At 63.8% G+C, this 57671-nt stretch carries 53 protein-coding genes, 3 pseudogenes and 1 riboswitch (2 of these 57 running past the window's edge); of the genes and pseudogenes, 40 read left to right on the top strand and 16 right to left on the bottom strand.

Annotated features, from left to right (window positions below; translation table 11 throughout):
- Window positions 1-35: the 5' portion of an alginate lyase family protein gene (locus tag AB3X94_RS15670; protein WP_368612021.1), read on the bottom strand. The gene continues 961 nt to the left of window position 1, outside the view; the window shows 35 of its 996 coding nt (coding positions 1-35); the start codon lies at window positions 33-35; its stop codon lies off the left edge, out of view.
- 387 nt (window positions 36-422) lie between these two features.
- Between AB3X94_RS15670 and AB3X94_RS15665 the strand changes: the two are divergent.
- Window positions 423-635, top strand: a pseudogene (locus tag AB3X94_RS15665) (alpha/beta fold hydrolase); the annotation flags it as partial.
- A 209-nt stretch (window positions 636-844) separates the two neighbouring features.
- Here the strand turns inward: AB3X94_RS15665 and AB3X94_RS15660 are convergent.
- Window positions 845-988 (bottom strand): hypothetical protein, encoded by a 144-nt coding sequence (locus AB3X94_RS15660; RefSeq protein ID WP_176108970.1) that lies wholly within the window; start codon window positions 986-988, stop codon window positions 845-847.
- 383 nt (window positions 989-1371) lie between these two features.
- On the opposite strand from AB3X94_RS15660, the gene AB3X94_RS15655 reads away from it, so the two are divergent.
- On the top strand, window positions 1372-1611 hold the full coding sequence (locus AB3X94_RS15655; RefSeq protein WP_368612020.1) for a GDCCVxC domain-containing (seleno)protein: 240 nt from the start codon (window positions 1372-1374) through the stop codon (window positions 1609-1611).
- 48 nt (window positions 1612-1659) lie between these two features.
- On the opposite strand, the gene AB3X94_RS15650 is transcribed toward AB3X94_RS15655, so the two are convergent.
- Window positions 1660-2592, bottom strand: a complete 933-nt coding sequence (locus AB3X94_RS15650; protein WP_176108969.1) for a DMT family transporter — start codon at window positions 2590-2592, stop codon at window positions 1660-1662.
- 128 nt (window positions 2593-2720) lie between these two features.
- Between AB3X94_RS15650 and AB3X94_RS15645 the strand changes: the two genes are divergently transcribed.
- Window positions 2721-3638, top strand: coding sequence for a LysR family transcriptional regulator (locus tag AB3X94_RS15645; protein ID WP_368612019.1), 918 nt, complete (start codon window positions 2721-2723; stop codon window positions 3636-3638).
- Window positions 3639-3707: 69 nt separating this feature from the next.
- On the opposite strand, the gene AB3X94_RS15640 is transcribed toward AB3X94_RS15645, so the two are convergent.
- On the bottom strand, window positions 3708-3908 hold the full coding sequence (locus AB3X94_RS15640) for a hypothetical protein (protein ID WP_368612018.1): 201 nt from the start codon (window positions 3906-3908) through the stop codon (window positions 3708-3710).
- Window positions 3909-4268: 360 nt separating this feature from the next.
- Between AB3X94_RS15640 and AB3X94_RS15635 the strand changes: the two genes are divergently transcribed.
- Window positions 4269-5060, top strand: coding sequence for an SDR family NAD(P)-dependent oxidoreductase (locus tag AB3X94_RS15635; RefSeq protein WP_176110611.1), 792 nt, complete (start codon window positions 4269-4271; stop codon window positions 5058-5060).
- A 122-nt stretch (window positions 5061-5182) separates the two neighbouring features.
- Here AB3X94_RS15635 and AB3X94_RS15630 read toward each other — a convergent pair whose 3' ends face one another.
- On the bottom strand, window positions 5183-6178 hold the full coding sequence (locus AB3X94_RS15630; protein WP_176108966.1) for an LLM class flavin-dependent oxidoreductase: 996 nt from the start codon (window positions 6176-6178) through the stop codon (window positions 5183-5185).
- Between the two features lie 337 nt (window positions 6179-6515).
- Here AB3X94_RS15630 and AB3X94_RS15625 point away from each other — a divergent pair, with 337 nt between their 5' ends.
- From AB3X94_RS15625 to AB3X94_RS15555, 15 genes are all read left to right on the top strand, one after another.
- Window positions 6516-8117 (top strand): rhodanese-related sulfurtransferase, encoded by a 1602-nt coding sequence (locus tag AB3X94_RS15625; protein WP_176108965.1) that lies wholly within the window; start codon window positions 6516-6518, stop codon window positions 8115-8117.
- A 622-nt stretch (window positions 8118-8739) separates the two neighbouring features.
- A complete protein-coding gene (bamE, locus tag AB3X94_RS15620) occupies window positions 8740-9291 on the top strand; it encodes an outer membrane protein assembly factor BamE (RefSeq protein ID WP_176108964.1) in 552 nt (183 codons plus the stop codon).
- 59 nt (window positions 9292-9350) lie between these two features.
- Window positions 9351-10304 carry a patatin-like phospholipase family protein gene (locus AB3X94_RS15615; protein WP_176108963.1) on the top strand — a complete coding sequence of 318 codons (954 nt, stop codon included), beginning with the start codon at window positions 9351-9353 and terminating at the stop codon, window positions 10302-10304.
- Between the two features lie 291 nt (window positions 10305-10595).
- On the top strand, window positions 10596-11285 hold the full coding sequence (locus AB3X94_RS15610; protein ID WP_176110610.1) for an ABC transporter permease: 690 nt from the start codon (window positions 10596-10598) through the stop codon (window positions 11283-11285).
- A gap of 5 nt (window positions 11286-11290) precedes the next feature.
- Window positions 11291-12004, top strand: a complete 714-nt coding sequence (locus AB3X94_RS15605; RefSeq protein ID WP_013089088.1) for an ABC transporter permease — start codon at window positions 11291-11293, stop codon at window positions 12002-12004.
- A gap of 88 nt (window positions 12005-12092) precedes the next feature.
- Window positions 12093-12884 (top strand): ABC transporter ATP-binding protein, encoded by a 792-nt coding sequence (locus tag AB3X94_RS15600; RefSeq protein ID WP_176108961.1) that lies wholly within the window; start codon window positions 12093-12095, stop codon window positions 12882-12884.
- A gap of 27 nt (window positions 12885-12911) precedes the next feature.
- Window positions 12912-13955, top strand: a complete 1044-nt coding sequence (locus tag AB3X94_RS15595; RefSeq protein WP_176108960.1) for a GlxA family transcriptional regulator — start codon at window positions 12912-12914, stop codon at window positions 13953-13955.
- A 306-nt stretch (window positions 13956-14261) separates the two neighbouring features.
- The gene (locus AB3X94_RS15590; RefSeq protein ID WP_368612017.1) at window positions 14262-15497 is read left to right on the top strand and encodes an aspartate aminotransferase family protein; all 1236 of its coding nucleotides are present in this window, start codon (window positions 14262-14264) and stop codon (window positions 15495-15497) included.
- 76 nt (window positions 15498-15573) lie between these two features.
- Window positions 15574-16626 (top strand): arginine/ornithine succinyltransferase subunit alpha, encoded by a 1053-nt coding sequence (aruF, locus tag AB3X94_RS15585; RefSeq protein WP_368612016.1) that lies wholly within the window; start codon window positions 15574-15576, stop codon window positions 16624-16626.
- Window positions 16623-17660, top strand: coding sequence for an arginine N-succinyltransferase (gene astA, locus AB3X94_RS15580; protein WP_152852184.1), 1038 nt, complete (start codon window positions 16623-16625; stop codon window positions 17658-17660). The genes aruF and astA overlap by 4 nt, the downstream gene beginning before the upstream one ends.
- A 2-nt stretch (window positions 17661-17662) precedes the next feature.
- Window positions 17663-19126 (top strand): succinylglutamate-semialdehyde dehydrogenase, encoded by a 1464-nt coding sequence (gene astD, locus AB3X94_RS15575; protein WP_368612015.1) that lies wholly within the window; start codon window positions 17663-17665, stop codon window positions 19124-19126.
- Window positions 19127-19138: 12 nt separating this feature from the next.
- Window positions 19139-20479 carry an N-succinylarginine dihydrolase gene (astB, locus tag AB3X94_RS15570; protein WP_176120124.1) on the top strand — a complete coding sequence of 447 codons (1341 nt, stop codon included), beginning with the start codon at window positions 19139-19141 and terminating at the stop codon, window positions 20477-20479.
- Window positions 20463-21533, top strand: coding sequence for a succinylglutamate desuccinylase (astE, locus tag AB3X94_RS15565; protein WP_176108955.1), 1071 nt, complete (start codon window positions 20463-20465; stop codon window positions 21531-21533). Before astB ends, astE begins: the two co-directional genes overlap by 17 nt.
- Before the next feature lie 146 nt (window positions 21534-21679).
- Entirely contained in the window at window positions 21680-22474 is a 795-nt protein-coding gene (locus AB3X94_RS15560) for an ABC transporter substrate-binding protein (protein WP_368612014.1), read from the top strand.
- A 249-nt stretch (window positions 22475-22723) separates the two neighbouring features.
- Complete coding sequence (locus AB3X94_RS15555; protein ID WP_368612013.1) at window positions 22724-24100, top strand: EAL and HDOD domain-containing protein; 1377 nt, start codon at window positions 22724-22726, stop codon at window positions 24098-24100.
- 98 nt (window positions 24101-24198) lie between these two features.
- Here AB3X94_RS15555 and AB3X94_RS15550 read toward each other — a convergent pair whose 3' ends face one another.
- Complete coding sequence (locus tag AB3X94_RS15550) at window positions 24199-25656, bottom strand: HDOD domain-containing protein (RefSeq protein ID WP_176120073.1); 1458 nt, start codon at window positions 25654-25656, stop codon at window positions 24199-24201.
- A 95-nt stretch (window positions 25657-25751) separates the two neighbouring features.
- Complete coding sequence (locus AB3X94_RS15545; protein WP_176108951.1) at window positions 25752-27566, bottom strand: bifunctional diguanylate cyclase/phosphodiesterase; 1815 nt, start codon at window positions 27564-27566, stop codon at window positions 25752-25754.
- Between the two features lie 405 nt (window positions 27567-27971).
- Here AB3X94_RS15545 and AB3X94_RS15540 point away from each other — a divergent pair, with 405 nt between their 5' ends.
- The 3 genes from AB3X94_RS15540 to AB3X94_RS15530 all read left to right on the top strand — a co-directional run bounded on the left by AB3X94_RS15540 (window position 27972) and on the right by AB3X94_RS15530 (window position 30500).
- Complete coding sequence (locus tag AB3X94_RS15540; protein ID WP_368612093.1) at window positions 27972-29222, top strand: EAL and HDOD domain-containing protein; 1251 nt, start codon at window positions 27972-27974, stop codon at window positions 29220-29222.
- 171 nt (window positions 29223-29393) lie between these two features.
- Window positions 29394-29957, top strand: a complete 564-nt coding sequence (locus tag AB3X94_RS15535; RefSeq protein ID WP_176108949.1) for a peroxiredoxin — start codon at window positions 29394-29396, stop codon at window positions 29955-29957.
- 78 nt (window positions 29958-30035) lie between these two features.
- Window positions 30036-30500 (top strand): hypothetical protein, encoded by a 465-nt coding sequence (locus tag AB3X94_RS15530; protein WP_368612012.1) that lies wholly within the window; start codon window positions 30036-30038, stop codon window positions 30498-30500.
- A 17-nt stretch (window positions 30501-30517) separates the two neighbouring features.
- On the opposite strand, the gene AB3X94_RS15525 is transcribed toward AB3X94_RS15530, so the two are convergent.
- The 4 genes from AB3X94_RS15525 to AB3X94_RS15510 all read right to left on the bottom strand — a co-directional run bounded on the left by AB3X94_RS15525 (window position 30518) and on the right by AB3X94_RS15510 (window position 39671).
- The gene (locus tag AB3X94_RS15525; protein ID WP_368612011.1) at window positions 30518-33856 is read right to left on the bottom strand and encodes an efflux RND transporter permease subunit; all 3339 of its coding nucleotides are present in this window, start codon (window positions 33854-33856) and stop codon (window positions 30518-30520) included.
- 3 nt (window positions 33857-33859) lie between these two features.
- Window positions 33860-36994: an MdtB/MuxB family multidrug efflux RND transporter permease subunit gene (locus AB3X94_RS15520; protein ID WP_176108946.1), complete on the bottom strand. Its 3135-nt coding sequence runs from the start codon at window positions 36992-36994 to the stop codon at window positions 33860-33862.
- A 23-nt stretch (window positions 36995-37017) separates the two neighbouring features.
- Window positions 37018-38388, bottom strand: coding sequence for an MdtA/MuxA family multidrug efflux RND transporter periplasmic adaptor subunit (locus AB3X94_RS15515; protein ID WP_368612010.1), 1371 nt, complete (start codon window positions 38386-38388; stop codon window positions 37018-37020).
- 437 nt (window positions 38389-38825) lie between these two features.
- Entirely contained in the window at window positions 38826-39671 is an 846-nt protein-coding gene (locus AB3X94_RS15510) for an IclR family transcriptional regulator (protein WP_176108944.1), read from the bottom strand.
- A 993-nt stretch (window positions 39672-40664) separates the two neighbouring features.
- Between AB3X94_RS15510 and AB3X94_RS15505 the strand changes: the two genes are divergently transcribed.
- On the top strand, window positions 40665-40820 hold the full coding sequence (locus AB3X94_RS15505) for a hypothetical protein (RefSeq protein WP_368612009.1): 156 nt from the start codon (window positions 40665-40667) through the stop codon (window positions 40818-40820).
- 213 nt (window positions 40821-41033) lie between these two features.
- Here AB3X94_RS15505 and AB3X94_RS15500 read toward each other — a convergent pair whose 3' ends face one another.
- Entirely contained in the window at window positions 41034-41618 is a 585-nt protein-coding gene (locus AB3X94_RS15500; protein ID WP_368612008.1) for a hypothetical protein, read from the bottom strand.
- Between the two features lie 54 nt (window positions 41619-41672).
- Window positions 41673-42092 carry a hypothetical protein gene (locus AB3X94_RS15495; protein WP_368612007.1) on the bottom strand — a complete coding sequence of 140 codons (420 nt, stop codon included), beginning with the start codon at window positions 42090-42092 and terminating at the stop codon, window positions 41673-41675.
- Here AB3X94_RS15495 and AB3X94_RS15490 point away from each other — a divergent pair.
- The 14 genes from AB3X94_RS15490 (at window position 42082) to AB3X94_RS15425 (ending at window position 55376) form a co-directional block, all read left to right on the top strand.
- Window positions 42082-42777, top strand: a complete 696-nt coding sequence (locus AB3X94_RS15490; protein ID WP_368612006.1) for a response regulator transcription factor — start codon at window positions 42082-42084, stop codon at window positions 42775-42777. The genes AB3X94_RS15495 and AB3X94_RS15490 overlap by 11 nt on opposite strands.
- 294 nt (window positions 42778-43071) lie before the next feature.
- Window positions 43072-43680, top strand: coding sequence for a hypothetical protein (locus tag AB3X94_RS15485; protein WP_368612005.1), 609 nt, complete (start codon window positions 43072-43074; stop codon window positions 43678-43680).
- A complete protein-coding gene (locus AB3X94_RS15480) occupies window positions 43681-43920 on the top strand; it encodes a hypothetical protein (protein WP_368612004.1) in 240 nt (79 codons plus the stop codon).
- An 8-nt stretch (window positions 43921-43928) separates the two neighbouring features.
- Window positions 43929-44540 (top strand): hypothetical protein, encoded by a 612-nt coding sequence (locus tag AB3X94_RS15475; RefSeq protein WP_368612003.1) that lies wholly within the window; start codon window positions 43929-43931, stop codon window positions 44538-44540.
- Window positions 44541-44792 carry a hypothetical protein gene (locus AB3X94_RS15470; RefSeq protein ID WP_368612002.1) on the top strand — a complete coding sequence of 84 codons (252 nt, stop codon included), beginning with the start codon at window positions 44541-44543 and terminating at the stop codon, window positions 44790-44792.
- On the top strand, window positions 44789-45397 hold the full coding sequence (locus AB3X94_RS15465) for a hypothetical protein (RefSeq protein ID WP_368612001.1): 609 nt from the start codon (window positions 44789-44791) through the stop codon (window positions 45395-45397). Before AB3X94_RS15470 ends, AB3X94_RS15465 begins: the two co-directional genes overlap by 4 nt.
- A 247-nt stretch (window positions 45398-45644) precedes the next feature.
- Entirely contained in the window at window positions 45645-46259 is a 615-nt protein-coding gene (locus AB3X94_RS15460) for a hypothetical protein (protein WP_368612000.1), read from the top strand.
- Window positions 46260-46496, top strand: coding sequence for a hypothetical protein (locus tag AB3X94_RS15455; protein WP_368611999.1), 237 nt, complete (start codon window positions 46260-46262; stop codon window positions 46494-46496).
- A 1-nt stretch (window position 46497) separates the two neighbouring features.
- The gene (locus AB3X94_RS15450) at window positions 46498-47106 is read left to right on the top strand and encodes a hypothetical protein (RefSeq protein ID WP_368611998.1); all 609 of its coding nucleotides are present in this window, start codon (window positions 46498-46500) and stop codon (window positions 47104-47106) included.
- The gene (locus tag AB3X94_RS15445) at window positions 47107-49797 is read left to right on the top strand and encodes a beta strand repeat-containing protein (RefSeq protein ID WP_368611997.1); all 2691 of its coding nucleotides are present in this window, start codon (window positions 47107-47109) and stop codon (window positions 49795-49797) included.
- Window positions 49798-49839: 42 nt separating this feature from the next.
- A complete protein-coding gene (locus AB3X94_RS15440; RefSeq protein WP_368611996.1) occupies window positions 49840-50289 on the top strand; it encodes a TonB family protein in 450 nt (149 codons plus the stop codon).
- Between the two features lie 77 nt (window positions 50290-50366).
- Window positions 50367-52508 (top strand): type I secretion system permease/ATPase, encoded by a 2142-nt coding sequence (locus AB3X94_RS15435; RefSeq protein ID WP_368612092.1) that lies wholly within the window; start codon window positions 50367-50369, stop codon window positions 52506-52508.
- Entirely contained in the window at window positions 52508-53932 is a 1425-nt protein-coding gene (locus tag AB3X94_RS15430) for an HlyD family type I secretion periplasmic adaptor subunit (protein WP_368611995.1), read from the top strand. The genes AB3X94_RS15435 and AB3X94_RS15430 overlap by 1 nt, the downstream gene beginning before the upstream one ends.
- Window positions 53922-55376 (top strand): TolC family protein, encoded by a 1455-nt coding sequence (locus AB3X94_RS15425; RefSeq protein WP_368611994.1) that lies wholly within the window; start codon window positions 53922-53924, stop codon window positions 55374-55376. Before AB3X94_RS15430 ends, AB3X94_RS15425 begins: the two co-directional genes overlap by 11 nt.
- A gap of 130 nt (window positions 55377-55506) precedes the next feature.
- Here AB3X94_RS15425 and AB3X94_RS15420 read toward each other — a convergent pair whose 3' ends face one another.
- A complete protein-coding gene (locus AB3X94_RS15420; RefSeq protein WP_368611993.1) occupies window positions 55507-55872 on the bottom strand; it encodes a BON domain-containing protein in 366 nt (121 codons plus the stop codon).
- Window positions 55873-56051: 179 nt separating this feature from the next.
- Here AB3X94_RS15420 and AB3X94_RS15415 point away from each other — a divergent pair.
- The 3 genes and pseudogenes from AB3X94_RS15415 to AB3X94_RS15405 all read left to right on the top strand — a co-directional run.
- A pseudogene (locus AB3X94_RS15415) lies at window positions 56052-56369 on the top strand (amidase family protein); the annotation flags it as partial.
- Between the two features lie 56 nt (window positions 56370-56425).
- Window positions 56426-56557, top strand: coding sequence for a hypothetical protein (locus tag AB3X94_RS15410; protein WP_368611992.1), 132 nt, complete (start codon window positions 56426-56428; stop codon window positions 56555-56557).
- Between the two features lie 70 nt (window positions 56558-56627).
- Window positions 56628-56937: pseudogene (locus tag AB3X94_RS15405) on the top strand (RidA family protein); the annotation flags it as partial.
- On the opposite strand, the gene crcB reads toward AB3X94_RS15405, so the two are convergent.
- Window positions 56891-57271 carry a fluoride efflux transporter CrcB gene (gene crcB, locus AB3X94_RS15400; RefSeq protein ID WP_176108943.1) on the bottom strand — a complete coding sequence of 127 codons (381 nt, stop codon included), beginning with the start codon at window positions 57269-57271 and terminating at the stop codon, window positions 56891-56893. The pseudogene AB3X94_RS15405 and the gene crcB sit on opposite strands and share 47 nt — an antisense overlap.
- 72 nt (window positions 57272-57343) lie before the next feature.
- Window positions 57344-57405: riboswitch (Fluoride riboswitch) on the bottom strand.
- Between the two features lie 101 nt (window positions 57406-57506).
- Window positions 57507-57671 carry the 3' end of an ammonium transporter gene (locus AB3X94_RS15395; RefSeq protein WP_368611991.1) on the bottom strand. 1023 nt of this gene lie beyond the right edge of the window, so the window shows 165 of its 1188 coding nt (coding positions 1024-1188); the start codon falls outside the window, past its right edge; the stop codon is at window positions 57507-57509.

The raw sequence follows: 57671 nt of genomic DNA, 5'->3' as shown, positions 1-57671 counted from the left end.
GTCCAGCCCAGCGACGCGTGGCGGTTGGCGATCAAGCGTTGCCACCCTTGTAGCCAAGGCTGTTTGCCCTGCGCCACGTTGACTCGCATACGCTCGAAGTCCCGCTCGCTGTGCAGCAGTCCAGGATGTGCGAACGGCTTCGCTTCGATATCGGATGGGGCTTGCACGGCCACCGGAGCGTGTTGCCGGTCTCCGCCAGCGTAATTGTTCGCCGATTGAGCGACGCAGGCCGAAAGGCTGGCCGCAGCGACGATCGACGCAGTAAGTATCGATTTTCTGGACATGGGTGGAGGTGCATCAGGAATTGAACGAACGAGTGCCTCGCGCTTTGCACCGGAGGCAAGCCTCGTACTGGATCAACGAACGACTGAGAAGAAGGGTTGACGTTGCCGGAGCACGAAGCGTCACGGTGTACCCCCTGCGACACCACCGCGATCGGCAAGGATGCCGCGCCGCCCGAAGTGCGCGCGAAGCTCGGCCATTGTCCGGAACCAGGCCGCGCGGCCGCGAAGGCGATTCCGCATGCGACGCTCATGGAGTTTGCGGCGCTTGGTCACGCGCCTCAGATGCAGTACCCGGATGCGTTTCATAAGGCGTTGTTGGACGGGTTGGCGGCGGTGCCGACGAACCGCTGAGGGTTCGAACGAATTTCTGTCCCGTGTCCATGACGATCTGCCAAAAAGGAAACAGCCCGATCAGCGTAAGCCGATCGGGCTGTTCCGGTCAGGCTGACCGCCCTGACCGAGGGCACGTCAGCGCACACGCATAGCGGCGCGGCTACGAGAGCCGCGATATCACTTCCGTATCGAAGTTCACGCGACGCTGACGGCCGCGTGAGCGCGCATCAATAGCCGCCGCTGCTGCCGCTGCTGCTGTTGCTACCCGACGAGCTCATGTCGCCCGTGGACTGGCACGCGGCCAACGACAACGATGCGACTCCTAGCGCGATGATCACGGATACGGCCGATAACAGTCTTGATACTTTCATGTAGAACTCTCCTGCACGGCCAACGGGACTGACTTGCCGCGCGGCCACGCGTTGAGCCGGGGAGTCGCGGATCGCTAACGACAAGTCCCGCGACGCGGCGGCGGTTACAAAAAGAACAGGCAAACGTTCTGCAAAACGGGCCAGCAACCGCTGTGCGCGGCCGACGATTCCGTTTCGCGGTTCCACGGCTACGCGCTCTTTCACGCGACGCCTAATCTACGAACGCCAACGGCTCGCCTTTTATTCCACCGCAATGGTTATTTGTGACACGTATCGCGTCCGGATGCTGGACTTCGGTGCGGTACGGCCTTTGCGCAAGCCCCGTGACCGTTTGCCGGCGCTAACATTGACAGGTGCAAGGAATACGGACGTAGACGCGATCAATGCAAACCTCACCGATCGTGGAGTCCGCGTTGACCTGTCCGCACTGCGGGTGCGTGACCGTCGTGACGATGCAGACCGACGCCTGCGTCTACTTCTATGAATGCCCGCGGTGCAAAGCCTTGCTTTCTCCGAAGTCCGGCGATTGCTGCGTCTTCTGTTCGTATGGCTCGGTCAAGTGCCCGTCCGTGCAAGAGGCCGGTGCGTGCTGTGCGAAATCTGTCACTCGAGCCGGGCCATGAGCCGAGGCGAGCGCAGGCATCGAAACAAGGCTTGGCCTGAATAATCGGCTAACTCTCGACCGAAGTGGCTGGATGCATGTCGAGCCTCGCGTTGGCGTCCCTTTTGAGCGGCACCGCCGCCAGCACCGATGCAAGTACCATCAGACCTCCGCCAAACCATGCCGAGGCCGAAAGATGCTCGCCGAGCCATACGTAGGCGAATAGCGCACCGAACGCGGGCTCGCTGCCCATCAGCAAAGCGACGCGCGTTGGGTTGCTGCGCTTGACGGCAAAATTCTGTGCGAAAAATGCGAACAACGTACAGGCGAGCACGAGGTAAGCAATGCTCGCCCAGAAGTCACCGTGCCCACTGAGCGACGGCAGCGCCTGCCAATGCTGTGACGGCAACACGAACGCCAGCAGCACACTGCCCAGTGCAACGACGCCTGCCTGGACCGCCGTTACCGACAGCGGGGCAAGTTTCGAGTCGCGCATCACGCGCTTGGTCACGCACACCATCAGCGCGCGCAGCAACGCCGCAAGAAGGATCAGCGCATCGCCTGCGGTCGGAATGATCGCACCTCCGCTGACGAACGCGGCGCCCATCAGTGACAAGCCCACAGCGATCCATTCCCCACTCGACGGCTTTCGTCGCAGCAACACCCATTCGACCAGCGGCGTCAGCGCGACACACAGACTGATAAGGAACGCCGCATTCGACGCGCGTGTGTGCGCGATCCCGAATGTCTCCGCCAAAAAGATGCTGAGCAGGATTGCGCTGGAGCCGAGCGCACCCAGCAAGGCGGACGCTCTAACGTGTCGAAGCGAGCGCAACGCCGGAGACAACACGACGAACGTCAGACCGAAGCGCAACGCCAGCAGACCGAGCACCGGATAGATCGCGAGCGCGCCTTTCACGACCCCATAACTCGTGCCCCACACCATCGCGACCGCAAGCAGCATCAGGTCGGATATCCATAACGCACTCTGTTGTTTCGACATGACGAACCTTCTGTTTTCATTCTGACGGTCCACATTGTCGGGCATTGCGTGGAAAACTATAATCCGCAGCGGAAGAACATCTTTTATGTTCAAAACGCACAAATGCTAGGGCAGGTCCGAGGATCGCGATGAATCCGAATGAGCTTTTTGCGTTGCTACCCGACATGGCGATGTTTGCGAGGGTCGTCGACGCCGGCAACTTCTCCATCGCCGCGCGGCAACTGGGCAGTACACCGTCGACTGTCAGTCGGCAGATCAAACGCCTCGAGGATGCGTTGGGCACGCGCCTGCTCGAGCGCTCAACCCGTAGCATCCGGTTGACGGATTCGGGCGCGCAGATTTACCGGTACTGCCGGGATATGGTCGGCGCGGCCTCGGGCGCCGTCGACATCGCTGGACAAGGGGCGGGTGATCCGCGAGGCAAGGTCAGCATCAGTGCGCCGATTTCATATGCGAGATCTGTCATCCATCCGCTTGTTCCGGAGTTTCTGCGCATGTGGCCCGACGTGGATGTCCATCTGGTCTTCGCCGACCACGACGTCGATCCGCTACGTGACGATGTCGATCTGGTGATCCGGCTCACGCGTTCGCCTCCGCCGGGTCTTGCTGCCCGGCGACTCGGAGCGGTCAAATGGGTTCTGTGCGCGTCGCCTGCTTATCTGGCGGAGCGGGGGACGCCGGCCGAGCCGCGCGACCTTGCGCGGCATGCATGCATGTACCTAGGAGAGACGGTCGACGACAATCGATGGCATTTCCGCCGCGACTCTGAGACACGGTCGGTCGAAGTGAAGGGGCGCTACATCGCCAATGATACGAGCGCGCGGTTGGATGCCGCGCTGCATGGCCTGGGCATTGCGAGCTTGCCCGATTTTGTCGCTGCGCAGGCGATTTCCGCGGGCGACATCGTCCAGGTGCTGAGCGACTGGGAGTTCGAGGCGCGTCCCTATATGGGCCCGGTTTGGCTGCTTTATCCGCCGAATCGATTTTTGCCGTCTCGAGCTCGTGCGTTGATCGATTACCTGGTGAGTCATCTCCACGACAGGTGACGAGCGCTTTTTCACGCACTGGCCACATCCGCGGCATCGGGGCGCGCAGGGCTGCGCGCCGCCTTGCTGTCAGCCGTGGTAGAAGCCGTCGGTAACGGAGTTCTGCAGCACGCCGTCTACATAGACGCCGACAGGGTCGCCATCAGCGCTCGTGAGAATCGAGCCGACGTGCTGGCCGGGTAGTTTCATCCGGCCACCTTGAATGGTGGTCATCTCCTGCTGATCCAGTTCCGCACAGTTCTGGATGTCGTCGATGGTCAGTGTGTTCATGGGGTGTCTCCTCGAACAAGAACAAGAGGGTTGTAGAACATTCAAGCGGCCGGCTGCTCGCAGCACGGTACGCACATGTCATGCCATCCGCGCGTAGTCTGTGCAGAGCGCGTCCCAAGGTGAATCACGATGATGCGAGTTTGGGCGCGACCATCACCTGGTCAAACGAAGTCGGAAAATCGCTGACATGGCCTCGTTTTCCTGCTCGTACACGGTACTTCAGGCCTGCCTGCGTCACTGTGCGCCTGTCACTCATGTGCGTTGCCATTTCCGTCAGATCATCTAGTCTTTTTGCTGTTCGAAAGCGAGCTGGTACCCGACGTCCCGATTTTTAATTCATCCATTGAAAGGAAATCACCCATGGACTTGAACCTGACAGGCAAACTCGCACTGGTGAGCGGCAGCACAGCCGGCATCGGTCTCGCTATCGCCAGCACGTTGGCGCAGGAGGGCGCTCGTGTAATCGTGAACGGCCGCTTGCAGTCGTCCGTGGATGACGTGGTCGCGCAGTTGAAAGCGCAGACGGGCGGCGACGTGCAAGGATTTGCCGGCGATCTCAGTACCGCTGCTTCAGCAGAAGAACTCGCGCGACGCTACCCCGGCGTGGAAATTCTGGTCAACAACCTCGGCATCTTCGAGCCCAAGCCGTTTGAGGAGATCTCCGACGCGGACTGGCAGCGGTTCTTCGACGTCAACGTGTTGAGCGGGGTACGCCTCGCCCGCCTGTATCTGCCTGCGATGCGGCAGGCCAACTGGGGGCGCATCATTTTCATTTCGAGCGAAAGCGCGGTGCAGATCCCAGCTGAAATGATTCACTACGGGATGACGAAAACCGCGCAGCTGGCGGTCGCGCGCGGACTCGCCGAAGCCGTTGCCGGCACCGGCATTACAGTCAATAGCGTGTTGCCGGGGCCGACGAAATCGCGGGGAGTCGGTGAATTCGTGGAGACCCTTGCCAAGGCCGACGGCAAATCGTTCGAAGAGTTCGAAAAAGAGTTCTTCGAGAAGGTCCGTCCCACCTCGCTGATCAAGAGATTTGGTTCGCCGCAGGAAGTCGCGTCGCTGGTGGCCTATATCGCGAGTCCGCTTTCGTCGGCCATCACGGGAGCTGCGTTGCGGGCCGACGGGGGCGTTGTAAAGAGCGCCTTCTAGAGCCACGCCGGGGCCGGCTTCTCATGCGACTGGTCCAATTCAGTGCAAAAGACAAGGGCGGCTCGCCATGAGCCGCCCTTTTTTCGTGCGTGGCCGTGTCGGCCGATCGGTTCGCGAAGCGTTTATTCGACCGCCATCAATTCATCGCGCACCTCGGCGCCGATCTCGAACGAGCGCAGCCGCGCTTCGTGATCGTAAATCTGCGCGGTCAGCATCAACTCGTTCGCGCCGGTCTGCTCGATGATCGATTGCAGACCTTCGCGGATCGCGTCGCGATCGCCGAGCACCGTGCACGCGAGCGCTCGCGCGACGTTGTTGAGCTCCATCTCCGATGCGTCGAGCCGCTCGACCGGTGGCTGCAATTGCCCCGGCGTGCCGCGCCGCAGATTGATGAACTGCTGCTGCAGCGACGTAAAGAGGCGCGCGGCTTCGTCGTTCGTGTCGGCGGCGAACAGATTGACGCCGACCATCGCATACGGTTTCGCCAGCGTCGCGGACGGCCGGAACTGCGAGCGATACACCTGTAGCGCGCTCATCATGTAATCGGGCGCGAAGTGCGACGCGAACGCGAACGGCAGCCCGAGCGCCGCGGCCAGTTGCGCGCTGTACAGCGACGAGCCGAGCAGCCACAGCGGCACATTCAGGCCCGCGCCCGGCACCGCGCGAATGCGCTGGCCCGCGACTGGTTCGGCGAAGTAGCGTTGCAATTCGACGACATCGTCGGGGAAGGTTTCGGCGCTCGCCTGCAGGTCGCGGCGCAGCGCGCGGGCGGTGGTCTGATCGGTGCCGGGCGCGCGGCCGAGGCCGAGATCGATCCGGCCCGGATACAGCGACGCGAGCGTGCCGAACTGTTCAGCGATCACGAGCGGCGCATGGTTCGGCAGCATGATGCCGCCCGAGCCGACACGAATCGTCTTCGTGCCGCCGGCCACGTAGCCGATCACGACCGAGGTCGCCGCGCTCGCGATGCCGGTCATGTTGTGATGCTCGGCGAGCCAGTAACGCTTGTAATTCAGTTTTTCCGCGTGCTGCGCGAGTGACAGTGTGTTCCTGAACGCATCAGCGGGCGTGGCACCCGCGGTGACCGGCGAAAGATCGAGAACCGAGAAGGGGATCATTGTCTATTGATAGCGATGGGCGGCGCTTTCGCGCGATGGGGCATTGTGGCAAAGCGGCGGCTTTTCTGCTGGCGGCCCGGCGATGCCCCTGACGGCGGAAGGGTCGCCAGCGCTGGTGAGGCGCGACGAGCCGCGACGACAGGCGATGCGTGGCGCGGAAATTGCGCTTGCGTAGCGTGTTCGCGCGGCGGTGCTTCGCATTCGCAGTGCGGTCGAATAAGCAATCCAACGAGTGACCGTGCGCCGATCGAAATTCGAGTGTACGGTTTAAGTATTCGGTACGGTGACGCGACGCGTCGCCCGAAATCTGGAATGTAGCGAAGGAGTTCCCGATCCCATGAATGTCGTCAAAGAGTTTCGTACCCGGTCGTTCCAGGACGTGTGCCACGCATTGCTCGACCGCGAGGAGATCGCGCTCGTCGACGTGCGTGAGGAAGATCCGCACGCGCGCAGTCATCCGTTGTTCGCCGCCAATCTGCCACTGTCGCGGCTCGAACTCGATGCGCCGCTGCGGCTGCCGCGCCTCGCCGTGCCGATCGTCGTGTTCGATGCCGGCGAAGGGCTCGCGAGGCGCGCGGCCGAGCGCCTCGACGAGCTCGGCTATAGCAACGTCGCATTGCTCGAAGGCGGTCTGCAGGGCTGGCGCGAAGCGGGCGGCGAGTTGTTCAAGGATGTCAACGTGCCGAGCAAGGCCTTCGGCGAACTGGTCGAAAGCGTGCGTCATACGCCGTCGCTGTCCGCGCAGCAGGTGCAGGCGCTGCTCGATCGCGAGGCGGATGTCGTGGTGCTCGACGCGCGTCGCTTCGACGAGTTTCAGACCATGAACATCCCCGGCAGCATCAGCGTGCCGGGCGCGGAGCTGGTGTTGCGCGCGCGGCAGCTCGCGCCGGATCCGGCCACGCGCATCATCGTCAATTGCGCGGGACGCACGCGAAGCATCATCGGCGCGCAGTCGCTGATCAACGCGGGCGTACCCAATCCGGTGGCCGCGCTGCGCAACGGCACGATGGGCTGGACGCTCGCCGGCCAGCCGCTCGCGCATGGCAGCACGCGGCGCGTCGAAGGCGCGGTCGACGACGTATCCCGTCTCGCGGCGGCAGACGGCGCGCGCGCGCTTGCCGACCGGGCGCGCGTGCGCCGCACCTCGCGCGACGAAGCGCGCCGCTGGGCCGACGAGGCGGTGCGCACCGTGTATCGCTTCGATGTGCGCACGCCCGAGGAATACGAGGCGGGCCACGTGCCAGGCTTTCGCAGCGCGCCTGGCGGCCAGCTCGTGCAGGAAACCGACCTGTTCGTGACGGTGCGCGGCGCGCGTGTGATCCTCGCGGACAGCGACGGCGTGCGCGCGAACATGACCGCATCGTGGCTCGCGCAAATGAACGTCGAGGTGTTCGTGGTCGATGGCCTGACGGCGGGCGATTTCGCCGAGAAGGGCGTGGCGCCGCTCGCGCGCAACGCGGTCACGCCACCCGACGTCGACGACATCGAGCCGGCCGAGCTTGTGGCGCTGCTGCAGTCGCCGGGAACCGTCGTGCTCGACTTCACGAGCAGCACGAATTATCTGAAGCGGCACATTCCGGGCGCATGGTTCGTGATCCGCAGCCAGCTCGCCGACGCGCTGCGCACGCTGCCCGATGCGAAGCGCTATGTGGTGACGTGCGGCAGCGACGTGCTCGCGCGCTTCGTCGCACCGGAACTCGCCGCGGCGACCGAGCGGCCGGTGCAGGTGCTGCGCGGCGGCACGCGCGCGTGGATCGACGCGGGCTTGCCGGTAGAGTCGGGCGGCACGCGGATGGCGTCGCCGCGGATCGATCGTTATCAACGGCCATATGAGGGCACGGAGAACGCGCGCGAAGCGATGAGCGCGTATCTGGAGTGGGAGCATGGGCTCGTCGCGCAACTGGCGCGCGACGGCACGCACGGCTTCCGGGTGATTTGAAGGGGCCGGCCTGCCGGAGGCCGGCTATCCGGGGGCCGGCCTGCCGGAGGCCGGCTATCCGGGGGCCGGCCTTCCGGAGGCCGGCTATCCGGGGGCCGGCCTTCCGGGAGCCGGCCAGCCTGCGCCCCTTTCGCACCGCGCGAATCTTCTGCCAATTCGGTGTAAACGCGCTCTCGTCGAAAGCCTCCGATGCGTTTAGATTATCGGCATCTGGAAGGCTTATCGAGGGACCAGGGCGGCCGTAAAAGGCAGCGGTTTGTCATTCGGCGATGGCGCAAGGTGAGTAGCCAAGGTTGCTCATCGCTTCGTCTGGAGCAGGCCGCTGCGCGTCGTCCGCGGTGCTTCGCGCAAGGCGGCTGATGAGCCGCCGTCACTTCCGGTTGATCGTATCGACCGACATGGCGACGCTGCACACAGCGTCGCCTTTTTGCTTCTGGCTTGCCCATTTCGACCGATCCCAGCCGATCTTTTAGCGCTGCGCGCAACACGTTGCGTGCGTAGCCGCACTCGTCGCGCCTGCGTTGCTCGCGGTTTTCTCCGCGCGCGGTTATCCTTGTAGTACACACTACAGACCGGCCATGCGCAGCAACTTTAGATGCCGCGCATCCGGACAGGAAACGAAGTGAGCCTCAAACCGCTGGGCGTCACGCTGCTAATAGCGTGCGTTGCGCTGACCGGCTGCGACCAACAGCAGAGCGATCAAGCCGTGCAAAAACTCAAGGACTTTTTCAACGCGGTCAAACCGGACGCGTTGTTGCTCAAGAATATGACGCCGGGCGTCACGACCGAAGCGCAAGTCCTCGCGCAGATGGGCAAGCCCGAAACCACCCGCACCTTTACCGACGGCTCGAAGCGCTTCGAGTATCCGCGCGGTCCGCAAGGCCTGAACACCTACATGGTCGACATCGATCGCGACGGCAAGCTGCAGGCGATCACGCAGGTGCTGACCGCGGACAACTTCGCGAAAATCCGCTCCGGCATGACCGAGGACGAGGTGCGTCGATTGCTTGGTAAGCCTGGACAGGTCGCGGTGTTTCCGCTGAAGCCGGAAACCGTGTGGAGTTGGAAATGGCGCGAAGGCGGCGTGACCGAGGAAGGCATCTTCAACGTTCACTTCGACCGGAACCAGAGGGTGTACACCACGTCACGCTCGGACGTGATTCGTGGGCGATAGGTGGGAAGAATGTCGATTAGAAGACGCCCGGATAAGCGGGCCGAAAGAGCGGGGTACGCATGATACGTCGACGTCGATACAGCCGGATCGGGCTGGTGTTGGGAGGCGGCGCCGCGCGCGGCTGGGCGCATATCGGCGCGATTCGCGCGCTGCAAGACGCGGGCATCAAGCCCGACGTCGTGTGCGGCACGTCGATCGGCGCGCTGGTCGGCGCGGTCTATGCGAACGGCGATCTCGACTGGCTCGAGGAGTGGGTGTCGCGTCTCACGTGGCAGACCGTGGTGCGGCTGCTCGATTTGCGCATCTCGGGCGGCCTGCTCGGCGGGCGCAAGGTGATCCAGCTATTCGCCGACAAATTCGCAGGCCGCTCGATCGCGCAACTGAACATGCCGTTCGCGGCAGTCGCGACCGAACTCGACACGGGCCGCGAAATCTGGCTGCAGGACGGCAGCACGGTCGACTCGGTGCGCGCGTCGATTGCGATTCCGGGCATCTTCACGCCGGTGTGGCACAACGGCGTGTGGCTCGTCGACGGTGGGCTGTGCAACCCGGTGCCGGTGTCGGTCGCGCGCGGCATGCGTGCGGACTGCGTGATCGCGATCGATCTGAACAACGACATCCTGAACGGCCGCGACTTCGGCGGCCCGGTCATCGAAACGCCCGCGCTCGATCCCACCGCGCCGCCGCCCGTCGCGCTGCGCCGCAACGGCAAGCCGTGGCCGCGCTGGTTGGCGCCAGCCGAAGCGAGCGCCAGCGACGACGTGCGCGTGCCGCCGAAGCCGAGCGCGCACGTGCCGTCGATGTTGAGCTCGATCGCGCAAAGCATCGACATCATGCAGGTGCGCATCACGCGCAGCCGGCTCGCGGGCGAACCGGCCGATATCCTGATCCAGCCGCGTCTGGGCGGCATGGGCATCTTCGATTTTCATCGCGCGGCGCCGGCCATCGAGGAGGGGCGCGCGGCGGTCGAACACATGCTGCCGGCGATTCGCGCTCGGCTCGCGCTCGAATGAGCGCGGCTTGTTCGTCGCCGCGGCCTATCGAAAAAGCGACCCGAACTTTGCGAAATCGCGGCGCGGCCAGGCGCGCGCCGCACACCTGACAAAACGATAACCCTCGTGATACCAAGCGCTACGAGCGTTCCGCGCGCGCCGGCAGCGCCATGCTGCGTCGCAGCAAGCCACCCGCCCGGGATTTGAGAAATTGATTTCCGCTTGCGAGACTCCGCGCCATGCCGGAGCAGCGAGCCGCCCACGAAGCTGCCGCCATCCGCGCCAATTCAACGAACCTGGATGGAGACACGCGTGTTCCTATACGGCTTTGGTCCCGTGCTGCTCGCCGGCACGCTGCAGACGATCGAGCTGTCCGTCCTGTCGCTCGCGGCCGCTGTGTTGCTCGGCCTCGCGGGCGCGGCGGCGAAACTCTCGTTCAACCGGCCCCTGAGGGCCATCGCGACCGGCTACACGACGCTGATCCGCTCGGTGCCCGACCTCGTGCTGATGCTGCTGCTGTTCTACAGCATCCAGATGGCGGTCAACGATCTGACCGACGCGCTCGATCTGCCGCAGTTCGACATCGATCCATTCGTGGCCGGCGTGCTGACGCTCGGCTTCATCTACGGCGCGTACTTCACCGAAACCTTCCGCGGCGCCTTTCTCGCGGTGCCGCGCGGCCAACTCGAAGCGGGCAGCGCGTACGGGATGAGCGGCGTGCGCGTGTTCACCCGCATCCTGTTTCCGCAGATGATGCGCTTCGCGCTGCCCGGCATCGGCAACAACTGGCAGGTGCTCGTGAAGGCCACCGCGCTCGTGTCGATCATCGGTCTCGCCGACGTCGTCAAAGCCGCGCAGGACGCCGGCAAGAGCACCTTCAACATGTTCTTCTTCATCCTCGTCGCCGCGCTGATCTATCTGGCGATCACCACCGTCTCGAACGTCGCGCTGATCTGGCTGAACCGCCGCTATTCGATCGGCGTGCGACACGCGGAGCTCTGAACGTCATGATCGATATCCTCAATCAATTCTGGAAGGCGTATCTGTTCTGGGACGGGCAGCGCCTGTCGGGTCTCGCGGTCACGCTGTGGCTGCTGGTCGCGTCGATCGCGATCGGCTTCGTGTGCGCGGTGCCGCTCGCGGTCGCGCGCGTGTCGAAGAAGCGCTGGCTGTCGACGCCGGTACGTCTGTACACCTACGTATTTCGCGGCACGCCGCTCTACGTGCAGCTGCTGTTGATCTACACCGGCGTGTACAGCCTCGCGTTCGTGCGCTCGCACAGTCTGCTCGACGCGTTCTTTCGCAGCGGCTTTCACTGCGCGATCCTCGCGTTCGCGTTGAACACCTGCGCGTACACGACCGAGATTTTCGCGGGCGCGATCCGCTCGACCTCGCATGGCGAAGTCGAGGCGGCGCGCGCCTATGGCATGAGCTGGTTCACGATGTACCGGCGCATTGTGATACCGTCCGCGCTGCGTCGCGCGCTGCCGTTGTACAGTAACGAAGTGATCCTGATGCTGCACGCGACCACGGTCGCGTTCACGGCCACGGTGCCCGACATCCTGAAGGTCGCGCGCGATGTGAACTCGGCGACCTACCAGTCGTTCAACGCGTTCGGGCTCGCGGCGTTAATTTACCTCGTGGTGTCGTTTGCGCTGGTTGCGTTGTTCCGGCGCGCCGAGCGCCGCTGGCTCGCGCATCTCGCGGTGCGCACGCATTGAGCGCGCGTCGACATTGCAGCGGGCGCCGCGCGCTTGCGCACGGCGGCGTGCGCACCAGACCGATCCGTATCTTCACTGGGAGAGCATCTTGCTCCATACCACTCAAACTGAAGCTTGCAAGCTCGCCGTACAGGACATCCACAAGCGCTATGGCGACAACGAGGTGCTCAAGGGCGTGTCGCTGAACGCAAACAAGGGCGACGTGATCAGCATCATCGGCGCGAGCGGCTCGGGCAAGAGCACCTTTCTGCGTTGCATCAATTTTCTCGAGCGGCCGAACGCCGGGCAGATCGTCGTCGATGGCGAGGCGGTGAAGACGAAGACCGATCGCGCCGGCAATCTCGAAGTCGCCGACCACAAACAGTTGCAGCGCATCCGCACGAAGCTCGCGATGGTGTTCCAGCACTTCAATCTGTGGTCGCACATGAACGTGCTCGAGAACATCATCGAGGCACCGATTCATGTGCTCGGTCTGAAGCGCAAGGAAGCGGAAGATCGCGCGCGCGAATATCTGGAGAAGGTCGGTCTCGCGCCGCGTCTAGAGAAGCAGTATCCGTCGCATCTGTCGGGCGGCCAGCAGCAGCGGGTGGCGATTGCGCGGGCTCTCGCGATGCATCCCGACGTGATGCTGTTCGACGAACCGACTTCCGCGCTCGACCCCGAACTCGTCGGCGAAGTGCTGAAAGTGATGCAGAAGCTCGCCGAGGAAGGCCGCACGATGATCGTCGTCACGCACGAAATGGGCTTCGCGCGCAACGTGTCGAATCACGTGATGTTCCTGCACCAGGGCCGTACCGAGGAAGAGGGCAATCCGGCCGAGGTGCTGAGCGCGCCGCGCAGCGAGCGCCTGAAGCAGTTCCTGTCCGGCAGCCTGAAGTAACGCGCGGCCCGCTTTCACGGACACCCGATGGCCCGCACGTCCAGCCCGGCTCGCACGACCCAGGTCGCGATCGTCGCATTGCCGCCCGTGTCGATGTCGGGCGTCGGGCCGATCGTCGACGCGCTCAATCTCGCCAATGAAATCGACGGCCGCGCGCTGTATCGCGTGCAGGTCTGTTCGTGGGACGGCCGCGCGGTGCCGCTGTCGGGCGGCGCGCAATGGCCGGCCGATGCCGCGTTCGGCGACGCGATCGCGTGCGACTGGCTGATCATCGTCAGCGAGCGGTTTCAGCAGTTCGCCGACTACCGTCTGTTTCTCGCGAGCCTCGCGCGCGTCGGCCAGCGCACGCCGCTCGTCACCGGCATTCATCACGGCGTGTGGTGGCTCGCGATGGCGGGGCAGCTGTCCGGCTATCGCGTCAGCGTGAACTGGGAAACCTATCAGCAGTTCTCCGAACAGTTCGAACGCTCGATCGTCACGCAGCAGATCTTCGAAATCGACCGCGATCGCGCGACCTGCGCGGGCGGTCAGGCGACCGTCGACTTCATGCTCGCGATGATCGGCCGCGAGCACGGGCCCGAATTGGCGGAGCGGATCGCCGATACGCTCGGCGTCGGGACGTTGCGCGCCGGCGAGGAGCGTCAGCGCATTCCGTTCGTGACCGCGCCGGGCGAGCGTCATCCGCGCCTGAACGACGCGCTGCTGCTGATGGAAGCCAATATCGAGGACCCGCTGACCACCGATGAAATCGCCGGCCTCGTCGGCGTCTCGCGGCGGCAGCTCGAACGCCTGTTTCGCCAGTATCTCGGCTCGATGCCGTCCAAATACTATCTGGGGCTGCGGCTGTCGAAGGCGCGCATGCAATTGCAGCGCACCAGCAAATCGGTCGTGCAGATCAGCCTCGCCTGCGGGTTTTCGTCGGCGGCGCATTTTTCGAATGCTTATCGGGAGCGCTTCGGCGTCACGCCGCGCGAGGATCGCCGCAACTGGATCGAGCGGCAGACCGGCGCGCACGGCGGCGCGAGCGAGCCCCGGCCGGCCGCGCTGATCGAGCGGCCCGAGCTCGATTGATGCAAAGCGATGCGAGCAATCAGGCATGGCTCGTGCGTAAGCTGGAAGCCGTCTGAAAGCGAAGCCGGGGCACGTCCGGCGCGGGCTGCGCGGCCGCACCGCCCAAGCCCGACACGAGCGCGACACAAACCCGACACGAACCGCTCACAGAGTACGAACGAGACGCCTGCTCGAAAAGTACCCGCGGTACCCGCCGTGGCGCGACGACGCGCGGAACCTCATAGAAAGCGTCGCGTATGCGCAAGACGCGCCGCGCACGGTTTCCTACACTAGCTGTATTACCTGTCACCCGCAAAAGGATTAGCCATGAACGACCTGACTGTGACACGCCAGACCTTCGACGAAGTCATGGTGCCGGTGTTTGCCCCCGCCGCCTTCGTACCGGATCGCGGTCTCGGCTCGCGCGTGTGGGACACGCAAGGCCGCGACTATATCGACTTCGCCGGCGGCATCGCCGTCACCGCGCTCGGTCATGCGCATCCTGAGCTAATGAAGGTACTGCATGAGCAGGGCAGCAAGCTGTGGCACATTGGCAATGGCTACACGAACGAACCGGTGCTGCGTCTCGCGAAGCGCCTCGAAAGCCTCACCTTCGCCGACCGCGCGTTCTTCGCGAACTCGGGCGCCGAGGCGAACGAGGCCGCGCTGAAGCTCGCGCGCCGCGTCGCGTTCGACCGCTACGGCGAGCAGAAAGCCGAAATCATTTCGTTTACGCAGTCGTTCCACGGCCGCACGCTGTTCACCGTCAGCGTGGGCGGCCAGCCGAAGTATTCGGAAGGCTTCGGCCCGGTGCCGGCCGGCATCACGCATCTGCCGTACAACGACATCGAAGCGGCGAAAAAGGCGATCGGCGCGCAGACCTGCGCGGTGATCGTCGAGCCGATCCAGGGCGAGGGCGGCGTGATCCCGGCGGATCCGGCGTTCCTCAAAGCACTTCGCGAAGCGTGCGATCAGCACAACGCGGTGCTGATCTTCGACGAAGTGCAAACCGGCGTGGGCCGCAGCGGCTTCTTCTACGCGTACCAGGACACCGGCGTGACGCCCGACATCCTGACCACCGCTAAGGCGCTCGGCAACGGCTTCCCGATCGGCGCGATGCTGACCACCAAAGAGCTCGCCGCGCACTTCAAGGTCGGCGTGCACGGCACGACCTACGGCGGCAATCCGCTCGGCTCGGCGATCGCGGAAAAAGTGGTCGAACTCGTCAGCGACCCGAAGCTGCTAGAAGGCGTGCGCTCGCGCAGCGAAGTGCTGAAAGGCCATCTCGCGAAGTTGAACCAGCGGTTAGGGCTTTTCAGCGAAGTGCGCGGCAAGGGTCTGCTGATCGGCGCCGAACTGAACGACGCGTATCGGGGCCGCGCGAAGGACTTCGTCACCGCGGCCGGCCAGCACGGCGTGATCATGCTGATGGCTGGCCCGGACGTGCTGCGCTTCGTGCCGTCGCTGATCATGCCGTTCGACGATATGGCCGAAGGCTTCGCGCGTCTCGAGAAGGCGTTCGGCGAACTCGTCGGCGCGAATGCGCAGGCGGCGTCGCACTGATGTTCAGGCAGTCCAGTCCTGCTCGGCTGCCCACGCCGATGCGGCGATTCACGCGTCACATTCAACAGGAACGATGATGTACTTCGTACGTCCCGCCCGCCTTGCCGATCTCGATGCGCTCGAGCATATGGCGCGCACCGCGCAACCGGTGCTGCATTCCCTGCCGCACGACCGGCGCGCGCTCGAAGCGCGCGTCGCGTTGTCGGAAGACTCGTTTCGCGCGGAAGTCGACTTTCCGGGCGAGGAGTTCTATCTGTTCGTGCTCGAAGACTCGCAGACCGGCAAGCTGATGGGCACCGCGAGCATCGTCGCGGCGGCCGGTTACGCGGACCCGTTCTACGTGTTTCGCAACGACGCGCTGATTCATGCGTCGCGTGAGCTGCATGTGAATCGCAAGATTCACGCGCTGACGATGTCGCACGAGCTGACCGGCAAAAGCCGGCTCGCGGGCTACTACATCGACCCGTCGCTGCGCGGCGACGCGGCCGCGCAGCTGATGTCGCGCGCGCGGATGATGTACATCGCCGCGAATCGCAAGCGCTTCACGCCCGAGGTGTTCTCGCTGCTGCTCGGCGTCACCGACGAAAACGGCATGTCGCCGTTCTGGGAAGCGGTGGGCCGCAAGTTCTTCGGCCGCGATTTCGCCGACATCGAAGTCGAATCGGGCGGCCGCAGCCGCACGTTCATCGCCGAAGTGATGCCGACCTATCCCGTGTATGTGCCGCTGTTGCCCGAAGCGGCGCAGCGCGTGCTGGGCGAGCCGGATGCGAACGCGCTGCTCGCGTACGAGATTCATCTCGAGGAAGGCTTCGAGACCGATCGCTACGTCGACATCTTCGACGCGGGTCCGGTGCTGACCGCGCAGATGGATCGCAGCGTCAGCGTGAAGCACAATGAGACGCGCGTCGTGCGCGAGGCACCCGCGCCGCACGGTGCAACGTACCTGATCGCGCACAACGGCGCCTCCGGCGAGTTCCGTTGCGTGCTCGGCGAGCTCGCGCCGGGCAAGGAGTCGGGCGCCGTGTTGTCGCAGGCGGCGCTCGCCGCGCTCGGGGTACGGGAAGGCGATACGGTGCGCTGCGTGCCGCTGCATCAGCCGCAGGACGAACAATCGGGAGACGCGCAATGATCGTCGTTCGCGTAGTGCAACGAGGCGATGTGGATGCGCTGATGAGGCTCGCGCAGGAAACCGGGCCGGGCCTCACCACGTTCAAGCCGGATCGCGATGCGCTCGCGGCGCGGGTCGAACGCGCGCGCCGCACGATGGAAGATCAGGCCGAACCGCACGAGGCCGGCTATTTCTTCGTGATGGAAGACACGGCCACCGGCGACGTGGCGGGTGTCTGCGGGATCGAAGCGGAGGTGGGGCTGCAGCAGCCGTTCTACAATTATCGCGTGAGCACGGTCGTGCACGCGAGCCAGGATCTCGGCATCTGGACCCGCATGCACGCGCTGAATATCTCGCACGACCTCACCGGTTATGCGGAAGTGTGCTCGCTGTTCCTGAGCCCGCGTTATCGCACGAGCGGCGTCGGCGGCTTGCTGTCGCGCTCGCGCTTCATGTTTCTCGCGCAGTTTCGCGAGCGCTTTCCGCAGCGTCTGTGCGCGGAGCTGCGCGGCCATTTCGACGAGCAGGGCACGTCGCCGTTCTGGCGCGCGGTCGGCTCGCACTTTTACCAGATCGATTTCAACGCCGCCGACTATCTGAGCTCGCACGGCCGCAAGGCGTTTCTCGCCGAGCTGATGCCGCGCTATCCGGTGTACGTCGAGCTGTTGCCGGAAGAAGCACAGCGCTGCGTAGGCCTCACGCATAGCGACACGATCCCCGCGCGCCGGATGCTCGAAGCCGAAGGGCTGCGCTACGAGAACCACGTCGATATTTTCGATGCGGGTCCGGTGCTCGAATGCCATATCGCCGACTTGCGCACCGTGCGCGAGAGCGTGCTGGTAGCGGCTGAGATCGGCGACGCGGCAGAGCCGGCCGCGCAGGACGGACTGAAGTCGATGGTATCGAATACGTCCCTCGGCGATTTTCGTGTCGGCGTCGTGGCGGGCGTGGCGCGCAACGGTGTGTTCCGCCTCAGCGCGGCCGAAGCCGACGCGCTTCGGGTAAAGGCAGGCGATCCGCTGCGGGTGCTGCCGGTGAAACACAAACAAGGATGATCATGAGCGAGCTTTTCATCGCCGGCGAATGGGTCGCCGGCACAGGACCCGTATTCGCATCGCACAATCCCGGCACGGGCGCGGTGGTGTGGCAAGGCAATAGCGCATCGGCGGACGACGTCGATCGCGCGGTACGCAGCGCGCGCCGCGCATTCGCCGCATGGTCGGCGCTGACGTTCGACGCGCGTTGCGCGGTGGTGCGCCGCTTCGCCGCGCTCGTGACCGAGCGCAAGGAAGCGCTCGCCGAAGCGATCGGCCGCGAGACCGGCAAGCCGCTGTGGGAAGCGCGCACCGAAGCGGCGTCGATGGCCGCGAAGGTCGAGATCTCGATCCAGTCGTACAACGAGCGCACCGGCGAAAAGCGCACGGCGATGGCGGACGGCACCGCCGTGCTGCGGCATCGTCCGCATGGCGTGGTGGCGGTGTTCGGGCCGTACAACTTCCCGGGCCATCTGCCGAACGGGCATATCGTGCCCGCGCTGATCGCCGGTAACGCGGTCGTGTTCAAGCCGTCCGAACTGGCGCCCGGCGTCGCGGCGCTCACGGTGCAAATCTGGCGCGATGCGGGGCTGCCCGCCGGCGTGCTGAATCTGGTGCAGGGTGAGAAGGACACCGGCGTCGCGCTCGCGAATCACCGGCAGATCGATGGACTGTTCTTTACCGGTAGTTCGGATACGGGAACATTGCTGCACAAACAGTTCGGCGGCCGTCCAGAGATCGTGCTCGCGCTCGAAATGGGCGGCAACAACCCGCTCGTGATCGGCCCGGTCGCGGACCTCGACGCCGCCGTGCATCACACGATTCAATCGGCGTTTCTGTCGGCGGGGCAGCGCTGCACGTGCGCGCGCCGCATCTTCGTGCCCGACGATGCGTTCGGCGAGCGTTTCCTCGCGCGCCTGACGGAAGTCACCGCGCGCATCGGCGTCGGCGAATACAACGCCGAGCCGCAGCCGTTCATGGGCGCGGTGGTGTCGGCGCGCGCGGCCTCGCGTTTGATCAGCGCGCAGCAACGTCTGCTCGCGAGCGGCGCGAAGGCGCTCTTGAAGATGGAGCAGCGCGATCCGCAACTCGGCTTCGTGACGCCCGCGATTCTCGACGTGACCGACGTGAAGGACCTGCCCGACGAGGAGCACTTCGGCCCGCTCGCGCAGATCATCCGCTACCGCAACTTCGACGACGCGCTCGAACAGGCGAACGATACGGAGTTCGGTCTGTCCGCGGGCCTGCTCGCCGACGACGAAGCGCTGTGGACGCATTTCCAGCGCACGATTCGCGCGGGCATCGTCAACTGGAACCGGCCGACCAATGGCGCTTCGTCGGGCGCTCCGTTCGGCGGCCCGGGCCGCTCGGGCAACCATCGGCCGAGCGCGTACTATGCGGCCGATTACTGCGCGTACCCGATGGCTTCTGTCGAAAGCGCGCAACTGAACATGCCCGCGAGCGTCTCGCCGGGTCTTCAATTCTAAGGATCGACGATGCTGCAAGCCACTGAAGCCAATTTCGACGGCCTGGTCGGCCCGACTCACAACTACGCGGGCTTGTCGTTCGGCAACGTCGCGTCGCAGAGCAACGAGAAGTCGGTCGCGAATCCGAAGGCCGCCGCGCGCCAGGGTCTGCGCAAGATGAAGCAGTTGGCGGACCTCGGCTTTCATCAGGGCGTACTGCCGCCGCAAGAGCGTCCGTCGATGCGTCTGTTGCGCGAGCTCGGTTTTTCCGGCGACGACGCTTCGGTGATCGAGCGCGTCGCGAAGAACGCGCCCGAACTGCTCGCGGCGGCGAGTTCAGCATCCGCGATGTGGACCGCGAACGCGGCGACGGTGAGCCCGTCCGCGGATACGCACGACGGCCGCGTGCATTTCACGCCGGCCAATCTGTGCAGCAAGCTGCATCGCGCGATCGAGCATGAATCGACGCGGCGCACGCTGCGGGCGATGTTCAGCGACACCGACCGCTTCGTGGTGCACGAGGCGCTGCCCGGCACGCCCGCGCTCGGCGACGAGGGCGCGGCGAATCACACGCGCTTTTGCGAGCAATACCGGGCGCGCGGCGTCGAATTCTTCGTGTATGGCCGCAGCGAGTATCGTCGCGGGCCGGAGCCGAAGCGCTATCCGGCGCGTCAGACGTTCGAGGCGAGCCGCGCGGTCGCGCATCGTCATGGCTTGCAGGACGCGGCGACCGTCTATGCACAGCAGAACCCGGAAGTGATCGACGCCGGCGTGTTCCATAACGACGTGATCGCGGTCGGCAATCGCAACACGCTGTTCTGCCATCAGCTCGCGTTCGTCGATCAGCAAGCGGTGTACGACGAGTTGCGCTCGAAGCTAGCGAGCCTTCACGCGAGCTTCAACGTAATCGAAGTGCCCGACGCGCAGGTCAGCGTCGCCGATGCGGTGACCTCGTATCTGTTCAACAGCCAGCTGCTGACTCGGCCCGATGGCAAGCAGGTGCTGGTCGTGCCGCAGGAGTGCCGCGAAAATCCGCGCGTCGCCGCGTACCTGGATGAGCTGACTTCGCACAGCGGTCCGATCGACGAAGTGCTCGTGTTCGATCTGCGCGAGAGCATGAAGAACGGTGGCGGCCCCGCCTGTCTGCGCCTGCGCGTCGTACTCGACGACACCGAGCGCGCGGCGGTCGCGCCGGGCGTGTGGATAGACGACACGCTGTTCGGCCGACTCGATGCGTGGATCGAAAAGCACTATCGCGATCGGCTCGCGCCGGCCGATCTCAGCGATCCGCAACTGCTGGTCGAATCGCGCACCGCGCTCGATGAGCTGACGCAAATCCTCGCTCTGGGCTCGCTGTATGACTTCCAGCGCTGATTACGCGATGTCCGCCCCGAGCGCGATGCTCGACGATTTTCTCGCGTGGACGCTCGCGGGTTCGCGGCCTGCCGCGCATCAAGCGCAAGGCACGTGTGCGAACGGTGTGCGCTGGACGTGGCAGGGCGACGGCGTGCTCGTCATCGAGCCCGCGCAGCAGCATGCGGGCGTCCGCAGCGTGCTCGTCTCGGCCGGCGTGCATGGCGACGAGACCGCGCCGATCGAACTGCTGTCGCGCATCGTCGCCGATATCGCACACGGCCGCGCGGCGCTCGCGTGCCGGCTGCTCGTGATTCTCGGCAACATCGATGCGATGCGCGACGGCGGCCGCTATCGCGACGACGATCTGAACCGGCTGTTCAGCGGCCGTCATCTGCAACTGCCGCACAGTCACGAAGCGCCGCGCGCGGCCGCGCTCGAACAGGCCGCTACGCGCTTTTTCGCGGACGCGTCCGACGCGCCCGGCGCGCGCTGGCACATCGACATGCATACAGCGATCCGCGCGTCGGTATTCGAGCGCTTCGCGCTGTTGCCGCATACCGGCAAGCCCTTTTCGCGCGCGATGTTCGAATGGCTCGGCGACGCGCGCATCAGTGCGGTGCTGCTGCACACGACGAAGGGCAACACCTATTCGCACTTCACCGCGCAAGCGTGCGGCGCTGATGCGTGCACGCTCGAACTCGGCAAGGTGCGGCCGTTCGGCCAGAACGACCTGACGCGCTTCGAAGGCGCGGATCTCGCGGTGCGCGCGCTGCTCGCCGGCACGCGAATGAACGCACGAGGCGACGCGCAAGCTGCGCTGCCGCGCGTGTTCACCGTCGTCGATCAGCTGACCAAGCAAAGCGACGCATTCGAGTTGCTGCTCGCGCCCGACGTTCCGAACTTCACACCGCTCGCCAAGGGCACCCTGCTCGCGCGCGACGGCGACTATCAATACACGGTGCAGCGCGACGAAGAGCGCATCGTGTTTCCGAACCCGGCGGTCAAGCCCGGCCTGCGTGCCGGTCTGCTCGTCGTCGATACCACCGCCGAGACGCTGCCCAAGCTTGTCTAGACAGGTCCCGTGTACAATCGCGGGCTTCGCGGCTGACGCATCTACCGGTTACGCCGGCCGCGCGAGTCCGAAGCGCGGCCGGCGTAATCCGCCTGTGCGCGCCGAATCGGCTCCGTTTCAGTCAACACCGTAAAGGAACACCCGTAATGAAGAAGAATTGGCCCAACGTGGCCGCGCTCGCGCTGTTCGCGACGGCGGCCTTGACGGCAGGCAGCGCGTCGGCGGCTGAGATCAAGGAAGTGCGCTTCGGCGTCGAGGCTTCGTATGCGCCGTTCGAATCCAAGTCGCCCGCGGGCGAGCTGCAGGGCTTCGATATCGACGTCGGCAATGCCGTGTGTGCGAAGCTGAAGGCCAGATGCGTGTGGGTCGAGAATTCGTTCGACGGCCTGATCCCGGCGCTCGAAGCGCGCAAGTTCAGCGCGATCAACTCGGACATGACGATCACCGACCAGCGTCGCCAGGCGATCGACTTCACCGATCCGATCTACACGATCCCGAATCAGATGATCGCGAAGAAGGGCAGCGCTCTGCAGCCGACGCCCGCATCGCTGAAGGGCAAGCACGTCGGCGTGCTGCAGGGCACGATCCAGGAAACCTATGCGAAGGCGCGCTGGGCGCCGGCCGGTGTCGATGTCGTGCCGTATCAGACCCAGGACCAGATTTACGCCGACCTCGCGTCGGGTCGTCTCGACGCGTCGTTCCAGGACGCCGAAGCGGCATCGAAGGGTTTTCTGAAGAAACCGCAGGGCGCGGGCTTCGAGTTCGCCGGTCCGGCCGTGAGCGACGACAAGCTGCTCGGCGCGGGTGTCGGCTACGGTGTGCGCAAGAACGACAAGGCGCTCAAGGATGCGCTGAACGGCGCGTTGAAGGAGCTGAAGGCCGATGGCACGATCGACCGCCTCGCCGCCAAATACTTCGACGTGAAAGTCGTGCTGAAGTAACGCTGCATCGAATTGTGCAAAACGGCCGCTGATGCGGCCGTTTTGCTTTTTGCACGCGGGTCGCAAACGTTCAACAAATATTTCGAGATATTGCCCTGTAAGCCTGTTCGTGCCCAATGACGCTGCGATAAAATTGCGACGCACGTCGCCGCGCGTCGACGAGCTTCCAGCGTCACGGAAACGCGCTTACGTGCAGCGAAAAACAGAACATAGCGGCCAGGCGCCAGCGGCGCCGAGCGGGGGACTGGAATGACCACCATCGCAATCGAGACTCTGAGCCACAGCGGCACGACCGACGACGCGTCGCTCGTCGCCAGCTACGCGCGGCAGCCCATTCTGAATCGGGACGGCATGCTGTGCGGTTACGAGATCAAGGTGCGTGCGCCCGAGCTGCCGCTCGCCGACGCGGACCTCAGCGCCCCACGAACCCATACCGATCTTCATCCCAACGCCGACGCGTTGCCGGGTCGCGCGCCTACGCCGGTGCAACGCGTCGCGCGCGCGATCGTGCGCGGGCTCGTGCAAAGCGACGTACGCGGCGCGCTGACTGGCCATCCGGCCTACGTCGACGTGAGCCGCGAGCTGCTGCTCGACGACGCGATCCTGCGACTGCCCGCCGAACGCTTCATGCTCGAGCTGCCTTCATCGCTCGAAGTCGATGACGAGTTGATCGCGCGTCTCGTGTATCTGCATGGCCGCCGCTATCGCTTCGCGCTCGACGACGTCACGCAGCCCAACGAGACTTTCGCGAAGCTGCTGCCGTACGCCGAAGTCGTCAAGATCGACGTCCCGCGCACGCCGCGCGCGCTGTTGCCGAAGCTCGCGAGCGTGCTGAAGTCGGCGGGCAAACTGCTGCTCGCATCGGGTGTCGATGCGCAGGCCGACTTCGAAACGGTGCATGAGCTCGGCTTCGACCGCTTCCAGGGCTATTACTTCGCGCGGGCGCAAAGCGCATCGAGTCGCAGCGTCAGCGCGCCGCGCCACGCGCTGCTCAATCTGCTGCAACTGCTCGCGGGCGACCCGACGGTCGCGCAGCTCGAAGCCGAGCTGAAGTTGAATCCGGTGCTCGTCATGCATCTGATGAAGCTCGCGAATTCGAGCGGCCTCGCGGTCGGTCACAAGGTGACGACGCTGCGCGACGCGATCAACGCGACGGGCACCGATCGCATCGCGCGCTGGACGCAGCTGCTGCTCTACGCCGACGGCCGCAAGGTCGCGCTCGAAGACGACCCTCTGCTGCAACTCGCGGCCACGCGCGCGCGCTTCATGGAGCTCGCGATCGAACGCATGCCCGAGGCGGGCCGCGACGAAGCCGACGCGGCCTTCCTGACCGGCGTGTTTTCGTTCGTCGATGCGGTGTTCGGTGGCTCGCTCGAAAAAACGCTGAACATCCTCACGCTGTCGCGGCCGATCCAGGCCGCGATCCTGCATCGCGAGGGCAGGCTGGGTCTGCTGCTGAGCGCGGTCGAGGCGCTCGAAGGCGGCGCATGGGAGCGCGTCGCCACGCTGTCCGAACGTCTTGCGCCGTTGACGCTGGAAGAGGTCGCGCAGATGGGGCTCGCGGCCGGCGCATGGGCCGGTGTCGCGGATCGCAGCGCGCAAGGGCTGGAGCGGATCGAGGATTGAGTGGGGTGAATGCCCCACAGATGCCCGGAGAAAATCGTTTTCGGGCAAACACGGAAAGAATCAAGTGAAGCAGAGTGATCAGCGATCACGCCAGGTCTTCACATCGTCTCCATTTCCCGCATCTGCCCCTGGCCGAAAAAACGTCCTAACTCCTTTGCCAGTTCGTTGAGCACGCCCATCTCCTTCTGTGAGATGCGGCGCGCCTCCTGCGTATGCGACCAGTCGCCGTAGAGCAGCGCGACGGTCTGATCGGTTTCGTCGATGATCGGCAGCAGCACGAACGCGCGCGCGTCGTCGAACGAGCGCCGGAACCACTCGGGCAGCCGCGCGACCATCTTCGGATCGCGCGCATTCTCGATGAAGATGCCAACCGAGTTCGCGATCGCGAGATGAAACACATCGGGCTCGAACGCGGTGCTGAACGCGAGCTTCGGCAGCGCCGCGTCGATCTTCGGCCCGAAGCCGATGCGCGCCCTGAACGTGCCGTTGCTATGCTTGACGTAGACCACGGTGCGCGCGAAGCCGAGCGCCGCGAGCACCGTTTCGGCGGCCATCGCGAGCGCCGGCGCGAGCGGGCTGCCTTCGGGCAGGTCGCGCAGATCCTTCACCCCGACCTCGATGCGCGCCTCGGGCGTGAGCGCCTCGCGCGCGATCGCATCGGCATTGGCGCGCAGCTCGACGATTTCGCGCATCACGCTGTCGCCGCCATCCTCGCGCGCGAGCGCGACGCTCATCTGCAGCAGCACTTCGGGGTCGGTGTTCAGCGCGCTGCCGTACTCGTGCGCAAGCTCGCCGATGCGCGCCTCGCGTTCCCCCTCGGGCATGTTCTGCTGCGTGAGCACGTCGGCGACCGCGGTCGAGTAGTTGGTGATCGCGCGCAGCCACTGCACCTGGCGCGGTTGCGTCACGTCTTCCGGATCGAACTCGCCCATGCCGGAGCGGATCGTGTCGGGCAGGCGCCAGCGCACCGCGGCTTCGGCGCCGATTTCATCGAAGGTGACGCCGAGCACGAGCACGCACGCATCGGCTTCGAGTGCGCCGCCGTCGATATGGCGGCGAATCTGATCCCATTCGGCGTCGAGATAGAACACGACCAGCAGCTTGCCGATCTGCCGCATCAGCGTGCAGACCACCGCTTCCTCGCCGGCGCGCAGGTCGCCGCGCTCGGTCAGCTTGCGCGCGACGCAGCCCGACAGCAGCGTGCGATTCAATTCGAGTTTCGCGTCGATGCGGCGCGGCGCGCTTTGATGAAAGTGATCGACGATCTTCAGACCGACTACGAGGTGACCGACCGCATCCATGCCGAGCACCATCAGCGCGCGCGACACGGTCGTGATATTGCCGCCGAACGCCATGTACATCGCCGAGTTCGCGAGCCGGAGCACCTTCTGCGTGAGCGCGAAGTCCGACAGCACCACTTGCACGAGGCCGGTGAAGTCGAGGTCGTCGTTGGTCACTGCCGCCATGGTGGTGCGCAGCGATTGCGACAGCATAGGGAAATCGCCGCGCTCGCTCATTCGCGTCCAGAGCCGGTCGAGCACTGCCGCCTTTACCATGTGTGTCCCGCAAATGCCATACGTGTTCCAGTAAATGCCGTGCCGGTCGCAAGCCGGCTTGTTGCGCTGCCTGGGCGTCGTGTCCGCATCGCCCGTTATGCGCCGTGCAGCTGAAGCTCGCGCGTTTCGAAGCGCTGCGCAAGCTCTTCGGACGGCAGCGCCTTGCAGACGAGCCAGCCCTGAATGTGATCGCAGCCCATCTCGGTGAGCAGGGTGCGCTGCGCTTCCGTTTCGACGCCCTCGGCAACCAGTTCGAGATCGAGCGTCTGCGCAAGGCCGACGACAGCGCTAACGATTGCCTGATCGTTTCGCGAGGTTAGCAGATTCTCGACGAAACTCCGGTCGATCTTCAGCTTCGCGAGCGGAAAGCGTTGCAGGTACGCGAGGCTCGAATAGCCGGTGCCGAAGTCGTCGACTGCGAAGCGGATGCCCATCGCGGTCAGGTCTTCGAGCAAGCCCTTCGCGTGCGCCGGGTCGTGCATCAGCAGACTTTCGGTGATCTCGAACACGAGCCGGCGCGGATCGATGCCGGTCAGCTCGATCGCCTCGCGCACCGAGTCCTTGAAGCGCGGATCGCGAAACTGCTGCGGCGACACGTTGACGGCCACGTACTGCAGCGCAATGCCCTTCGCGTCCCACTGGATCAGCTGCATGCACGCGACCTTCAGCACCCAGTTGCCGAGGAAGTTGATGAGCCCGATCGACTCCGCGAGCGGAATGAACATCGACGGCGGCACGAGGCCATGCACCGGATGCGTCCAGCGGATCAAGGCCTCGACACCGACCACGCCCCGCGTGCGGCTGCTCGTGATCGGCTGGAAGTGTAGCGAAAACTCGCCGTTGCGTACGCCGTCGTAGAGGTCGGCCTCGAGTTTCAGACGCTCGGCGTCGGCCGGGTTGTCGTCCGGCACGTAGAACGCGAGCGTGTTGCCGCCCGCGGCCTTCGCCTGCAACAACGCGTGGTCGGCCCAGCGCAGCAGGTGCGTGTCGTGGCCGCCGGTGTCGTTGGCGTGGCGCACGTCCGGGTACAGCGCGATGCCGATGCTGGCCGACAGGTGGACCTGCTGACCCTTGAACACATACGGCTGCTGGATCGCGGTCAACAGACGCCGCGCCAGCGCTTCGGCGGCGGCCGCCGCGTCGGTGCGGCTCGCGGCCGGCTTCACGAGGATCGCGAACTCGTCGCTGGCGATCCGCGCGATCGTTTCGTTCGGGCTCGTCATGTTCAACAGGCGCCGCGAAGTGTCGCGCAGCATCTCGTCGCCGGCGTCGTAGCCGAGCGCGCGGTTCACCCGCTGATAGTCGTCGAGATCGAGCAGCAGCAGCGCGACCGGCGTGCCGTGCGCATCGGCCTTCTGTTGTGCATCGAGCAGCGCGTGCACCAAACCCGACTGGTTCGGCAGACTGGTCAGCCGGTCCAGATGCAGCGCCTGGGTCAGCCGCTCTTCGGTGGCGCGCCACGACGACACGTCGAAGCCGGCGATCGCGTAGCCATCGACGCCGTCGTGATTGCTGCGCACGACCCGCAGCTCGACCGTGATCGGATAGGTCAGCGACTTGAGGAGCCCGAGCGTCGCTTTCTCGACGTTGCCCGAAGCCGCCGCCTGCTTGAGCAGCGCATCGAGGCGCGGCACGTCGGCGGGCGCGACCAGATCGTGCAGCGTCGCGGTTTTCAGGTATTCGCGGTGATAGCCGATGAAGCGCAGGCTTGCATCGGACACGTAGATGAAGCGCAATGCATCGTCGACGTGCGCGAGCAGGTCGACCGCGCCGACCACCTGTTCCAGTGGAGGCGGGCGGTTGGCGCTGCTCGGCCGGTCGTCGTCCTCGCGCCGGCCGAACGCCCGCAGCCGGTCGATGACCGTGCGCAAGGAGCCCCGGCGGGGCGCGGTGATCGTGTTCGCTTCCATGTTCGTCGCTGGCAACCTGGGTTCGTCCGCGGGCGGGGCTGCTTGTCCGCCGGTCCGGGCGGCCGGGAGATAGCAGCCCGCCCTATCAGAACGAGATAACGACGCAAGCGGGGAAATCTTTAGCTGCGCGCGGAGAAAAACATCCGGTAAGGAGACGCGCGGTTCAGGCGCCGGGACGATTCGGTTAAAGTGACGCCGATTCGCGGCCGTTAATACGGCGAATCTCCCTTAATTTGGCGACGCTGATGGCGTCGCGCTGCGTAGACTTTCCGAACCTTGCACCGATGATCCATCTTCGAACGCTCCGTCATCAGGTCCGCCAGCGCCCCATGGCCCGTCCCGCGGGACGTCGAAGTGCGTGATGTCGTCGCCGGCGCGTCAGCCGGCTATCCTGAGCGCGGTGACCTGGACGCGGTCCCGCAGTATGTCTACGTCGGCCGCCAGCCGATTCTGGATCGCGATGGGGCGCTTCACGCGTACGAGCTGCTGTTCCGTGCCGGAACCTACAACTACGCCGAAATCAGCGACGACGCGCAGGCCACCGCGCAGGTGGTCGCGCGCGCGATCGGCGGTATCGGCGTGCCTGCCGTGCTCGGCCAGCATCGCGGCTTCGTCAATATCGACCGCGCGCTGCTCTTTAGCGACATCGTCCATCTGATGCCGCCCGAGCGCTTCGTGCTCGAAATCCTCGAAACCGTGCGTTACGACGCTTCGCTCGCGCGTCGGCTCGACGAGCTGCACTGCGCCGGCTTCCAGGTCGCGCTCGACGACGTGCACGACCTGACCGACGAGCTGAGGGCGATGCTGCCGTACGCCGACATCGTCAAGATCGACTTCCTGCAAACGCCGCGCCGCAAGGTCGCCGAGCTCGCGTCGGCCTTGCGCGGCTACGGCAAGACGCTGCTCGCCGAGAAGGTCGAAACTCGCGAGGACTTCGCGCTCGCGCACGAGCTCGGCTTCGACCTGTTCCAGGGCTACTTCTTCGCGCGGCCGCAGGTGCTGGCCGCGCCGCGCAACCGCTCGCTGCGCCCGGGCCTGTTGCGGCTGCTCGCGCTGCTGTCGCGCGACGCCGGCATCGTCGAGCTCGAGGCGGAGCTGAAGGTCAATCCGGGCGTGGTCGTGCAACTGCTGCGGCTCGTCAATTCGAGCGCGTTCGGCCTCGGGCGCAATATCGCGTCGTTGCGCGAGGCGATCATCGCGACCGGCACGCGGCAAATCGCGCGCTGGGCGCAACTGCTGCTGTACGCGGATACCGGCGACCTGCCGTGGCGCGCCGATCCGCTCGTGCAACTGGCCGCGACGCGCTCGCGCTTCATGGAGCTTGCCGCGAACTGGCTGCGTCCGGCCGACGGCGAATTCGCCGATGCCGCGTTCATGACCGGGATTTTCTCGCTGGTGCATATCGTGCTCGACAGCACCCCGGACGCGGTGCTCGAAAAGCTCGGCCTCGCGCCGCAAATCCGCGAGGCGATCGTCGCGCGCAAGGGCGAGCTGGGCGCGCTGCTGCTGATCGCCGAGGTCGCGGGCGAGGGCGGCGACGCGGCGCCGGTCGCAACGGCGGCGGGCTTCCACGCGCTGACGCCCGAGGTGCTATCGCAGCTGAACCTGTCGGCGGCGGCGTGGTTCGGCGCGCACGTGGCGGAGTCGGACGCTTGATGCGCCGGGCCCGCGCACCGCATCCTTTCGATTGGCTTGTGGTCCTGGCGGCGACCGACGCCGCGTGCGCATCCGTGGTCCAATAGAACGTTCAGCGACGGCCTGTGACGCCGGCCGAAGCTGTCTTCGATGGACGGGATCAACTGCGTGCGCTCACGCATGGAGGAGCAGATGAAGACAAAACACATACCGGCGGTATTGGCCGCCGTCATGGCGTTCGGATTCGCAATGCATTCGCCGCTCGCCTCGGCAACCCTTAAGCCCGGCGATACGGCGCCGGCGTTCACCGCCGAGGCCTCGCTCGGCGGCAAGACCTATACGTATTCGCTGGCCGATCAGCTGAAGAAGGGGCCGGTCGTGCTGTACTTCTATCCGGCCGCGTTCACGAAGGGCTGCACGATCGAGGCGCACGAATTCGCCGATGCGGTCGACGAATACAAGAAGTACGGTGCGACGGTGATCGGCGTATCGCACGACAACATCGATACGCTGACGAAGTTCTCGGTCAGCGAATGCCGCAGCAAATTCCCGGTCGCGGCCGACGCCGACGCGAAGGTGATCGACGCATACGATGCGGCCATGCCGATGAAGGCCGGCATGGCGAATCGCGTGTCATACGTGATCTCGCCCGAAGGCAAGATCATCTACGAGTACACGAGCCTGCAGCCCGACAAGCATGTCGAGAACACGCTGAACGCGCTCAAGGAATGGGCGGCCGCGCACAAGGGGCAGTGAAGGGGCCACGCGCCGGCATCGCGCATTGCTCGTGTCAGGCCCGTGCCAGGCTAAACCCATTTACCGGATGAGCTTGCGATGCCGATTCTCGTTGCGTTGATTGCGCTGGTCGCGCTGGGGTACGGCGCGGTACGCGCCTTCGATGCGCTGCAGGCCGGTTTCGGGCTGGCGGTGGCGGAAAGCGTGGCGGTCCTGGTTGCGTTGCTGATTGCCGGTGCGCTCGCTTACTGGCGGCAGCGGCGCCGCGAAGTCGCGCCGAACGTGCGCGACGGCGACTGGACGCACGAGCTGAAGGGCAGTTGGGGATCGGTGCGGCTCGCGGCGGGCAAGCGGCTCTGCGAGATTCGCGTCGGCGACGAGCAGGGTGCGTATATCTTCGCGGATCTGCTCGGCGCCGAAGCACAAGGCCGCGACGCGCAGGCGCGGCTCGCCGTGAAGGTCAAGGACGCACGGCGCGGCGAGTGGCTCGTGCCGATGTCGAACGAGCGGGTGGCGCGCCGATGGCAGCGGATTTTCTCGCTGGCCATCGAGCAGAAGCTGTGAGCGCCACCTTCACGACATCATGACGAGGTCGGCGCCGCGCCACCCGTGCGGCGCGCCTTCCTCGCCTCCCAGCGCACGCGGATGCGATCCAGGTACAGATACACGACCGGCGTCGTATAGAGCGTCAGCATCTGGCTGACGATCAGCCCGCCGACGATCGAAATACCGAGCGGCGCGCGCATCTCCGCGCCTTCGCCGCTGCCGAACGCGAGCGGCAATGCGCCGAGCATCGCGGCGAAGGTGGTCATCATGATCGGCCGGAAGCGCAGCAGACAGGCCTGGTAGATCGCGTCGCGCGAGGACAGCCCTTTGCGCGACGCGTCGATCGCGAAGTCCACCATCATGATCGCGTTCTTCTTGACGATGCCGATCAGCAGGATCACGCCGATCAGCGCGATGATGCTGAATTCGGTGTTGAACAGCAGCAGCGCGAGCAGCGCGCCGACGCCCGCGGACGGCAGCGTCGACAGGATCGTCAGCGGATGGATGTAGCTCTCGTACAGGATGCCGAGCACGATATACACCGCGGCGAGCGCGGCGAGGATCAGGATCGGCTGATCGGACATCGACTGCTGGAACGCCTGGGCGGTGCCCTGGAAGCTGCCGTGAATCGTGGCGGGCATGCCGATCTCGGCCATCGTGTCGTAGATCACCTGCGTGGCGGTGGACAGCGAGACGCCCGGCGGCAGGTTGAACGAAATCGTCGAGGCGACGAACTGGCTCTGGTGATTGACCGACAGCGGTGTGGTGCCCGGCCCGAAGCCGGCGATCGCCGACAGCGGCACCATCGTTTCCTTCGCGATCGACACCGGCGAGCCCGACGATGCGCTCGACTTGCCGCTCGCCGCGATCGAGTTGATCGCCTGGTTGCGCGCGGAGTCGGCCGCGATGCTGGCCGCGCTCGTCGCGGTGGTGGCCGCGGTGCCGCCGGTTGCGGCGCCGCCGGCGGCCCCGCTCGTCGTGGCCGCCGTGCTGGTGGCCTTCGTTACAGTGCCGGCCGGCGCATTGGTGGTCTGCGCGCCGCTCGCGCTGCCGCCCGAGGTGCTGACGTAAATCTGGCTCAGCATTTCCGGGCTCTCCCAGTAGCGCGGCGCGACTTCCATCACCACGTGATACTGGTTCAGCGGGTTGTAGATCGTCGATACCTGGCGCTGGCCGAACGCGTCGTACAGCGTGTTGTCGATCTGCGAGGGCTTGATGCCGAGGCGCGCGGCGGTGGCGCGGTCGATCGTCACCATCGCCTCGAGACCGCCTTGCTGCTGGTCGGAGTTCACGTCCGCGAGTTCCTTGCGAGCCTGCAGCGCCTCGGTGAGCTTCGGCCCCCACTTATACAGATCGGGCGTCGAGTCCGCGAGCAGCGTGAACTGATACTGCGCGTTCGATTGCCGGCCGCCGACGCGAATGTCCTGCACCGCCTGCAGGAAGGTGCGCGCGCCGGCCACGTCGCCGAGCGGCGCGCGCAACTGCTGGATCACCTGGTCGGCGGACAGCTTGCGTTCGCTCTTCGGCTTCAGCGACAGGAACATGAAGCCCGAGTTGGTCTGCCGGCCGCCGGTGAAGCCGACCACGCTGTCGACCGCCGGGTTCTTGCTGACGATGTCCATCATCTGCGAGAACTTGCCCTTCATCGCCTGGAACGACGTGCTCTGGTCGGCCTGGATGCCGCCGATCATGCGCCCGGTGTCCTGCTGCGGGAAGAAGCCTTTCGGCACGATGATGTAGAGCGCGACGTTCAGCCCGATGGTCAGCAGCAGCACGAGCAGGATCAGCCGCGGATGCCGCAGCGCCCAGCCGAGCGTGCGCTCGTAGCCGCGCTGCATCGACGTGAAGCCGCGTTCGAGCCAGCGGCCGAGGCGGCTTTCCTGTTGCTTCTCGTGCGGCTCGCGCAGCAGGCGCGAGCACATCATCGGCGTGAGCGTCAGCGAGACGATCAGTGAGACCGCGATCGCGAGCGACAGCGTCAGCGCGAACTCGCGGAACAGCCGCCCGACGATGCCGCCCATCAGCAGGATCGGCAGGAACACGGCGACGAGCGAGATGCTGATCGACATCACCGTGAAGCCGACCTCGCGCGCGCCGAGGAACGCGGCCTTCATGCGCGGCACGCCGTCTTCGATGTGGCGCGAGATGTTTTCGAGCACCACGATCGCGTCGTCGACGACGAAGCCGGTCGCGATGGTCAGCGCCATCAGCGACAGATTGTCGAGCGAGAAGCCCATCAGGTACATCGCGCCGAACGTGCCGATGATCGAGATCGGCACGGCCACGCTCGGAATCAGCGTGGCGCGCCAGTTGCGCAGGAACAGGAACACGACCATCACGACCAGCGCGACCGCGATCACGAGCGTGCGCTGGGTGTCTTTCAGCGACGCGCGGATCGTCGTGGAGCGGTCCGAGGTCGGCGAGATTTCGACGTCTGCGGGCAGCGATGCGTGCAGTTGCGGCAGCATCGCCTTCACGCGGTCGACGGTCTCGATGATGTTGGCGCCCGGCTGCCGGTACAGGATCACGAGCACCGCGTGCTTGCCGTTGAAGAGGCCGAGGTTGCGCAGGTCCTCGACCGAATCGACGACCTCGCCCATGTCGGAGAGTTTGACCGGTGCGCCGTTGCGATAGGCGATGACCAGATCCTTGTACTGCGACGCCTTGGTGGCCTGGTCGTTGGTGTACAGCTGCACGCGGTTCTCGCCGAACTCGATCGCTCCTTTCGGGCTGTTCGCGTTGGCCGAGGCGAGCGCCGCGCGCACGTCCTCGAGGCCGATGCCGTAATGCGACAGCGCATGCGGCATCAGCTCGACGCGCACCGCCGGATTCGCCGAGCCGCTCACGTCCACTTCGCCGACCCCCTGCACCTGCGACAGCGACTGCTGCAGCACCGTGGCGGCCGAATCGTAGAGCTGGCCGGGCGTGCGCGTGCTCGACGTCAGCGCGAGAATCAGGATCGGCGCGTCGGCCGGGTTGACCTTGTGGTAGGTCGGATTGCTGCGCAGGCTCGCGGGCAGGTCGGCGCGCGCCGCGTTGATCGCCGCCTGCACGTCGCGCGCGGCGCCGTCGATGTCGCGGTTCAAGCCGAACTGCATCGTGATGCGCGTCGAGCCGACCGAGCTTTGCGACGTCATCTCGGTGACGTCGGCGATCGAGCCGAGATGCCGCTCGAGCGGACTCGCGACGCTGGTCGCGACGGTCTCCGGACTCGCGCCCGGCAGCGTCGCCTGCACCGAGATGGTCGGGAAGTCGACCTGCGGCAGCGGCGCCACCGGCAGCTTGGTGAACGCGAACACGCCCGACAGCGCGATGCCGATCGCCAGCAGCGTGGTGGCGACCGGGCGGGAAATAAACGGACGCGACAGGTTCATCGTTCAGTTCCCTGCATCGGTCGCGGGCGGCGTGGCGCTACCGGACGAATCGCCGCGGCTAAAGCGCTCGCGCAGCCGGCGGCCGAGCGAATCGAACGCGAGGTAAATTACCGGCGTCGTGAACAGCGTCAGCAGCTGGCTCACGATCAGGCCGCCGGCGATCGCGATACCGAGCGGCCGGCGCAGTTCCGAGCCCGCGCCGGTGCCGAGCATCAGCGGCAGCGCGCCGAGCAGCGCGGCGAGCGTGGTCATCAGGATCGGCCGGAAACGCAGCAGACACGCCTGGTAGATCGCCTCGCGCGGCGGCTTGCCTTCCTCGCGCTCCGCGTAGAGCGCGAAGTCGATCATCATGATCGCGTTCTTCTTCACGATACCGATCAAAAGCACGATCCCGATGATGCCGATGATGTCGAGATCGTGGCCGGTGATCAGCAGCGCGAGCAGCGCGCCGACGCCGGCGGACGGAAGAGTGGACAGAATCGTGATCGGATGGATGAAGCTCTCGTACAGCACGCCGAGCACGATGTACATCGTGACGATCGCCGCGAGGATCAGGAACAGCTCGTTCGCGAGCGACGCCTGGAACGCGAGCGCCGCGCCCTGGAAGCGCGTCTGAAACGACGCGGGCAGGCCGATGTCCTTCTCGGCCTGTTCGATCGCCTTCACGGCCGCGCCGAGCGACGAACCCGGGGCGAGGTTGAACGACACCGTGGTGGCCGGGAACTGGCTCAGGTGCGTAACCAGCAGCGGCGCCGGTCGCTCGATGAACTTCGCGATCGACGACAGCGGCACCTGGCCGCCCGCCGACGTGGAAGAGGGCAGGTAGATGTTGTTCAGCGACGTGGTGTAGTGCTGCATCGTCGGCTGTGCTTCGAGAATCACACGGTACTGGTTCGACTGCGTGAAGATCGTCGAAATGATGCGCTGGCCGAACGCGTCGTACAGCGCGCTGTCGATCGTGGCCGGCGTGATGCCGAAGCGCGCGGCGGTCGCGCGGTCGATCTCGATGAACACCGAGCGGCCGTTGTCCTGCAGATCGGTCGCGACGTCCGCGAGTTCGGGCGACTGCTTGAGGCGCTCGACCAGCTTCGGCACCCACGTCGCGAATTCGCCGATGTTCGGATCGGTCAGCATGAACTGATACTGCGTCGGGCTGACCGTCGAGTCGATCGTCAGGTCCTGCACCGGCTGCATGTACAGCGACGCGCCCGGAATATGCGCGACGTCCTTCTGCAACTGGCGGATTACTTCGCTCGCGGTGTTGCTGCGGTCGTCGCGCGGCTTCAGGTTGATCAGCATGCGGCCGCTGTTCAGCGTGATGTTGCTGCCGTCCACGCCGATGAACGAGGTCAGGCTTTCGACGTCCGGGTTCTTCAGGATCTGGTCGGCGAGCGCCTGCTGACGCTCGGCCATCGACGCGAACGACACCGACTGCGGCATCTGCGTGATCGCCTGGATCACACCGGTGTCCTGCACCGGGAAGAAGCCCTTCGGTATGAACACGTACAGCAGGCCGGTCAGCACCAGTGTGAGGACAGCTACGACCAGCGTGGAGCGCTGACGGTTCAGCACCCAGGTGAGCGCGACCGCGTAGCGCGCGATCACCCAGTCGATGAAGCGGTGCGCCTTCGCCTCGAAGCGGTGACTGTCGTGCGGCGGCGTGTGGCGCAACAGTTTCGCGCACATCATCGGCACCAGCGTCAGCGACACTACCGCCGAAATGACGATCGTCACCGCGAGCGTGATCGCGAATTCATGGAACAGGCGGCCGACCACGTCGCCCATGAAGAGCAGCGGAATCAGCACCGCGATCAGCGAGACCGTCAGCGAAATGATCGTGAAGCCGATCTGCTTCGAGCCCTTCAGCGCGGCTTCGAGCGCACTGTCGCCTTCCTCGACATAGCGCGCGATGTTCTCGATCATCACGATCGCGTCGTCGACGACGAAGCCGGTCGCGATGGTCAGCGCCATCAGCGACAGGTTGTCTAGCGAGAAGCCGCACAGGTACATCACGGCGAGCGTGCCGATCAGCGACAGCGGCACCGACAGGCTCGGAATGATCGTCGCGTAGATGTTGGCGAGGAACAGGTACATCACCAGCACGACCAGCACGACCGACATCGCCAGCTCGAACTGCACGTCGCGCACCGACGCGCGGATCGTCGTGGTGCGGTCGGTGACGACCTCGACGTCGAGCGCGGCGGGCAGCGACTGCTGCAAGCGCGGCAGCAGCGCCTTGATGCTGTCGACCACCTGGATCACGTTCGCACCCGGCTGGCGCTGCACGTTCAGGATGATCGCGGGCGTGTTGTCGACCCACGCGCCGAGCTTCGTGTTCTCCGGACCGGGCACGATGCTCGCGACGTCGGTCAGCATCACCGGGCGGCCGCTCTTGTATGCGACGACGGCGCTCTTGTACTCGTCGGCGTCGGTCAGCTGATCGTTCGAGTTGATCGTGTAGTTGCGCGTCGGGCCGTCGAAATTGCCCTTCGGCGTGTTGACGTTCAGGTTCGAGATGGTGGTGCGCAGATCGTCGAGATTCAGGCCGTACGCGGCGAGCGCGCGCGGGTTCGCCTGAATGCGGATCGCCGGGCGCTGGCCGCCCGACAGGCTCACGAGACCCACCCCCGCGACCTGCGAGATCTTCTGCGCGAGACGCGTGTCGGCGAGATCCTGCACCTGCGTGAGCGGCAGCGTTTTCGACGTGATCGCGAGCGTGATGATCGGCGCGTCGGCCGGGTTGACCTTCGCGTAGATCGGCGGCGCGGGCAGGTCGGAGGGCAGCAGGTTGCCCGCCGCGTTGATCGCCGCCTGGACTTCCTGTTCGGCGATGTCGAGCGGCAGATCGAGGCTGAATTGCAGCGTGATGATCGACGAGCCGGCCGAGCTTTGCGACGACATCTGATTCAGCGACGGCATCTGCCCGAACTGCCGCTCGAGCGGCGCCGTTACGGACGACGTCATCACGTCCGGGCTCGCGCCCGGATAGAAGGTCTGCACCTGGATCGTCGGATAGTCGACTTCGGGCAGCGCGGACAGCGGCAGAAAGCGCAGCGCGACGAGGCCGACCAGCATGATCGCCGCCATCAGCAGCGCGGTGCCGACGGGACGCAGAATAAATGCGCGGGATGGATTCATGCGGTAAGTGCCGTGCGTTTACTTTATTGCGATGCTCGCTGCGCGCGCCGGCCGCGACGCGCTGGCGCGCCCGAGGCGGCCGCCGGAGCGCTCGCGCCGTGCGCGCCGGACGCGCCACGCGGCCGCTCGGCCGGGATCGTGATCTTCGAGCCTTCGCGCAGCCGGTCCGAACCGTCGATCACGACGCGCTCGCCGACCGCGAGACCCGACTGGATGCTGGTGCGCTCGCCATCGACCGGGCCGACCTTGACCTGGCGCACGGTGACCGTGTCGTCGGGCTTCACGATGTACACGAAGGTACCGATCGAGCCGTTGAGCACCGCCGAGGTCGGCACGATCACCGCGTCCTTGATCGTATCGACGAGCAGGCGCGTGTTGACGAACTGGTTCGGGAACAGGCCGTTGTCCTTGTTCTCGAAGATCGCGCGCAGCTTGATCGTGCCGGTGGTCGTGTCGATCTGGTTGTCCATCGTCTTCAGCGAGCCGACTTCGAGCGGATGCGTGTTGCTGCGGTCGTACGCGGTGGCCGACAGCGACTCGCCGTTGCGCGTGTGCTGGATGATCTGCTGCAGATTGTCTTCGGAGGTCGAGAACACCACGCTGATCGGATTGAGCTGCGTAATCACGACGATGCCGTTGGCGAGGCCCGAGGTCACGTAGTTGCCCGGGTCGACCTGACGCAGACCGACGCGGCCCGACACCGGCGCGGTGATGCGCGCGTACACGAGGTCGAGTTTGAAGCTGTCGACGTTCGCCTGGTCGGCTTTCACCGTGCCTTCGTATTGCCGCACCAGCGACGCCTGCGTGTCGACCTGCTGACTCGCGATCGAATCTTGCGCGAGCAGCGTCTGATAGCGCTTCAGATCGAGACGCGCGGTGGCGAGCAGCGCCTCGTCGCGCACCAGCGTGCCCTCGGCGTTGCGCAGCGAAATCTCATACGGGCGCGGGTCGATCTGGGCGAGCACGTCGCCCTTCTTGACCATCTGGCCTTCCTTGAAATACACGTCCTGCAGCACGCCGCTCAGTTGCGGCAGCACCGTGACGGTGGCGAGCGGCGTGACCGTGCCGAGCGCGGTCAGCACGACCGGCATCTCGCCCTGCGTCGCGGCGGCGACGTGCACCGGCTGCGGCATGTTGGCCATCGCGTTCGGACCGCCGCGGCCGCTGCGCGCGCCGCTCGCGGCACCCGGCGCACTCGCCCCGCTGCCAGGGCTGCCCCACGGATGCCAGCGCCACAGTACGACGCCGAGCACGACCAGCGCCGCGACGATCAGCGCGACAGTGCGGCCGCGGTGGCGTTTCACCGCGCCGGGCGCGCTCGATTGCGCGCCGCTCGCGGACGGCTGGGAAGCGGCGGGGCGTTGGGTTTCCGGGTGCTTTTGTTGTTCGTCCATCGGTTCGGTCAGGTGGCTGGCTTTGTGATGTGAGCCGCCGATGCGGTCGCCGCCGTTCGAAAGACGGCGGGCCGGCATATGGGCGGCGTGTCAGGCGGTCGTGGCGGCGCGCGCCGCGCAATATTTAGCGCGATGCTATCCGAGGCGCGGGACAGAGATGTTAACGCAATGCGGAATCATCACGGATCGGCGAGGCCTTTTTGACGGCGCTCGCGGCTCGCGGCGCGGTCCCGCGACGGGGATGCGTGATCGTACGTTGCGGCGTCTGTAACAGTCCAGCCGCGTATTTTTCGGTTAATTACGAAGGTTACAGGCTGTTGGCGAATTGTAGGGCAAGAGTGGGGCGGGATGCCTTCGTCACTGCACAGACCGCAGCCGGCCGGCGCCGTGTTCGGTCTGTGCGGGGCGCCGGGTTGGCGCTCATTGCCGCCGCCCGGCTATTCGTCGAGCCGGCGCGCCGGCGTGCCGCCGATCTCAAGCACGATCTTGTCGATGCATTCGAGCAGCGCGGGTGCGGCGTTCGAGATCAGCCAGTCGCGCGGACACTGGTCGGCCGAGCCGCCGCAATTGACCGCGTAGCGCTCGCCCGACGGCCCGACGAAGCCGAGCGCGATCGCGTTCAGCCCGTTGTACCACTCGCCGGTGGCGATGGCGAAACCGCGTTCGAGCGTGTCCTGGATCGCACTGACGAGACGGCTGCCGATATAGCCCCAATCATCGCCCTCGGCAGTCTGCAGGCCGACGAGCAGGCGGTCGCGGTCCGCTTGCGCGAGCGCGGCGAGGTACGCCCGGCCGACGGCGGTGCGCGTCAAGCTCATGCGTGAGCCGATTTCGAGTCGCGATACGAGCACCGCCGAACGCGGCCGGATCGCGTCGATGACGACCATGTCGTAGCGGTCGCGCACCGCGAGATGCACCGACAACGCGGTGCGTTCCGCGAGTTCGATCAGGAATGGCCGCGCGCGCGAGCGGATGTCGAAGTTGCGCAAAAAGCCGTTGCTCAGTTCGAGCACCGACGAGGTCAGCACGAAGCGCTCGCTTTCGGGCAGTCGCAGCAGAAAACCGGTGCCCACGAGCGTCGCGGTGATGCGCGACACGGTGGGCTTCGGGATGCCGGTCAACTCGGCGAGTTCGCGATTGCTGAGCGGTGCGTGCGCGGCGGCGACGGCGCGCAATACGGTCAGGCCGCGCGCGAGCGCGGTGACTTCATCGCCCGGGCCGTCCCGGTCTTTGCTCTCGGAGGCTTTGGCGACGACGGCCTGATTGGGTGTGGATCGGTTCATGCGTTTTTTTGGAACAGTATTTCAGGTTGTTCGTTCGTTAACCTATTGACGACCGCCCGCGCGGGGCGGGGGCATCTCCAAACCGGGGCATCCATTTTTTATATCTTGGGAAAATCATTGTATCGGAACAAATTGCCGATCGATGAGCGACTATATCTTTTTGCTTGACTTAGTCAGGATAACCATAAAAAATGGAACCTCATTTCGAAAGTCGCATCTTTTCGCTGCATTTTGGTGCACGCAAGCGGAAAAATCCCGGAATCCAGGATCGATTGCCCCATCGAAGGCGCTTGCGCCTTTCGAAATACCTTCTCTCAGGTTCTAGCACGGCCCTCGGAATGGCTAGAACTTTTAAGGCGTCACGGCAACGTGACGCCTTTTTTTTGGGCCATATAACCGCACAACAGCCGGCATCTAATGTCAATGCACCGTAGTATTCCGCACGAGAAAGTTCGCAAAAAAATCGACACCCAAATGCAAGCATTAGATCACGCCTTCTGAAATCTCCAGAGACCTCCATTTCCGCCAAAGGACGAAGCGCAACAATTACCGGGGAAATTACTGTCTCGTTTAATATCCGGTTGTTTGTGAATTTATTTGCAAACGCAAATGGTGGGAAAGTGCCCATGCCGGTTTAGCGCGGTTAAACGAATCATGCTCCGCTTTCGCACGCTCGTCATGTACCCCGATGCAAGGATGATACCAATGGCCGGAGTTATGAAAATTCAGCGGCTGCGCGACGAGTTTCTTCTTTATCATGTCGGGATTTAATCTGACGTACCGTCTCGGCGCAGAATTTTTTTATCAACTGCTTTAGCATATTTATCCGATTCATGTTATTACGCTAGCTCTGAACGCTGCATTAATGGCTGTGAACTCCCACCCTTTCGACACTGAGCTCAGCAACATCGATTCAGCGCCGCCGATCGTGCACACCACGAGCGGTGTGGAGGTAGTCGTCAATGCGGCTTTTCAGCTCCTGGTGTTGCAGGCGTGGAATTCCCTTTATTTGTCATTCAACATTCCGTCGTGGTTGTTGTCGACGCTGTCTTTTTCTTCTTGTTGTTTCCGGCGCTCGCGCCACGGCTGCTGTCGATGCGCTCCAAGTGGGCGATGCTGATGGCGATGCGGGGCGGCAAGTCGTGGTGATTTTCCTTTGCGCGAGCGCGCTGCAAACGCGTCGCCGCGCGTGACCGCCTGGACGAGACGGCTCGGCAATGTTTCGTTGTCGATCTTTACCTGATCCGGGTGCTGGTGGCCTCGGTGCTGCTTCAGGAGCGGCCCGCAGACCCCGCGTGGCGCTCACGAACTGAATAGCGCAGTAAGGCTTCGCCGGTCCCGGAGTGCGGATAGCACGAGTGCCTACATGCCGCATACCGCGATCAGCGCGGTCAACGCGCTCTTCCCAGCGTGCACGAGCACCCAGCCGCCGACAGCCGGAAAGCCGAACGCACCGAGCGAGTAAGCGACGATGAACCATGTCAGCGCGGCGTGACGATGGATGGCACTGGAATCGTTGACGGCTTGTTCCTGGATCACGGGATAGGCGAGGCAGTAGCCGGTTCCGAACAGCACGGCGCTGGTCGGGTGAAAGAGCGTGTGATACGGAACCGCGAACATTGCTGCAATGCCAAGCAGCCTCAACATCAACACGAGTTTCGTCGTGATTTCGCGCGGCGAACTGACCACGAGCCGTCCGGGCAGCCAGCGCGCGAGAACGACCGTCACGGTATAGAAGCTGAGCAACGTACCGGCGCGCGAGCCAGTCCCTTGAACGAGCGACATCTGGAACGTCAATAAGCCGGAGAAAACGCAGGCGCACAAGCCGATCATCGCGATCGAATAAACCGCGCGCGTGCGGAGAATGGCGCCCGAATTCAGTCCCCATGGCTTTTGCGTGGTGTGGATTGCGGGATTCGGCGACAGCCGTGCGAAAACTTCCAGCATCAACGATCCAGCCACGCACAGCCCCGCGACGACGAGCAGCACGCTTGCAACGCTCTAGTGCAGCGAGCGGATCGCGAACGCGGCTAGCGCCGGCCATGCGCCGATGCCCAGCATTTGTATCGTGCCGAACGGCACGAACCATGAGCCACGATCGGCATTCGTGGTTCGTTTCGCAAGCGCCAGTGGAGCGGCGAGAATAAAGGAAGCCCAGCCGAAACCGACAAGGAACCCAGGGACAAAACCGATCGCATCCTCTGGCGCGATTACCGTGAAAGCCGCGACGCCTGCGCCGAGGCACAGCGCCGCGATCGCGGTCAATCGCGCCGCGACGACGCGCAGCGCGAACCAGTCGATCAGCGGAAAGCTCACGAACGTGCCGATCACCGCTTGCGCCAATGCAACGCCGGTGTTCAGGTCGGTTCCGCCCCATTCGCAGACCGTATCGTCGTAGAAGACTATCGTGATGCGAAACACTGAAACCGCGTGGTCCGCTACCATCGCAGCCAACAGAACCGCGGTCGTCGTCTATGTCGTAGACGACGATTCGGTACGTGAAGCGCTAACGGGGCTGCTGCGCTCGATCGACCTGGAAGTCGACGCTTTCCGCTCCGCTGAAGAGTTCCTCGCGGCGCCCAAGGGCCCGGGACCGGCGTGCCTCGTGCTGGACGTGCGCTTGCGTGGCCAAGGCGGATTGGCGTTGCAGAAGTCGTTATTGACGCAGGAGCGCGCTCCGATGCCCGTTGTCTTCATGACGGGATATGGCGATATCGCCATGACGGTCGAGGCGATGAAAGCAGGGGCCCTGGACTTTCTGACCAAGCCGTTCCGCGATCAGGACATGATCGACGCGGTAGTCGCGGCATTGCAGCGTGACGCACGACGCCTCGAAGCGGATAGCTCGCTGTTCGAGGCTCGCGAACGGTGGGGCGCGCTGACGCCTCGCGAGCGCGAGGTGCTGGTCAACGTCGCGTCCGGTCTGATGAACAAGCAGATCGCTTCCAGAATGCGCATCGCGGAGGTGGAGGCTAACGGAGACCGGTTCAATCGCAACAAACGACCCAGGGCGATACGTTTCACCGACCAGGGATCGCATTGGGCATTTGGTATTCCCGTTGCTCCGGGTGCGGATATATCTGCGTATAGGGTGCTAAACCACTAACGGTTGATCCCCGATTGCAAAGGCGGCTCGATGCCGCCTTTCCGCCTGCGGCGCAGAAAACCAGTAGTCATCGTGATAAATATTTGAGTCCGCGCAATCCGGAAAATCGTCCATCAGACATATCCGATTGTTGTTGAGCGTTGTATTGTCCCGACGTTCAGCAAAAGTTGACAATTGAGGGCATTTCCTTTCGGGTAAATTTCGGTGCCCTGACAAATACATTGTTCGATTAATGAATGAATCAAGAGACTCTTCGGGTGCCGCCGACACCACCGCTCATGAAGGAGTCTTGAAATGAGCGGCCAGCCGCGAACACGGATCACCTGGCTCAAAGCATTCTGGCTGCTTCTCAAAGGTGGCCCGGATGTGGTTGGCAAGGGCTACAAGTGGAAATCCAGCCTTCTGACAGGAGCGCTCATGTGGACCGTTGCGACGCCGTTTATCTTTCAACTGTTTGATGCCCAATTCGCTGGCTCGCTGCCGCCGGAAGCACCATTGGTCAGGGCGACTGGCCAGTTCGTCCGCAAGGTCGCCGAAATCGGCATCCGGCGAGTGCCCTACGTGGACTTCGAAACCGACGACGGCCGGCATTATGTGACTGGCCGCTACGTGATGGACGCCGTTGGTCTCGAAGCACTAGCCCGGACCGAGCCGCCAGTTCATGTGTATGCCGAAGGATTCCTGCTCAAAAAGGGCAACGGATCGTACTGGCCTCTCGTAATCCGTACGCTTGGCGGCAAAGACCTGATTCCGCAACAGCGCCTGCAGGATTCGCTGCAGCGTGCCCGTCGTTATCCGTGGAAAGCGGTCATCGTGATGTATTTGATCGCCGGTGTGTTGTGGGCGATCAGCACTCGGAACGCCTATCGCCTTAGGAAAAAACTGTCAGAGGAGGACGTGTAAATGGCAAGAGAAGTTCTCGGGGACCGCCCGCAGATCTCGCCTCGGTCGCTTGGTAACGCTGAAGCGATCACCACGATGGTGAATAACCTGATCGGCGGCACGACCGCAGTCGCAGACGCCGCAGCCCAGATGAGCCAGGCGGCACAGGCTGGCGACCCGTTGGTCGCCTTGTGGCAGAGGCTGGCCTCCGGCATGGACATCATCGGCTCCGGGCTTTCGACTCTGCAGACGTTCCAGTAGGTCCTGAAATGAGCTATCAGACGCGAACACGGATCACCTGGCTCAAAGCATTCTGGCTGCTCCTCAAAGGTGGCCCGGATGTCGTTGGCAAGGGCTACAAGTGGAAATCCGGCTTGCTGACCGTGGCGCTTGTGGGAACCTTGGCCATGCCATTCATCGGTGAACATTTTCGTGCCCAGTTTCTTGGCGCGATGCCACCGGAAGCGCCGTTGATCCGGGCGACTGGCCAGTTTGTCCGCAAGATCGCCGAAATCGGTATCCGGCGAGTGCCTTACGTGGACTTCGAAACCGACGACGGCCGGCATTATGTGACTGGCCGTTACGTGATGGACGCCATTGGTCTCGAAGCACTAGCCCGGACCGAGCCGCCAGTTCATGTGTATGCCGAAGGATTCCTGCTCAGAAACGGCGAAGGGTCGTACTGGCCCCTCGTCATCCGCACGCCCAGCGGCACGGACCTGATTCCGCCGCAGGATCTTCAAGACTCGCTGCAACGTGCACGGAATCCGTGGCAAGTGAAAGTGTACGCGGTGATGTACCTCTTTGTGGGTGTGTTCTGGGCGATCAGCATCCTGAACGCTAGACGTCTTAAGAAGAAACTGTCACAGGAGAAGCTTTAAATGGCAACAGAGAACATTCCGGATGTGCCGCAGGTATTGCTCCAGTCGCAGGGCACTGGAGAAGCGGTCGCCACGCTGGTGAACAACCTGATCGGCGGCACGACCGCAGCCGCAGACGCTGCTGCCCAGATGAGCCAGGCTGCACAGGCTGGCGACCCGTTGGTCGCCTTGTGGCAGAGGCCGGCCTCCGGCATGGACATCATCGGCTCCGGGCTTTCGACTCTGCAGACGTTCCAGCAGGTCCTGAAATGAGCGATCAGGCGCGAACACGGATCACCTGGCTCAAAGCATTCTGGCTGCTCCTCAAAGGTAGCCCGGATGTCATTGGCAAGGGCTACAAGTGGAAATCTGGCTTGCTGAATTTGGCGCTGACTTGGACCGTTGCGACGCCGTTTATCTTTCAACTGTTTGATGACCAATTCGCTGGTTCGCTGCCGCCGGAAGCGCCATTGGTCAGGGCGACTGGCCAGTTTGTCCGCAAGGTCGCCGAAATCGGTATCCGGCGGGTGCCCTACGTGGACTTCGAAACCGACGACGGCCGGCATTATGTAACGGGCCGCTACGTGATGGACGCAATTGGTCTCGAAGCACTGGCCCGGACCGAGCCGCCAGTTCATGTATATGCCGAAGGATTCCTGCTCGAAGACGGCAAGGGATCGTACTGGCCTCTCGTAATCCGTACGCCTGGCGGCAAAGACCTGATTCCGCAACAGCGCCTGCAGGATTCGCTGCAGCGTGCCCGTCGTTACCCTTGGAAAGCGGTCATCGTGATGTATTTGATCGCCGGTGTGTTGTGGGCGATCAGCACTCGGAACGCCTATCGCCTTAAGAAAAAACTGTCACAGGAGGACGTGTAAATGGCAACAGAATCTCTTGCGGACCGGCTGCAGGTCTCACCCCGGTCGCTTGGCAACGCGGAAGCGATCGCTGCGCTGGTGAATAACCTGATCGGTGGCACGACCGCAGCCGCAGACGCCGCAGCCCAGATGAGCCAGGCGGCACAGGCTGGCGACCGTTGGTCGCCTTGTGGCAGAGGCTGGCCTCCGGCATGGACATCATCGGCTCCGGGCTTTCGACTCTCCAGACGTTCCAGCAGGTCCTGAAATGAGCGATCAGCCGCGAACACGGATCACCTGGCTCAAGGCATTCTGGCTGCTCCTCAAAGGTAGCCCGGATGTCATTGGCAAGGGCTGCAAGTGGAAATCCGGCTTGCTGACCGTGGCGCTTGTGGGAACCTTTGCCATGCCATTCATCGGTGAACATTTTCGTGCCCAGTTTCTTGGCGCGATGCCACCGGAAGCGCCGTTGATCCGAGCGACTGGCCAGTTTGTCCGCAAGATCGCCGAAATCGGTATCCGGCGAGTGCCTTACGTGGACTTCGAAACCGACGACGGCCGGCATTATGTGACTGGCGGCCGTTACGTGATGGACGCCATTGGTCTCGAAGCACTAGCCCGGACCGAGCCGCCAGTTCATGTGTATGCCGAAGGATTCCTGCTCAGAAACGGCGAAGGGTCGTACTGGCCCCTCGTCATCCGCACGCCCAGCGGCACGGACCTGATTCCGCCGCAGGATCTTCAAGACTCGCTGCAACGTGCACGGAATCCGTGGCAAGTGAAAGTGTACGCGGTGATGTACCTCTTCGTGGGTGTGTTCTGGGCGATCAGCATCCTGAACGCTAGGCGTCTTAAGAAGAAACTGTCACAGGAGAAGCTTTAAATGGCAACAGAGAACATTCCGGATGTGCCGCAGGTATTGCTCCAGTCGCAGGGCACTGGAGAAGCGGTCGCCACGCTGGTGAACAACCAAATCGGCGGCACGACCGCAGCAGCAGACGCTGCTGCCCAGATGAGCCAGGCTGGCGACCCGTTGGTCGCCGTGTGGCAGAGGCTGGCCTCCGGCATGGACATCATCGGCTCCGGGCTTTCGACTCTGCAGACGTCCAGCAGGTCCTGAAATGAGCGATCAGCCGCGAACACGGATCACCTGGCTCAAAGCATTCTGGCTGCTCGTCAAAGGTAGCCCGGATGTCATTGGCAAGGGCTACAAGTGGAAATCCGGCTTTCTGATTTGGGCGATCACCGGGACAGTTTCGACGCCGTTGATCCTCCAAAATCTTGACGCACAATTCGCCGGTTCGCTGCCACCGGAGGCGCCGCTGATCAGGGCGACTGGCCAATTTGTCCGCAAGGTCGCCGAAATCGGTATCCGGCGGGTGCCCTACGTGGACTTCGAAACCGACGACGGCCGGCATTATGTAACGGGCCGCTACGTGATGGACGCCATTGGTCTCGAAGCACTAGCGCGGACCGAGCCGCCAGTTCATGTATATGCCGAAGGATTCCTGCTCGAAGACGGCAAGGGATCGTACTGGCCTCTCGTAGTCCGTACGCCTGGCGGCAAAGACCTGATTCCGCAACAGCGCCTGCAGGATTCGCTGCAGCGTGCCCGTCGTTACCCTTGGAAAGCGATCATCGTGATGTATTTGATCGCCGGTGTGTTGTGGGCGATCAGCACTCGGAACGCCTATCGCCTTAAGAAAAAACTGTCACAGGAGGACGTGTAAATGGCAACAGAATCTCTTGCGGACCGGTCGCAGGTCTCACCCCGGTCGCTTGGCAACGCGGAAGCAATCGCCACGCTGGTAAACAACCTGATTGGTGGCACGACTGCGGCAGCAGACGCCGCGGACCAGATGAGCCAGGCGGCACAGGCCGGCGACCCGCTGGTCGCCCTTGGGCGACGGCTCGCCGCCGGGATGGACATCATCGGCTCAGGGTCTTCGACCCTGCAGATGTTCCAGCAGGTCGCGGCCAATTCCGCCAACGCCGGAGCCCTTGCAGGCAGCCTCGCAAAAGGCGCGGCGGGACTGGGCTTGTTCGCGAACGCCGGGACATTAGCCCTCGAAGCAATCAGAAGTGAGGACGCGCTCGCCAAAATCAAGGATAGTGACCTTGTTTCACTACTGGGATCGGCGGTGGCAGCTGGGGCTACGGTCGTCGCTACCCCGGAAATCGCCATTGCAGTCGGCATTACCGCAGCGGGCCTGACGTTCGCCAGCCTCGCATGGTCCAACTCGCCTTCACTGCAGGACAATCTTGATGCGATCCGCAGCGTGATCGCTCCGTACTACAACCAGCTGTCCGCCAGCGATCAGGTTTCCTTCACGAACTCGCTGTCGAACACCGTCACGAACGCGCTCGCGGGCGGCATGCCGGTGCCGCAACTGAATGCACTCGGCCTCGTGAGCGGTTATTCGATCGAGGTGCCGACCAGCATCCAGCAGGTCGCAGGTGGAACAGCCTACACCTTCGCTTCGGGTACGACCTTTTTTGAGGCACCCGATTCTGGCCTACCCGATTTTCTCCTGAATGCGGCAGGTGTTGCGCAGACCGGCACGTGGATGATCCGCGATGAGCAGGGCACCCCTTCAAAGGCGCAAATCTGCACCTATGCCGACGGCAGTTGGTCTCAGTCCTGCGATGGTGCCAACGGTTCGATTAGCGACATTTTCATCAACGGCAACGGAAGCAACTACACGATATCCGCCGGCAGCGGCCAGACCTACGTAAATGAAAATGGTATCGGCAATCATGTCACGCTCTATGGTACTGGCGTAGTCAACGTGCAGGGCAGCCAGGCCGGTGTGACTCTGGTTGGCGACAATAACATTGTCAGTTCGCTCGTCGCCAACAACGGATTTGCTGTCACAGGCAGGAACTCGGTGTTCCATCTGGCTGGGGACGGGGTGACGTTTAACAACAACTCTGATGGAGTTGTCTTTGGCGATTGGAATTCCGTGGCTGCAGTGGGCAGCAACGTCGGCGTGACCCTCATTGGCAACTATGCCCATGTCGAGTCGCTGATCGCCAACAACGGTTTTGCCGTCACCGGCAGAAACTCGCTATTCAATCTGGCCGGCGATGGCGTGACGTTCAACAAGAATTCGGACGGCATCGTGAGGGGGGACTCGAACGCGATAGCTGCAGCTGGTACTGGTGTCAGCGTGGCAATTGGGGGCAACAACGTCAGGGTTGATTCGTCATTTGCCTTGAATGGCTTCTCAGTAGCCGGAACGGGCGCGTTGTTTAACTTGACCGGTGATGGCGTGACGTTCCACCAGAGTTCGAACGGCATCGTGAGGGGGGATTCGAACGCGATAGCTGCAGCTGGTACCGGTGTCAGCGTGGCAATTGGGGGCAACAACGCCAGGGTTGATTCGTCATTTGCCTTGAATGGCTTCTCAGTCGCCGGAACGGGCGCGTTGTTCAACTTGACCGGCGATGGCGTGACGTTCCACCAGAATTCGGACGGCATCGTGTGGGGGGACTCGAACGCGATAGCTGCAGCTGGTACTGGTGTCAGCGTTGCAATTGCGGGTAACAACGTCAGGGTTGATTCGTCATTTGCCTTGAACGGCTTCTCAGTAGCCGGAACGGGCGCGTTGTTTAACTTGACCGGTGATGGCGTGACGTTTCACCAGGGCTCAAACGGAATCGTCTACGGCAATTCGAATTGGCTGGCTGTCGCAGATGGCAATAGGGACATCATCGCAGTGGGCAATAACACTTCCGTTAGTGCTGGCGCAAGCTGCTCGCTCAGCAGCATTGGCGATAGTGGCAACATTAGCCTGGGAGCAGGTTCATATCTTTTTGTTAATGGCGGCAATGACACGGTTAATGCATCCAGTTGCCAGATCGATTTCGGTAGCGCGCTGCGGGGAAAGACCATATATATCAATGGCGACAATAATTTCATTAACGCCAACGATTTGAATGGCGTAAACACCAACATTATCGTGACCGGACAGGGAAATTATATTTACGCCAACGGCGCCACGGTCAGGTTTCAAGGTGAGAACCCGGCCAACAACGTCGTGTCGGGCTCACTGAACACCACTAATGGGCGCCCGGCTGGCCCGCAGACACCGATGCCACAGCCGCCAGGCGGGGGGAGTTTCCCGTCTCCCCCGGCGGGCGGTATAGATCAGGGTAACGGAGTAATCAGCTACCCCGTGCCGTTTCCCCCGATCTCCGTCAGCCCGCTCAGCGCGTCGATCGACATAGGTCCTCAGCCCGTCCCCGCAGTTACGAGCAGCATGCCGGACGGCCAGGCTACCGCGAGCCTGGCGGACCTGCAGATCAGCAACCTGATCGCCGGCATGTCGTCTTACGATGTCCAGCCAGCGGCCAGTTCGACGCTGCTGTCCGCCGCCCAGCCACAACCGTACACGACGCTCGCGACCAGCCTGCACTGACCTGACGTAATCGAGTCGCGCATTTGCAGCGATACGCCGCGGATGCGCGCTTGGTGCGCCGGGTGTGAGAGTCAAACGAAGAACATGAAAACTGGTTTTGCAATCTGCGTGGTCATATGTGCACTTATGGGCTGCGGGTACGGACCCCGCGCAGGTCAATCACTTCAACTCTATTCCGAGTTCAGAACTTCCGATGAGCTGCTGACAGGCATTCGCCCGCAGGACCGTGGGTTTGCAGTACATGTTCAGTCACGCGTGCGCCAGCATCTCGGGTCCAGCTTTCTCGACACGCAACGTCAAGCGTCGACCGTAATCGATGTCAAGCTCGCAGATGATGGACAGATCACAAGCGCAACCCTCGCGCAAAGTAGCGGTCATGTGGGATGGGACGCCATCGCGTTGGCGGCGGTGAGAAAGGCCTCGCCGCTTCCTCCATACGCAGAGGCACTTCACCATTACGATCAGACCAGCTGCCTAGCCAAGCGTACATGAAGCCGCGCACCACCATCTCTGTTTCCGAAATATTTACCAAGTGTGCCTGCCCTACGGCACGCAACGCCAAAAACCGAATGAACGCACCAGATCACCGCGCTCCCGCTGAATCCATGCCCACCGCTGAACCTGGACTCGCGTGCCTGGTCGTCATTGCCCGCTTCCACGGCATCGCCGCCGACGCGGCGCAACTGCGACACGCGTTCGCGCTCGGCAACGAGGCATTCAGCGTGGATTCACTGATGCTGGCTGCCCGCTCGCTTGGCCTCAAGACACGCGTCGCGCCGCTTCGCATCGAGCGATTGAGCCGGGCCCCGTTGCCCGCACTTGCGCTGGATCGCGACGGTAATCACTTCGTCATCGCACGGTGTGACGGCGAAACAGCCTTCGTACTCGAAGCACAGGCTCCAGCGCCCTGCGTAATGCCGCTCGACGTGCTCGCCGCTCGCATGACCGGGCAGATGATTCTGTTCGCGTCCCGCGCATCGCTAGCCGGCGAACTCGCACGCTTCGACTTCTCGTGGTTCATCCCCGCTATCGTCAAATACCGGCGCCTGCTGCTGGAAGTGTTCGGCATCTCGTTGGTGCTGCAGCTGTTCGGTCTGGTCTCGCCGCTGATGTTCCAGGTTGTGATGGACAAGGTGCTCGTCAACCGCACTCACAACACCCTGGATGTCGTCTGTATCGCCCTGTTTATCAGTGCGACCTTCGAAGTGCTGCTCGGCGGCCTGCGCAACTATATGTTTGCCCACACCACGAACCGGATCGATGTAGAACTGGGCGCGCGCCTGTTTCGCCACCTCGTCACCCTACCGCTGAACTATTTCGCGGCTCGCCGCGTCGGTGACTCGGTTGCCAGGGTACGCGAGCTAGAAAACATTCGTAGTTTTCTGACCGGACAGGCGCTAACAGCAGTCATCGATTTACTGTTTTCGGTGGTGTTCCTCGCCGTGATGTGTCTCTACAGTGTGTGGTTGACACTCATTGTCGTCGTTTCGTTGCCGCTGTATGCAACCGTGTCCGCTTTGCTCATACCAGGTCTGCGGCAGCGCCTGAATGAGAAATTCGCACACGGAGCTGACAATCAGTCATTCCTCGTCGAGACCGTGTCCGGCATGGAGACGGTCAAGGCGATGGCCGTCGAGCCGCAGTTCATCAGGAAATGGGAAACGCAATTGGCCGCCTATGTGGCGTCAGGCTTTCGTGTCGTCAGTCTGAGCAACATCGGCCAGCAACTCATCCAGTACGTCGGGAAGGTGGTCTCGCTGGTCACGCTGTTCTTCGGTGCGCGCCTCGTCATCGATGGCCGGCTCACAGTCGGCGAACTCATTGCGTTTAACATGATGTCGCAACACGTCGCCGGCCCGGTGTTGCGGCTGACGCAACTGTGGCAGGACTTCCAGCAGGTCGGCATCTCGATGCGACGGCTGGGCGACATACTCAACTCGCGCACGGAATTGCCGCCCGGCACCCAGGCAATGCCCGCGCTCAGGGGCGACATCCGATTTGAGAGCGTGCGTTTTCGCTACCGGGCGGACGGGCCGCCAATCCTCGACGGGGTCTCGCTCGATATCCGCGCGGGTCAGGTCGTCGGTATCGTTGGCCGTTCCGGCTCCGGTAAAAGCACGCTTGCCAAGCTTCTGCAGCGGTTGTATCTGCCCGAACAGGGCACGCTGCGCGTCGACGGCATCGATCTCGCGTTAGCCGATCCCGCGTGGCTGCGCCGGCAGGTTGGCGTTGTCCTACAGGAGAGTCTGCTGTTCAAGCTTTCGATCCGCGAGAACATCGCGCTAGCCGATCCTGGCGCTCCGCTTGAAGCCGTGATCCAGGCCGCGCAACTGGCCGGTGCTCATGACTTCATCTGCGAACTGCCGCTGGCGTACGACACGCCGGTCGAGGAGCACGGCGGCAACCTGTCTGGCGGACAGCGCCAGCGACTGGCCATCGCGCGGGCCCTGCTGACCAGCCCGCGCATCCTGATCTTCGATGAGGCCACCAGCGCCCTCGACTTCGAAACCGAACGCGTGATCCAGAACAACATGCGCGCGATCTGTGCCGGCCGCACCGTCATTATCATCGCGCACCGTCTGACCACCGTGCGGCACGCCGACCAGATTATCGCGATGGACCGTGGACAGGTCGTCGAACGCGGCACCCATGATGCGCTGCTGGCACAAGGCGGCTATTACGCCCACCTGGTTTCCCTGCAGAGCAGTTAATGACGATATCACCGCGTTTCCAGGCGTGCGCAGACCTGTGCCGCCGCTATACAGCCGTGTGGCGTGCAGCGTGGTCGGTGCGCGCGCAGCTCGATGCACCGCCCAAACTCGACTATGAAGTGGCGTTCCAGCCAGCGCACCTTGAACTCGTCGAGACGCCCGTTCACCCGGCGCCGCGCTGGACCGCGCGCCTGATTGTCGCGCTCGCTGCCATTGTCCTTGCCATTGGGGTCTTCGCGAGACTCGATATCGTTGCAACCGCAAAGGGCAAACTCGTGCCCAATGGAAGAGTGAAAATCGTGCAACCAGCCGTCACCGGTATCGTGCGGGAGATCGCCGTGCGCGACGGACAGCGCGTTGCGGCCGGGCAATTGCTGCTGAAGCTGGACACCACGCAGGCAGTGGCTGACGAGGGCAAGGCGAAATCAGCGCGGCTGGATGCAGCGCTCGCCGCAGCTCGTGCGCAGGCGCTGCTTATCGCGCAGCAGACCGACTCGCAACTGCGTGTAGCGACAGTCGACGACGCACCGGACGAGCGCCAGCAGGAGACCCAGCGACTGGCAGAAAGTGCGTATCGAGAGTACCAGGACAGGCTTGATGCAGCGCGCGCCGAACTGGCGAGGCGGGAAGCCGAACTCGACAGTACACGGCAGCAAATCGCGAAGTTTGCCGCCACCGCGCCGCTCGCGCGTGCGCAAGCAAACGACTACCGGATGCTGTCGGCCGACCAGTACGTTGCCCGCCACGACTATCTGGCGAAGGAGCAGACCGCGCGTGAGCAGGAACATGAACTGGCGACGCAGCGAAGCCGCGCGCGCGAACTGGTGGCCGGTATCGCAGGACAGCGTGCGCAGATCGCGGCGACCTCATCGCAGTTTCGCCGCGAACAGCTTGACCAGCTGGAAAAGGCGACGCAGCAGCTCACCCGGAGCCGCAGTGATGAGACCAAGGCCCATACCCGCGCGAACCTGATGAGGCTCACCGCACCCGTTGCCGGCACGGTTCAGCAGCTGGCCATGCACACCCTGGGCGGCGTGGTGACGACCGCGCAGGCGCTCATGGAGATCGTGCCGGACGATGCGCTGGAGGTCGAAGTGACAGTCGAAAACAGGGATGTCGGCTTCGTCAGCGTGGGACAACGTGCGGCGGTCAAAGTGGTAGCGTTTCCCTACACGCGCTACGGCATGCTCGAGGGCGAGGTCGTGTCGCTCGCCAACAATGCAGTGCAGGATAAAAAACTGGGCCTCGTGTTCACCGCGCGCGTGCGTCTGACGGCGAATCGGATATGGGTCGAGAACAGATGGATCACGCTCACGCCAGGGATGGCCGCAAGCGCCGAAATCAGGACGGGCAAACAGAGCGTCGCGCACTATTTCCTCGGGCCACTCGTTGAGGGCGTACAGGAGAGCATGCGTGAACGCTAGACGTATGGTGCACAGAATCGCCGTGGCCGGATTTGTGCTGGCGTTTGCGCTACCCGCGCTCGCTTTCGACCCGCTGCTCGCGCAGCGCGGCATTCCGAGCAATCCAGTCGCCGGGATGAAACTGAGCATGACGCCGGATGAGCGGGCTTGCGACTCTGGCGCGCCGGAACAACCATTGAGTTTGCGCGAAGCGGTCGCGCGCGGGTTATGCAATAACCCGAAAACCCGTGCCGCCTGGGCTAGCGTGAAAGCGCAGGCGGCTGCCGTTGGCGTCGCGCGCGCGGCATTCCTGCCGACCATTTCAGGCAACTGGCAGGGCGTGCGGGACATTGCCGAGAGCCACGTGAGCGGCGAACTACAACTCAGTTCGAACACCGCCGCTACCATCCGGTCGGCCAGCGTAGACCTGAACTGGGTGCTTTTCGATTTCGGCGGTCGGGCTGCCGCACTGAATAGCGCGTCCGACCTGCTCGCTGCGGCAAGGGCGACGCAGGACGCAGCCGTGCTGGCGGAATTTGCGACGATTGCCAGAGATTATTGTGCCGCCCAGGCGGCGCAAGGGGCGCTCGCTGCAGCGAGGGAAATCGAGCGCATGACGCGCGAAATTGTCGTCGCGGCGGAGGCACGGGTTGACCGGGGCGTTGCTCCGGTCACCGACGCGCTACAGGCGCAGACCCAGCACGACGAGGCGGTATTCAATCTCACGAAGGCCGAAGGAGACACGCAGACGGCGCTGGGCACGCTGGCCTCTGACATGGGGCTTAACCCGAACGTACCGCTTGCTGTACCTTCCGTCACCGCGAACGACAACCCCGATGAGACCTTCAGCCGCTCGATAGCGGAACTGATTGATGATGTCAAAAGGACGCACCCGCGCGTGCTGGCGGCGCAGGCACAGTTCGAGTCTGCGAAAGCCGCCATTGCCCAGACACGTGCGCAAGGGTTACCGAACGTCAGTCTCGTCGCGAAGTACAGCGGCAACAACCAGCCGGCGAGCTTGGGTCTGGGGATTCAAAAGTTTCCGGCAACCGGACGTGATGCCTACATCGGCGTGCAGCTGAGCATCCCGCTCTTCGAAGGGTTCGGACGGCATTACCAGATCCGGCAAGCCGAGGCTGAGGCGGAGCGTCAGCGCGACGCGACCGAGGAGACGCAGCAGCAGGTGGCGCTTGATGTCTGGACGGGTTACCAGACGCTGCACATTGCCACGCAGAATGCAGCGCATAGCGAGACGGCGCTCGCGATTGCCCGACGCTCATTCGACGCCGCTGAACATCGCTACCGGGCAGGCGTGGGAAACATCCTCGAACTGCTGAAAACGCAGACAGCGCTTGCCACGGCAAAGCAACGGCGCGTTCAGACGCTTGCTGACTGGCACAACGCGAAACTCCAACTGTCATCAAGGCTTGGCCGCCTCGGCATGAACCGCGTTGGCGATCAATAGTCTGCGGCTGCACGGTACGCGGCTTCTTCGCTTCTTCTGGCGCACCGTCGACTCCGCCGTTTCCGCTCGATGAGCCTATCGCAATGCGCCGGCCTAGCCGGCGCAATTTCCCACAATGAGACCGGCAGGATCAGGGCGCTGCGTACAGCGTCAGCTTGCTCGACACCGACTGCACGCCCGACACTTTCGACGCAACTTCCTGAGCGAGCTGGTCCTGCGATTCGTCGAGAATGGTGCCCGCCAGCGTGACCTTGCCCGTGCGCGTATTCGCGAATACGGCGATGTCCCTGTCGTTCAGACGTTTGGAGCCGAACAGAGCCTCGCGAACCTTCTTTGCCAGCGCGTGATTGGCGGCGCGATCGGCGCGCATCTCCGCGCGAAGCTGCGCTTTGGTCGGAGCGGCGTTGTCGGCGGGGGGCGTCGCAGCTTGTACGAATGCGGCCGACGACAGCAGAACGGCGAGAGCACCCGTGAGTGCCTTGTGGCATAACGTCATGGAATCACTTGTTGACGAGGGATTGAGGAGGAGTCTTGAATGTGGGTCTTGCCCGCTCGAGAGCATAGTCTGCAGTCCGCCTCTTCTCTATCAGACATTCGGTGCCGAACCCTATCGGATGTCGAGACAGCGTCATACCTTCGGATATGGCTGCGAGTCGCGCAATTGCATTTGCTCGCCGGCCAGAAGCGGTGATTCAGCAGGCCGAGGCGGTGGACCGCGCGCGCTCGTGGCGACAAGCTGGGGCGGCTCGCCGGCGTTCCGGTGACGGTGAAGATCAACATCGACCAGCGTGGCTTTGCGACGACGAACGGAGCACGGATCACGAGAACCTCGTTGCGCAGATGAACAGCCCGCTCGTCGACAACCTCGAAAAGGTGGGCGCGGTGTTGCTTGGCCGCAGTAACTCGCCGACCTTTGCGTTGCGCTGGTTCACGTCGAACCAGGTGCACGGCAAAACCTTCAATTCCCGAGACCGGTCGCGCACACCCGGTGGACGATGCGAGCGCTACCGCCCATGGGCTTGCCGGGTCTCACGGTCACGACTGATCTGGTGAACCGAGTTCCGGTAGGCGTTCGGATCGTTGCCGCGCATTTCAGGGAGGACCTGTGTCTGCAGGCCGGCCTTGCAATCGAGGAGCGCAGTGCGCCGGTGTCGAAGTCGATCGTGTCGCCGAAGCACTGATCACACGCGCGCAACAGCTATATCACCAAAGAGCCTGATCTATTGAGGAGGTCTTGATGAGTCGTATCGCTATCTGTCCGGTCACATTGCGAAGCGTGATGGCAAGGTCTGGGTTGGGAAACTCGGCGAAACATTGACGACGGAGGAGGGCAAACTGGCCGCCCGGCTGACCGCGATCGACCAACGGGGCGTCCCAACCGCTGGCTGAATTCTTTGGAGAAGACGGCAAGCATGCGCGTTCGCCTTTCGGCGTCGCTCAGATTCCGTTGGGTGCGTGCCTTGAACTGGAAATGGCGGTACAGGTGGCCAAGGTTCGCGCGGCAGGCGCGCGCCTCAGCGCGCCAGCAGCGAAACCGTCGCGATGCCGAGAATCGTCATGATCAGCGACGTGCTCACGTGAATCGCCACTTCGCCAGCCGCCCAGCCGAGCCGGCCGTCCTGCAGGCGCTGCACGACTTCCGCGGAGAACGTCGAGAAGGTCGACAGCCCGCCCATCAGACCGGTGATGACGAACAGCCGCCATTCCGGCGAGAGCTGGGGCACCCGCGCGAAGCCCGCGACCGCCACACCGATGATGTAGCCGGCGATCACGTTGGCGGCGAGCGTGCCAAGCGGCAGGTCGCTAAAGACCGGGTTCAGTCGAAAGCCGAGGAACCAGCGAAACAGCGAGCCGAGTGCGCCGCCAATCGCGACCGCGAGAAAAGACCAATACATGGAAGAGGATCGAACCGGGAACGTCGACAAACCGGTTGATGCGGGCGAATTGATGCCGCGTCCGCATAACCGGGCGTAGCAGGCATCATCAGCCCCATGGGCGGTTAATGGAGAATGCCATCTCCAGCCGCGAAGTCTAACATCGGCGCGCGGATTTTGGGGACAGGCATGTGGCCTGCGACTCTCCCGCGCCTCTCGCCGCGTCTCTCCCGTTCCCCGCGAGCGCCGCCCTGGTTCACTCTGGCGTCGCCGAAATCTTGTGAATCGACAGATCGGCGCCGTTGTATTCCTCTTCCTGATCGAGCCGCAGGCCGACCGTCAAGCGGATCGCGCCGTACACGACCGTGCCGCCGAGCCCCGACACGACGATCCCGCCGAGCGTGCCGATGATCTGCGAGGC

The sequence above is a fragment of the Paraburkholderia sp. BR10923 genome (genome assembly GCF_040948765.1).
Classification (GTDB): domain Bacteria; phylum Pseudomonadota; class Gammaproteobacteria; order Burkholderiales; family Burkholderiaceae; genus Paraburkholderia; species Paraburkholderia youngii.
This window is presented reverse-complemented; position numbering and strand designations above follow the sequence as displayed.

Coding starts and splice junctions, on each gene's coding strand:
- AB3X94_RS15660 (WP_176108970.1), bottom strand. CDS start 988: ATGAAAGTATCAAGACTGTTATCGGCCGTATCCGTGATCATCGCGCTA.
- AB3X94_RS15655 (WP_368612020.1), top strand. CDS start 1,372: ATGCAAACCTCACCGATCGTGGAGTCCGCGTTGACCTGTCCGCACTGC.
- AB3X94_RS15650 (WP_176108969.1), bottom strand. CDS start 2,592: ATGTCGAAACAACAGAGTGCGTTATGGATATCCGACCTGATGCTGCTT.
- AB3X94_RS15645 (WP_368612019.1), top strand. CDS start 2,721: ATGAATCCGAATGAGCTTTTTGCGTTGCTACCCGACATGGCGATGTTT.
- AB3X94_RS15640 (WP_368612018.1), bottom strand. CDS start 3,908: ATGAACACACTGACCATCGACGACATCCAGAACTGTGCGGAACTGGAT.
- AB3X94_RS15635 (WP_176110611.1), top strand. CDS start 4,269: ATGGACTTGAACCTGACAGGCAAACTCGCACTGGTGAGCGGCAGCACA.
- AB3X94_RS15630 (WP_176108966.1), bottom strand. CDS start 6,178: ATGATCCCCTTCTCGGTTCTCGATCTTTCGCCGGTCACCGCGGGTGCC.
- AB3X94_RS15625 (WP_176108965.1), top strand. CDS start 6,516: ATGAATGTCGTCAAAGAGTTTCGTACCCGGTCGTTCCAGGACGTGTGC.
- AB3X94_RS15615 (WP_176108963.1), top strand. CDS start 9,351: ATGATACGTCGACGTCGATACAGCCGGATCGGGCTGGTGTTGGGAGGC.
- AB3X94_RS15605 (WP_013089088.1), top strand. CDS start 11,291: ATGATCGATATCCTCAATCAATTCTGGAAGGCGTATCTGTTCTGGGAC.
- AB3X94_RS15595 (WP_176108960.1), top strand. CDS start 12,912: ATGGCCCGCACGTCCAGCCCGGCTCGCACGACCCAGGTCGCGATCGTC.
- AB3X94_RS15590 (WP_368612017.1), top strand. CDS start 14,262: ATGAACGACCTGACTGTGACACGCCAGACCTTCGACGAAGTCATGGTG.
- aruF (WP_368612016.1), top strand. CDS start 15,574: ATGTACTTCGTACGTCCCGCCCGCCTTGCCGATCTCGATGCGCTCGAG.
- astA (WP_152852184.1), top strand. CDS start 16,623: ATGATCGTCGTTCGCGTAGTGCAACGAGGCGATGTGGATGCGCTGATG.
- astD (WP_368612015.1), top strand. CDS start 17,663: ATGAGCGAGCTTTTCATCGCCGGCGAATGGGTCGCCGGCACAGGACCC.
- astE (WP_176108955.1), top strand. CDS start 20,463: ATGACTTCCAGCGCTGATTACGCGATGTCCGCCCCGAGCGCGATGCTC.
- AB3X94_RS15560 (WP_368612014.1), top strand. CDS start 21,680: ATGAAGAAGAATTGGCCCAACGTGGCCGCGCTCGCGCTGTTCGCGACG.
- AB3X94_RS15555 (WP_368612013.1), top strand. CDS start 22,724: ATGACCACCATCGCAATCGAGACTCTGAGCCACAGCGGCACGACCGAC.
- AB3X94_RS15550 (WP_176120073.1), bottom strand. CDS start 25,656: ATGGTAAAGGCGGCAGTGCTCGACCGGCTCTGGACGCGAATGAGCGAG.
- AB3X94_RS15545 (WP_176108951.1), bottom strand. CDS start 27,566: ATGGAAGCGAACACGATCACCGCGCCCCGCCGGGGCTCCTTGCGCACG.
- AB3X94_RS15535 (WP_176108949.1), top strand. CDS start 29,394: ATGAAGACAAAACACATACCGGCGGTATTGGCCGCCGTCATGGCGTTC.
- AB3X94_RS15530 (WP_368612012.1), top strand. CDS start 30,036: ATGCCGATTCTCGTTGCGTTGATTGCGCTGGTCGCGCTGGGGTACGGC.
- AB3X94_RS15525 (WP_368612011.1), bottom strand. CDS start 33,856: ATGAACCTGTCGCGTCCGTTTATTTCCCGCCCGGTCGCCACCACGCTG.
- AB3X94_RS15520 (WP_176108946.1), bottom strand. CDS start 36,994: ATGAATCCATCCCGCGCATTTATTCTGCGTCCCGTCGGCACCGCGCTG.
- AB3X94_RS15515 (WP_368612010.1), bottom strand. CDS start 38,388: ATGGACGAACAACAAAAGCACCCGGAAACCCAACGCCCCGCCGCTTCC.
- AB3X94_RS15510 (WP_176108944.1), bottom strand. CDS start 39,671: ATGAACCGATCCACACCCAATCAGGCCGTCGTCGCCAAAGCCTCCGAG.
- AB3X94_RS15500 (WP_368612008.1), bottom strand. CDS start 41,618: ATGCTGGAAGTTTTCGCACGGCTGTCGCCGAATCCCGCAATCCACACC.
- AB3X94_RS15490 (WP_368612006.1), top strand. CDS start 42,082: ATGCGAAACACTGAAACCGCGTGGTCCGCTACCATCGCAGCCAACAGA.
- AB3X94_RS15485 (WP_368612005.1), top strand. CDS start 43,072: ATGAGCGGCCAGCCGCGAACACGGATCACCTGGCTCAAAGCATTCTGG.
- AB3X94_RS15480 (WP_368612004.1), top strand. CDS start 43,681: ATGGCAAGAGAAGTTCTCGGGGACCGCCCGCAGATCTCGCCTCGGTCG.
- AB3X94_RS15475 (WP_368612003.1), top strand. CDS start 43,929: ATGAGCTATCAGACGCGAACACGGATCACCTGGCTCAAAGCATTCTGG.
- AB3X94_RS15470 (WP_368612002.1), top strand. CDS start 44,541: ATGGCAACAGAGAACATTCCGGATGTGCCGCAGGTATTGCTCCAGTCG.
- AB3X94_RS15465 (WP_368612001.1), top strand. CDS start 44,789: ATGAGCGATCAGGCGCGAACACGGATCACCTGGCTCAAAGCATTCTGG.
- AB3X94_RS15460 (WP_368612000.1), top strand. CDS start 45,645: ATGAGCGATCAGCCGCGAACACGGATCACCTGGCTCAAGGCATTCTGG.
- AB3X94_RS15455 (WP_368611999.1), top strand. CDS start 46,260: ATGGCAACAGAGAACATTCCGGATGTGCCGCAGGTATTGCTCCAGTCG.
- AB3X94_RS15450 (WP_368611998.1), top strand. CDS start 46,498: ATGAGCGATCAGCCGCGAACACGGATCACCTGGCTCAAAGCATTCTGG.
- AB3X94_RS15445 (WP_368611997.1), top strand. CDS start 47,107: ATGGCAACAGAATCTCTTGCGGACCGGTCGCAGGTCTCACCCCGGTCG.
- AB3X94_RS15440 (WP_368611996.1), top strand. CDS start 49,840: ATGCGCGCTTGGTGCGCCGGGTGTGAGAGTCAAACGAAGAACATGAAA.
- AB3X94_RS15435 (WP_368612092.1), top strand. CDS start 50,367: ATGAACGCACCAGATCACCGCGCTCCCGCTGAATCCATGCCCACCGCT.
- AB3X94_RS15430 (WP_368611995.1), top strand. CDS start 52,508: ATGACGATATCACCGCGTTTCCAGGCGTGCGCAGACCTGTGCCGCCGC.
- AB3X94_RS15420 (WP_368611993.1), bottom strand. CDS start 55,872: ATGACGTTATGCCACAAGGCACTCACGGGTGCTCTCGCCGTTCTGCTG.
- crcB (WP_176108943.1), bottom strand. CDS start 57,271: ATGTATTGGTCTTTTCTCGCGGTCGCGATTGGCGGCGCACTCGGCTCG.